56 protein-coding genes and 1 pseudogene (1 of these 57 running past the window's edge) are annotated in these 54,245 nt (G+C 72.4%); 29 read left to right on the top strand and 28 right to left on the bottom strand.

What is annotated here, in order from left to right:
• Window positions 1–440 precede the first annotated feature (440 nt).
• Complete coding sequence (locus tag ABZX85_RS16215) at window positions 441–962, top strand: hypothetical protein (protein WP_355867847.1); 522 nt, start codon at window positions 441–443, stop codon at window positions 960–962.
• 1 nt (window position 963) lies between these two features.
• Here the strand turns inward: ABZX85_RS16215 and ABZX85_RS16210 are convergent, their stop codons facing one another.
• From ABZX85_RS16210 to ABZX85_RS16200, 3 genes are all read right to left on the bottom strand, one after another.
• On the bottom strand, window positions 964–1,509 hold the full coding sequence (locus ABZX85_RS16210) for a helix-turn-helix transcriptional regulator (RefSeq protein WP_355867844.1): 546 nt from the start codon (window positions 1,507–1,509) through the stop codon (window positions 964–966).
• Between the two features lie 21 nt (window positions 1,510–1,530).
• Window positions 1,531–3,546: an NADPH-dependent 2,4-dienoyl-CoA reductase gene (locus ABZX85_RS16205; protein WP_355867841.1), complete on the bottom strand. Its 2,016-nt coding sequence runs from the start codon at window positions 3,544–3,546 to the stop codon at window positions 1,531–1,533.
• Window positions 3,547–3,640: 94 nt separating this feature from the next.
• Window positions 3,641–4,423 carry an IclR family transcriptional regulator gene (locus ABZX85_RS16200; RefSeq protein ID WP_355867838.1) on the bottom strand — a complete coding sequence of 261 codons (783 nt, stop codon included), beginning with the start codon at window positions 4,421–4,423 and terminating at the stop codon, window positions 3,641–3,643.
• A gap of 108 nt (window positions 4,424–4,531) precedes the next feature.
• Between ABZX85_RS16200 and ABZX85_RS16195 the strand changes: the two genes are divergently transcribed.
• Window positions 4,532–5,152, top strand: coding sequence for an XRE family transcriptional regulator (locus tag ABZX85_RS16195; RefSeq protein ID WP_355867835.1), 621 nt, complete (start codon window positions 4,532–4,534; stop codon window positions 5,150–5,152).
• Window positions 5,153–5,162: 10 nt separating this feature from the next.
• Here ABZX85_RS16195 and ABZX85_RS16190 read toward each other — a convergent pair whose 3' ends face one another.
• The 6 genes from ABZX85_RS16190 to ABZX85_RS16165 form a co-directional block, all read right to left on the bottom strand.
• Window positions 5,163–6,974 (bottom strand): RICIN domain-containing protein, encoded by a 1,812-nt coding sequence (locus ABZX85_RS16190; RefSeq protein WP_355867832.1) that lies wholly within the window; start codon window positions 6,972–6,974, stop codon window positions 5,163–5,165.
• 82 nt (window positions 6,975–7,056) lie between these two features.
• Window positions 7,057–8,061 (bottom strand): LacI family DNA-binding transcriptional regulator, encoded by a 1,005-nt coding sequence (locus ABZX85_RS16185; RefSeq protein WP_355867829.1) that lies wholly within the window; start codon window positions 8,059–8,061, stop codon window positions 7,057–7,059.
• Window positions 8,062–8,206: 145 nt separating this feature from the next.
• Complete coding sequence (locus ABZX85_RS16180) at window positions 8,207–8,884, bottom strand: TetR family transcriptional regulator (RefSeq protein WP_355867826.1); 678 nt, start codon at window positions 8,882–8,884, stop codon at window positions 8,207–8,209.
• Window positions 8,885–8,984: 100 nt separating this feature from the next.
• Window positions 8,985–10,031 carry an EamA family transporter gene (locus ABZX85_RS16175; protein WP_355867823.1) on the bottom strand — a complete coding sequence of 349 codons (1,047 nt, stop codon included), beginning with the start codon at window positions 10,029–10,031 and terminating at the stop codon, window positions 8,985–8,987.
• A 26-nt stretch (window positions 10,032–10,057) separates the two neighbouring features.
• Window positions 10,058–10,669, bottom strand: a complete 612-nt coding sequence (locus ABZX85_RS16170) for a TetR/AcrR family transcriptional regulator (RefSeq protein ID WP_355867820.1) — start codon at window positions 10,667–10,669, stop codon at window positions 10,058–10,060.
• 33 nt (window positions 10,670–10,702) lie between these two features.
• Window positions 10,703–11,377, bottom strand: coding sequence for a 2-phosphosulfolactate phosphatase (locus ABZX85_RS16165; protein ID WP_355867817.1), 675 nt, complete (start codon window positions 11,375–11,377; stop codon window positions 10,703–10,705).
• A 121-nt stretch (window positions 11,378–11,498) separates the two neighbouring features.
• Between ABZX85_RS16165 and ABZX85_RS16160 the strand changes: the two genes are divergently transcribed.
• On the top strand, window positions 11,499–12,116 hold the full coding sequence (locus ABZX85_RS16160; protein WP_355867815.1) for a hypothetical protein: 618 nt from the start codon (window positions 11,499–11,501) through the stop codon (window positions 12,114–12,116).
• Here ABZX85_RS16160 and ABZX85_RS16155 read toward each other — a convergent pair.
• Both ABZX85_RS16155 and ABZX85_RS16150 read right to left on the bottom strand, forming a co-directional pair.
• Window positions 12,049–12,729, bottom strand: a pseudogene (locus ABZX85_RS16155) (SMI1/KNR4 family protein). The gene ABZX85_RS16160 and the pseudogene ABZX85_RS16155 sit on opposite strands and share 68 nt — an antisense overlap.
• A gap of 40 nt (window positions 12,730–12,769) precedes the next feature.
• Window positions 12,770–13,435 (bottom strand): restriction endonuclease, encoded by a 666-nt coding sequence (locus ABZX85_RS16150; RefSeq protein WP_355867812.1) that lies wholly within the window; start codon window positions 13,433–13,435, stop codon window positions 12,770–12,772.
• Window positions 13,436–13,652: 217 nt separating this feature from the next.
• Between ABZX85_RS16150 and ABZX85_RS16145 the strand changes: the two genes are divergently transcribed.
• The 3 genes from ABZX85_RS16145 (at window position 13,653) to ABZX85_RS16135 (ending at window position 16,000) form a co-directional block, all read left to right on the top strand.
• Window positions 13,653–14,399, top strand: coding sequence for an SDR family oxidoreductase (locus ABZX85_RS16145; protein WP_355867809.1), 747 nt, complete (start codon window positions 13,653–13,655; stop codon window positions 14,397–14,399).
• Between the two features lie 137 nt (window positions 14,400–14,536).
• On the top strand, window positions 14,537–15,487 hold the full coding sequence (locus ABZX85_RS16140; protein WP_355867806.1) for an oxygenase MpaB family protein: 951 nt from the start codon (window positions 14,537–14,539) through the stop codon (window positions 15,485–15,487).
• 141 nt (window positions 15,488–15,628) lie between these two features.
• The gene (locus ABZX85_RS16135) at window positions 15,629–16,000 is read left to right on the top strand and encodes a hypothetical protein (protein ID WP_355867803.1); all 372 of its coding nucleotides are present in this window, start codon (window positions 15,629–15,631) and stop codon (window positions 15,998–16,000) included.
• Here ABZX85_RS16135 and ABZX85_RS16130 read toward each other — a convergent pair.
• From ABZX85_RS16130 to ABZX85_RS16110, 5 genes are all read right to left on the bottom strand, one after another.
• On the bottom strand, window positions 15,990–16,580 hold the full coding sequence (locus ABZX85_RS16130; protein WP_355867800.1) for a GNAT family protein: 591 nt from the start codon (window positions 16,578–16,580) through the stop codon (window positions 15,990–15,992). The two genes, ABZX85_RS16135 and ABZX85_RS16130, sit on opposite strands and share 11 nt — an antisense overlap.
• 50 nt (window positions 16,581–16,630) lie before the next feature.
• Complete coding sequence (locus tag ABZX85_RS16125) at window positions 16,631–17,326, bottom strand: alpha/beta fold hydrolase (protein WP_355867798.1); 696 nt, start codon at window positions 17,324–17,326, stop codon at window positions 16,631–16,633.
• The gene (locus ABZX85_RS16120; protein WP_355867795.1) at window positions 17,323–18,132 is read right to left on the bottom strand and encodes a citryl-CoA lyase; all 810 of its coding nucleotides are present in this window, start codon (window positions 18,130–18,132) and stop codon (window positions 17,323–17,325) included. The genes ABZX85_RS16125 and ABZX85_RS16120 overlap by 4 nt, the downstream gene beginning before the upstream one ends.
• Window positions 18,125–19,309 carry a CoA transferase gene (locus ABZX85_RS16115; protein WP_355867792.1) on the bottom strand — a complete coding sequence of 395 codons (1,185 nt, stop codon included), beginning with the start codon at window positions 19,307–19,309 and terminating at the stop codon, window positions 18,125–18,127. Before ABZX85_RS16115 ends, ABZX85_RS16120 begins: the two co-directional genes overlap by 8 nt.
• 194 nt (window positions 19,310–19,503) lie before the next feature.
• Window positions 19,504–20,313 carry an IclR family transcriptional regulator C-terminal domain-containing protein gene (locus tag ABZX85_RS16110; RefSeq protein ID WP_355867789.1) on the bottom strand — a complete coding sequence of 270 codons (810 nt, stop codon included), beginning with the start codon at window positions 20,311–20,313 and terminating at the stop codon, window positions 19,504–19,506.
• Window positions 20,314–20,520: 207 nt separating this feature from the next.
• Here ABZX85_RS16110 and ABZX85_RS16105 point away from each other — a divergent pair, with 207 nt between their 5' ends.
• A complete protein-coding gene (locus ABZX85_RS16105) occupies window positions 20,521–21,069 on the top strand; it encodes a VOC family protein (protein ID WP_355867786.1) in 549 nt (182 codons plus the stop codon).
• A gap of 29 nt (window positions 21,070–21,098) precedes the next feature.
• Here ABZX85_RS16105 and ABZX85_RS16100 read toward each other — a convergent pair whose 3' ends face one another.
• Entirely contained in the window at window positions 21,099–22,193 is a 1,095-nt protein-coding gene (locus ABZX85_RS16100; RefSeq protein ID WP_355867783.1) for an alkene reductase, read from the bottom strand.
• 136 nt (window positions 22,194–22,329) lie between these two features.
• Here ABZX85_RS16100 and ABZX85_RS16095 point away from each other — a divergent pair, with 136 nt between their 5' ends.
• The 4 genes from ABZX85_RS16095 (at window position 22,330) to ABZX85_RS16080 (ending at window position 25,516) form a co-directional block, all read left to right on the top strand.
• Window positions 22,330–23,208 carry a sigma-70 family RNA polymerase sigma factor gene (locus ABZX85_RS16095; RefSeq protein WP_355867780.1) on the top strand — a complete coding sequence of 293 codons (879 nt, stop codon included), beginning with the start codon at window positions 22,330–22,332 and terminating at the stop codon, window positions 23,206–23,208.
• Window positions 23,209–23,295: 87 nt separating this feature from the next.
• Window positions 23,296–24,348, top strand: a complete 1,053-nt coding sequence (locus ABZX85_RS16090) for a hypothetical protein (protein WP_355867777.1) — start codon at window positions 23,296–23,298, stop codon at window positions 24,346–24,348.
• 33 nt (window positions 24,349–24,381) lie between these two features.
• Entirely contained in the window at window positions 24,382–24,837 is a 456-nt protein-coding gene (locus ABZX85_RS16085; protein WP_355867774.1) for a hypothetical protein, read from the top strand.
• A gap of 19 nt (window positions 24,838–24,856) precedes the next feature.
• Window positions 24,857–25,516, top strand: coding sequence for an MSMEG_1061 family FMN-dependent PPOX-type flavoprotein (locus ABZX85_RS16080; RefSeq protein ID WP_355867771.1), 660 nt, complete (start codon window positions 24,857–24,859; stop codon window positions 25,514–25,516).
• Window positions 25,517–25,664: 148 nt separating this feature from the next.
• Here ABZX85_RS16080 and ABZX85_RS16075 read toward each other — a convergent pair whose 3' ends face one another.
• A complete protein-coding gene (locus tag ABZX85_RS16075) occupies window positions 25,665–26,369 on the bottom strand; it encodes an FCD domain-containing protein (RefSeq protein WP_355867768.1) in 705 nt (234 codons plus the stop codon).
• Window positions 26,370–26,666: 297 nt separating this feature from the next.
• Between ABZX85_RS16075 and ABZX85_RS16070 the strand changes: the two genes are divergently transcribed.
• From ABZX85_RS16070 to ABZX85_RS16045, 6 genes are all read left to right on the top strand, one after another.
• A complete protein-coding gene (locus ABZX85_RS16070) occupies window positions 26,667–27,563 on the top strand; it encodes a proline iminopeptidase-family hydrolase (protein ID WP_355867765.1) in 897 nt (298 codons plus the stop codon).
• 45 nt (window positions 27,564–27,608) lie between these two features.
• Window positions 27,609–29,333 (top strand): ABC transporter substrate-binding protein, encoded by a 1,725-nt coding sequence (locus ABZX85_RS16065; RefSeq protein ID WP_355867762.1) that lies wholly within the window; start codon window positions 27,609–27,611, stop codon window positions 29,331–29,333.
• The gene (locus ABZX85_RS16060; RefSeq protein ID WP_355867759.1) at window positions 29,330–30,349 is read left to right on the top strand and encodes an ABC transporter permease; all 1,020 of its coding nucleotides are present in this window, start codon (window positions 29,330–29,332) and stop codon (window positions 30,347–30,349) included. The genes ABZX85_RS16065 and ABZX85_RS16060 overlap by 4 nt, the downstream gene beginning before the upstream one ends.
• A 3-nt stretch (window positions 30,350–30,352) precedes the next feature.
• The gene (locus ABZX85_RS16055; RefSeq protein WP_355867756.1) at window positions 30,353–31,321 is read left to right on the top strand and encodes an ABC transporter permease; all 969 of its coding nucleotides are present in this window, start codon (window positions 30,353–30,355) and stop codon (window positions 31,319–31,321) included.
• On the top strand, window positions 31,314–32,333 hold the full coding sequence (locus ABZX85_RS16050) for an ABC transporter ATP-binding protein (RefSeq protein WP_355867753.1): 1,020 nt from the start codon (window positions 31,314–31,316) through the stop codon (window positions 32,331–32,333). Before ABZX85_RS16055 ends, ABZX85_RS16050 begins: the two co-directional genes overlap by 8 nt.
• 95 nt (window positions 32,334–32,428) lie before the next feature.
• Window positions 32,429–33,400 carry an oligopeptide/dipeptide ABC transporter ATP-binding protein gene (locus tag ABZX85_RS16045; RefSeq protein WP_355867750.1) on the top strand — a complete coding sequence of 324 codons (972 nt, stop codon included), beginning with the start codon at window positions 32,429–32,431 and terminating at the stop codon, window positions 33,398–33,400.
• Here ABZX85_RS16045 and ABZX85_RS16040 read toward each other — a convergent pair.
• The 5 genes from ABZX85_RS16040 to ABZX85_RS16020 all read right to left on the bottom strand — a co-directional run bounded on the left by ABZX85_RS16040 (window position 33,397) and on the right by ABZX85_RS16020 (window position 36,776).
• Window positions 33,397–34,476, bottom strand: coding sequence for a DUF475 domain-containing protein (locus ABZX85_RS16040; RefSeq protein WP_355867747.1), 1,080 nt, complete (start codon window positions 34,474–34,476; stop codon window positions 33,397–33,399). The genes ABZX85_RS16045 and ABZX85_RS16040 overlap by 4 nt on opposite strands.
• A 92-nt stretch (window positions 34,477–34,568) precedes the next feature.
• On the bottom strand, window positions 34,569–34,976 hold the full coding sequence (locus tag ABZX85_RS16035) for a YciI family protein (RefSeq protein ID WP_355867744.1): 408 nt from the start codon (window positions 34,974–34,976) through the stop codon (window positions 34,569–34,571).
• A gap of 94 nt (window positions 34,977–35,070) precedes the next feature.
• A complete protein-coding gene (locus tag ABZX85_RS16030) occupies window positions 35,071–35,760 on the bottom strand; it encodes a response regulator transcription factor (RefSeq protein WP_355867947.1) in 690 nt (229 codons plus the stop codon).
• Between the two features lie 115 nt (window positions 35,761–35,875).
• On the bottom strand, window positions 35,876–36,232 hold the full coding sequence (locus ABZX85_RS16025; RefSeq protein ID WP_355867741.1) for an STAS domain-containing protein: 357 nt from the start codon (window positions 36,230–36,232) through the stop codon (window positions 35,876–35,878).
• A 100-nt stretch (window positions 36,233–36,332) separates the two neighbouring features.
• Entirely contained in the window at window positions 36,333–36,776 is a 444-nt protein-coding gene (locus ABZX85_RS16020; protein WP_355867738.1) for a pyridoxamine 5'-phosphate oxidase family protein, read from the bottom strand.
• Window positions 36,777–37,057: 281 nt separating this feature from the next.
• Here ABZX85_RS16020 and ABZX85_RS16015 point away from each other — a divergent pair, with 281 nt between their 5' ends.
• Window positions 37,058–38,749 carry a GAF domain-containing protein gene (locus ABZX85_RS16015; RefSeq protein WP_355867735.1) on the top strand — a complete coding sequence of 564 codons (1,692 nt, stop codon included), beginning with the start codon at window positions 37,058–37,060 and terminating at the stop codon, window positions 38,747–38,749.
• A 184-nt stretch (window positions 38,750–38,933) separates the two neighbouring features.
• Here ABZX85_RS16015 and ABZX85_RS16010 read toward each other — a convergent pair whose 3' ends face one another.
• The 3 genes from ABZX85_RS16010 to ABZX85_RS16000 form a co-directional block, all read right to left on the bottom strand.
• Window positions 38,934–40,070 carry a PQQ-dependent sugar dehydrogenase gene (locus tag ABZX85_RS16010; RefSeq protein WP_355867732.1) on the bottom strand — a complete coding sequence of 379 codons (1,137 nt, stop codon included), beginning with the start codon at window positions 40,068–40,070 and terminating at the stop codon, window positions 38,934–38,936.
• A 193-nt stretch (window positions 40,071–40,263) separates the two neighbouring features.
• Window positions 40,264–41,475 (bottom strand): glucuronoxylanase, encoded by a 1,212-nt coding sequence (locus ABZX85_RS16005; RefSeq protein ID WP_355867944.1) that lies wholly within the window; start codon window positions 41,473–41,475, stop codon window positions 40,264–40,266.
• 231 nt (window positions 41,476–41,706) lie between these two features.
• Window positions 41,707–42,231 carry a GNAT family N-acetyltransferase gene (locus tag ABZX85_RS16000; protein WP_355867729.1) on the bottom strand — a complete coding sequence of 175 codons (525 nt, stop codon included), beginning with the start codon at window positions 42,229–42,231 and terminating at the stop codon, window positions 41,707–41,709.
• Window positions 42,232–42,398: 167 nt separating this feature from the next.
• Between ABZX85_RS16000 and ABZX85_RS15995 the strand changes: the two genes are divergently transcribed.
• The gene (locus ABZX85_RS15995) at window positions 42,399–43,376 is read left to right on the top strand and encodes an alpha/beta hydrolase (protein ID WP_355867726.1); all 978 of its coding nucleotides are present in this window, start codon (window positions 42,399–42,401) and stop codon (window positions 43,374–43,376) included.
• Window positions 43,377–43,381: 5 nt separating this feature from the next.
• On the opposite strand, the gene ABZX85_RS15990 is transcribed toward ABZX85_RS15995, so the two are convergent.
• The gene (locus ABZX85_RS15990; RefSeq protein ID WP_355867723.1) at window positions 43,382–44,371 is read right to left on the bottom strand and encodes a cation diffusion facilitator family transporter; all 990 of its coding nucleotides are present in this window, start codon (window positions 44,369–44,371) and stop codon (window positions 43,382–43,384) included.
• A gap of 118 nt (window positions 44,372–44,489) precedes the next feature.
• Between ABZX85_RS15990 and ABZX85_RS15985 the strand changes: the two genes are divergently transcribed.
• The 8 genes from ABZX85_RS15985 (at window position 44,490) to ABZX85_RS15950 (ending at window position 52,011) form a co-directional block, all read left to right on the top strand.
• A complete protein-coding gene (locus ABZX85_RS15985; protein WP_355867720.1) occupies window positions 44,490–45,131 on the top strand; it encodes a hypothetical protein in 642 nt (213 codons plus the stop codon).
• A gap of 43 nt (window positions 45,132–45,174) precedes the next feature.
• Complete coding sequence (locus ABZX85_RS15980; RefSeq protein ID WP_355867718.1) at window positions 45,175–45,708, top strand: copper resistance CopC family protein; 534 nt, start codon at window positions 45,175–45,177, stop codon at window positions 45,706–45,708.
• A complete protein-coding gene (locus ABZX85_RS15975) occupies window positions 45,701–47,635 on the top strand; it encodes a cytochrome c oxidase assembly protein (RefSeq protein WP_355867716.1) in 1,935 nt (644 codons plus the stop codon). The genes ABZX85_RS15980 and ABZX85_RS15975 overlap by 8 nt, the downstream gene beginning before the upstream one ends.
• Complete coding sequence (locus tag ABZX85_RS15970) at window positions 47,632–48,288, top strand: thioredoxin domain-containing protein (protein ID WP_355867714.1); 657 nt, start codon at window positions 47,632–47,634, stop codon at window positions 48,286–48,288. Before ABZX85_RS15975 ends, ABZX85_RS15970 begins: the two co-directional genes overlap by 4 nt.
• A 56-nt stretch (window positions 48,289–48,344) precedes the next feature.
• Complete coding sequence (locus tag ABZX85_RS15965; RefSeq protein ID WP_355867713.1) at window positions 48,345–48,761, top strand: hypothetical protein; 417 nt, start codon at window positions 48,345–48,347, stop codon at window positions 48,759–48,761.
• An 84-nt stretch (window positions 48,762–48,845) separates the two neighbouring features.
• Window positions 48,846–49,958: a PLP-dependent cysteine synthase family protein gene (locus ABZX85_RS15960; protein ID WP_355867710.1), complete on the top strand. Its 1,113-nt coding sequence runs from the start codon at window positions 48,846–48,848 to the stop codon at window positions 49,956–49,958.
• The gene (locus ABZX85_RS15955; RefSeq protein WP_355867707.1) at window positions 49,955–51,190 is read left to right on the top strand and encodes an MFS transporter; all 1,236 of its coding nucleotides are present in this window, start codon (window positions 49,955–49,957) and stop codon (window positions 51,188–51,190) included. The genes ABZX85_RS15960 and ABZX85_RS15955 overlap by 4 nt, the downstream gene beginning before the upstream one ends.
• Before the next feature lie 32 nt (window positions 51,191–51,222).
• Window positions 51,223–52,011 (top strand): crotonase/enoyl-CoA hydratase family protein, encoded by a 789-nt coding sequence (locus ABZX85_RS15950; protein ID WP_355867704.1) that lies wholly within the window; start codon window positions 51,223–51,225, stop codon window positions 52,009–52,011.
• Between the two features lie 10 nt (window positions 52,012–52,021).
• Here ABZX85_RS15950 and ABZX85_RS15945 read toward each other — a convergent pair whose 3' ends face one another.
• A complete protein-coding gene (locus ABZX85_RS15945) occupies window positions 52,022–52,876 on the bottom strand; it encodes a LysR family transcriptional regulator (protein WP_355867941.1) in 855 nt (284 codons plus the stop codon).
• Window positions 52,877–53,040: 164 nt separating this feature from the next.
• Here ABZX85_RS15945 and ABZX85_RS15940 point away from each other — a divergent pair, with 164 nt between their 5' ends.
• Together ABZX85_RS15940 and ABZX85_RS15935 are read left to right on the top strand one after the other, a co-directional pair.
• On the top strand, window positions 53,041–53,850 hold the full coding sequence (locus tag ABZX85_RS15940) for an EamA family transporter (RefSeq protein ID WP_355867938.1): 810 nt from the start codon (window positions 53,041–53,043) through the stop codon (window positions 53,848–53,850).
• Window positions 53,851–54,026: 176 nt separating this feature from the next.
• A protein-coding gene (locus tag ABZX85_RS15935) for a histidine kinase (protein ID WP_355867935.1) crosses the window boundary here: on the top strand, window positions 54,027–54,245 show its beginning. It continues 813 nt past the right edge of the window; 219 of the gene's 1,032 nt are visible here — the first part of the coding sequence; the start codon lies at window positions 54,027–54,029; its stop codon lies off the right edge, out of view.

Below are 54,245 nucleotides of genomic sequence, written 5' to 3'. Positions count from 1 at the left end.
GAGAAACCCTCTCCGCGGGGGGACTTTGACGGACACTCAGGTCAATCTGGTGCCGGTCCGTCCCTTCGGCCACCTCAAGGGGGCCGTACGGTGCACGCGGTCTGACGGTCCGACAGGGGGCGGGGGCCGGCGCCGTCCTCGGCACCGGCCTCCCGGCCGCCCACGCCGGCGCGGGATCAGCGACGACAGCGGTCCGCGCCACCGGCTCGAACTCACGGATTCCGATGGAGAGTTCGGCCGTCGAGGAACTCAGCATACGGAAGCCCTCCGGCGGTCCGGCGCGGGGTGGCGCGTTGGGCCGTACGAAGGAATCCGTCACCTGCCCGGCGGCTGCCGGGGTGCGGGCGGCGCCGGGGGCGTCTTGGCTTCGTCTGAGGCAGCACGGCCGTACCCGATCCCCGGCGGAGTAACCGCCGACCGTGCCGCCGGGAGGGCATCCGATGCGCACACTTCAGTTTCTCGTCGGCACCGGGGCGACCGCGGCGGCCGTCGCGCTGGCCGCGGGACCGGCGTTCGCCGCCGGGATCTCGGTGAGTACGACGGGGTCGACGGTCTCGGTGGTGACCAGCACCTGCACGACCCAGGTGAGCGGCAGCTACGGCACCGCCTCCCTGCTGACCAGCAGCCAGACGAGCTTCGGCCAGGGCCGCCAGGTGGCGCTGTCGGGGACGACGGTGAGCCAGTCGGCGGCGTGGACGAGCGTCAGCGTCGGCACCTACACGGTGATGGTCCGCTGCGCCGACGGCCGTAACGCCGGTTCCCAGACGATCATCGTGTCGGCCGCGTCGTCCCCCACCGCCTCGTCGACCACGGCCCCCACGCGAGGGGTCCTCGGCGGGCTCGGGGGCGGGATCGAGGACTACGGGACGGTGACCCTGGCGGCGGGCGGGGCGCTGACCGGGCTGGGGGTGCTGGCGGCGGGCTGGTTCCTGCGGCGGCGCAGGCGGCCGTACCGGCTCTGAGTCAGGGGTTTTCCTCGGCGGGGAGTTCGGCGAGGGCCTGGGTGAGCCAGCTCGTCCAGAACGTCTCCAGTTCGATTCCGGCGCGCAGGACCAGGTGTTGCAGCCTGGCCTGCGCGCTGTCGTCGTCCCCGGACGGGAAGTCGCGGGCCTCGATCTCCTCGTACTCGGCCAACTGGCGCCGGTGCAGGTCGAGATGGCGGGTGAGGTCGGCGGCGAGGCCGGCGGTGCCGACGACGGCGGCGGCGCGCAGGCGCAGGAGGGTGGCGTCGCGGTGGGGTTTGGGGTCCTGGGGTCCGGCGGTCCAGCGGGCGAGTTCGGCGCGGCCGTCGGGGAGGACCTCGTAGGACTTCTTCTGGCCGCGGGCGGGGGCTTCGGAGGGGAGGGTGCGGATGTGGCCCTCCGCCTCCAGTTTCCCCAGCTCGCGGTAGATCTGCTGGTGCGTGGCCGACCAGAAGTATCCGATCGACCGGTCGAACCGGCGGGTCAGCTCCAGCCCCGAGGACGGCTTTTCGAGCAGGGCGGTGAGGATCGCGTGCGGGAGTGACATGCGGTCATCCTAGGGAGGGGGTCACAGCGCCGCCGCGATCTCCGTGCCCTGTTTGATGGCCCGTTTCGCGTCCAGCTCGGCGGCGACGTCCGCGCCTCCGATCAGGTGCGGGGTGCGGCCCGCCGCCAGCAGCGCGTCGTACAGGTCGCGGCGGGGTTCCTGGCCGGTGCACAGGACGACGGTGTCGACCTCCAGGACGGTGCTGTGGCCGTCGACCGTGATGTGCAGGCCCGTGTCGTCGACGCGGTCGTAGGTGGCGCCGGGGGTCATGGTGACGCCTCGGTGCTTGAGTTCGGTGCGGTGAATCCAGCCGGTGGTCTTGCCGAGGCCGGCGCCGACCTTGGTGGTCTTGCGCTGGAGCAGGTGGACCGTGCGCGGCGGGGTGGGGCGGTGGGGGGCGGTGAGGCCGCCGGGGGTGGTGTGGCCGGGGTCGACGCCCCAGGCGCGGAAGTAGGCCGCCGGGTTCTCGTGGGCCTTGTCGCCGCTGTCGGTGAGGTGTTCGGCGACGTCGAAGCCGATGCCGCCGGCGCCGAGGATCGCGACCCGGTCGCCGACGGGGGCGTCGTCGCGCAGGACGTCGAGGTAGCCGAGGACGCTGGGGTGGTCGACGCCGTCGAGGTCGGGGACGCGGGGGACGACTCCGGTGGCGACCACGATCTCGTCGTAACCGGTCAAGTCGTCCGCCTCGATACGGGTGTTGAGCCGGAGGTCGACCTGATGCACCGTCAACTGGTGGCGGTAGTAGCGGATCGTCTCGTCGAACTCCTGCTTGCCGGGGACCTTGCGGGCGATGTTGAGCTGGCCGCCGATGTCGGTCGCGGCGTCGAACAAGGTGACGTGGTGGCCGCGTTGGGCTGCCGTGACCGCGCAGGCCAGTCCGGCGGGGCCCGCGCCGACGACCGCGACGCGTTTGCGCAGGCGGGTCAGGGACAGGGTCAGTTCGGTCTCGTGGCAGGCGCGGGGGTTGACCAGGCAGGAGGTGATCTTCCCGCTGAACGTGTGGTCCAGGCACGCCTGGTTGCAGCCGATGCAGGTGTTGATGGCCTCGGGGGTGCCGGCGGCGGCCTTGTTGACGAACTCGGGGTCGGCGAGCATCGGGCGGGCCATGGAGACCATGTCGGCGACGCCCTCGGCGAGCAACTCCTCGGCGAGTTCGGGGGTGTTGATGCGGTTGGTGGTGACGAGGGGCACCGTCACCTCGCCCATGAGCTTCTTCGTGACGAACGTGTACGCGCCGCGCGGCACCGACGTCGCGATGGTCGGGATGCGGGCCTCGTGCCAGCCGATGCCGGTGTTGATGAGGGTGGCGCCGGCCGCCTCGACGGCCTTGGCGAGGGTGACGACCTCGTCGAAGGTGGAGCCGCCGGGGACGAGGTCGAGCATGGAGAGCCGGTAGATCAGGATGAAGTCCTCGCCGACGGCCTCGCGGACGCGCCGGACGATCTCGACGGGGAACCGCATGCGGTTCTCGTAGGTGCCGCCCCACTCGTCGGTGCGGTGGTTGGTGGGGGCGGCCACGAACTCGTTGATCAGGTAGCCCTCGGAGCCCATGATCTCGACGCCGTCGTATCCGGCGGCGCGGGCGAGGCGGGCGGTGCGGACGTAGTCGTCGATGGTCCGCTCGACCTCGGCGGCGGTCAGTTCGCGGGGCGCGTGGGGGCTGATCGGGGCTTTCACCGCGCTGGGGGCGACGAGGTCGGCGTGGTAGGCATACCGGCCGAAGTGCAGGATCTGGAGGGCGATCCGGCCCCCTTCGGCGTGTACGGCGTCGGTGACCGCCCGGTGCCGGTCCGCCTCTTCGTCGGTGGTGAGCTTGGCGCCTCCCGGGTACGGGCGTCCCTCGTCGTTGGGGGCGATGCCGCCGGTGACGATGAGGCCCACTCCCCCGCGCGCCCGTTCCGCGTAGAAGGCGGCCATCCGCTCGAAGCCGCGCTCGGCCTCCTCCAGGCCGACGTGCATCGAGCCCATGAGGACGCGGTTGGGCAGCGTGGTGAAACCCAGGTCGAGCGGGCTCAGCAGATGCGGGTAGCGGCTCATGGCGCCCTCCTTCGGAGTGTGTGCCCTTCCGTTGTAGAGGGCCGGACGCCATTATGCAACTAGTTGCAAAACTCCGCGGGACTCAGCCTGGGGCTCAGCCCCGGGCCACCCGCCCGTGCCCCGCCCAGGTCCGGGACGCCGCCGCCGCGACCCGGCGGACGTCGGCCCCGAGCCGCACGGTGTCGATGTGTCCGCGCCGGCCGGCGACGGAGAGCGCGGCGACGAGGCGCCCGGCGCGGTCCAGGACCGGGGCGGCGACGCAGCTGAGGCCGGGGCGGCTCTCCTCGTCGTCGTAGGCGATGCCGTCGCACCGGACACGGTCGAGTTCGGCGCAGAGGTCGGCGGGGTCGGCGATCGTGCGCGTGGTGAAACGGTGCAGCGGGGCCGAGGTCGCCTGGGCGGCGGCCTCCGCGTCGTACGCGAGCATCACCTTGCCGACGGCCGTCGCGTGCGCGGGGAGCCGGCCGCCGACGCGGGAGGGGACGGGGGCGGGGCGGTGGCCGTAGAGCTTGGCGAGGTAGACGACGTCCGTGCCGTGCAGGACGGCGAGGTGGGAGGTGTGGCGGGTGAGTTCGTAGAGGTCCGTCAGGTGCGGGAGGAGGAGGTCGTGGACGTGTTCGTGGTCGGGGGCGTAGACCGAGCGGCCGAGCTGGTGCAGGCGCTCGCCGAGGCGGTAGTCGGTGCCGACGCGCTCCACCACGCCGTTGCGCTCCAGGGTGCCCAGCAGGCGGAACGCGGTGGACTTGCTGAGCTGCGCCCGGCGCGCGAGTTCGCTCACGCCGACGCCGCTGCTGCCCCGGTCGCCGAAGGCGGTGAGGAGGCTGATGGCCTTGTCGACGGCGGCCCGGTCGTCACGGACCTCGGGAGCGGTGGTCATGGCGTTTCACCCCGGCTTCGAGGGATGGCGTCAATTTCATTGCACCATTCGGAAAGCTTTACGTGACAAGCATGGGCAGGCGGCCTCCCGTCCGTCAACATTGACGACATGCACATTAAAAGTGACGCCCTGCATCACGAGAACGAGCTGGTCGCCCGGAATGTCCGCCGTTTCCGGCTGGAGCGGGCCATGTCGCTCGGGGAACTCGCCCGCCGCTCGGGGCTGTCGAAGCAGACGCTCTCCAAGATCGAGCAGGGTTCCGGCAATCCGACCGTCGAGACCCTCTCCCTGCTGGGCGCGGCGCTCGACGTCCCGGCCCGCAGACTCCTCACCGAGTGGGGCACCCCCGTCTACGTCCAGCGCCACGACGAGGGCGAGTGGGCGGCCTCCGGGAACTGGTCCGAGCGCCTCCTCGACGAGGTGTACGGCTCGGGGTACGTCCGCACCCTCGTCCTGCGCCTGGAGCGTGCGGCGGGCCAGCCCGAGCCCATCGCCCCGCACGCCCCGGGCACCCTGCACCACGTCTACGTCATCACCGGCAAGCTGCGCACCGGGCCGCTCACCGAGCCGGTCGACCTGGCCGCCGGGGACTTCGCGCGCTTCCCCGGCGACATCCCGCACCGGCACGTCTGCCTGACGGACCGGGTCGTCGCGCACATGGTGACGACGCTTCCTCAGGTACGGCAGATCAGCGCGACGGTCATCAAGGGCGGGCCGACGGTCGGCTGACGCCGTGCCGTCACCCCAGTCCCTGCAACCGCCAGATCTGGTTCCGCTTGTTCGGCAGCGCGCTCGCGGCGTCGCACGTCCACTGGTGGACCTTCGCGCCCGCCGCGGTGGACACGCCGCTCACGTCGACGCACTTCCCGCTGTGCACGGCGACCAGCTGGCGGTCCTTGGCGTTGCCGAGCGCGCTCACGGGGTTCAGGGTGAACATCTGGTTCGTGCCGCCGTTGCAGGCGTACTGCTGGACGGCCGCGCCGTCGGCGGTCGACGCGTTCGCGACGTCCAGGCACTTCCCGCTCAGCTCGTTGACGACGGTGTACGTGTTCGCGCGTCCGGTGACCGGCTTGAGGTCCAGCATCTGCTGGTAGCCGCCCTCGCAGGGGTACTGCTGGTACTGCGTGCCGTCGGCGGTGGAGAGGTTCGTGTCGTCGAGGCACTGTCCGCTGTGCTGGACGACGGCGGTGGTCGACACCGTCGCATTGGACGGCGGCAGCAGGGTCACGGTGTATCCGTCGGCCGCGTCGGTCCACGGCACGGTCACGGACGCCGTGTTGCCGCTGACGGTGAGCTGCTGGTCGGAGACGGTGACGGGACCGGTGACCGCGCCGCCCCCGTTGTTCGGGACGCGCTGGACGACCGCGCGCACGCGCCCGTTCTCGACGACGGACGTGGTGTCGAGGCGGCCGAGGCTCACGGTGACGTTCCCCGTGTTGCCGTTGCTGCCGAGCAGGATCTTCGCGTTGCGGGCGCCGTTGTCCTTGGTGGCGAGGGCGTCGGTGTTGGTGCCGGGCGTGACCTTGACGATGTTGCCGGTCTGTGAGCCGTAGTAGCGGTAGAGGAACCACTCCCCCAGCGGCAGGTACTGGCTCCCGGACTTCGTCAGCAGCCTGGCCGCGAAGTCGTGCAGGTTCGCGCCGCCCGCCCAGTTGGCGCGCAGCCCGTCCGCGCCGGCCCGCTCCAGACGGGAGATGTACCAGCCGCCGCGTCCGGGGGTCTGCTCGTTGCTGCCCGCGTACTCGTTGACCTGGAAGGGGCGGCTCGTCGTCAGCGCGCGGGCGTTGAGCTTGGCCCTGAGGGAGTCGCCGTCGGCGACGGGGTCGCCGGGAAGGTCGTGCCAGCTGTAGACGTCGGGCTGGACGTTGTTGGCCTTCACGTAGTCCAGGTACGTGTTCCACCAGGTGTTGCCGGAGGTCGGCCGGCCGCAGGTGCTCGCGCCGACGACGACGGCGCCGGGGATCGCCGTACGGATCTTCTGGTAGGCCCGTTTCCACATCTCCAGGTACTGGGGCTGGCCCGAGCCCCAGAAGAGATTGCAGTCGGGTTCGTTCCAGATGTCCCACTGCATGTCGGTGGCGCCGGCGGCCTTCACGTCGGCGAGGAGGCGGGTGTAGAAGGCGTCGAAGTCGGACCAGTCGCCGCCGTCGCCGGGGAATCTGGGGGTGGTGGTGCCGTCGGCGCCCCAGATGTCGTGCGGGAGGATGACGAAGGTGCCGCCGAGGGACTTGGTGCGGCGGTACTGGGCGAGGGTGGCGTTCCAGCGGCGGTCGTACTTGCCGGCCACCCAGCCGCCGGGGCTGTCGAGCTGGGCGCCGCCGGCCCGCTCGAACTTCCACTTGATGTCCTTGTAGAAGTGGTCCTGCGGGAGGGTGCCGTTCTCGGTCATGCCGTAGAGGGTTCCGGAGGCGTGGTAGGTGGGGGCACCGCCTGCGGTGGCGAAGTCGACGGTGACGGTGGTGTCGGCGGCCTGGGCGGGGGCGGTGGGGAGTGCGAGGGCGAGGAGGGCGGCTAGTGCGGTGGTGATGAGGGGGGTGCGGGGCACGTGCATGACGGGTCTCCTTCCATCGGATGTCATGGGCATGCCAGACAGGTACGCCGAGCGGCGTACCGGTCGGGCGGTGGGGCTGGGCTCAGGCGGGGCCCGTGCTCGCGCGGAGTGAGATCGGCGGGGTCAGGAAGTGGTGGCGCGGGGGCGCGTCCGCGTCGCCGAGGCGTTCGATGAGGAGGTCCACCGCCAGCCGGCCCATGTGCGCGGCCGGGACGTCGGCGGCGGTGAGCTGCGGGGTGACGGTCTCGGCCCAGCGGGCGGCGACGATGCCGGTGAGGGAGAAGTCGCGCGGGACGTGGCGTCCGGCGTGCGCGAGTCCTCGGTAGAGACCGCCGAGCGCGGCCTCGTTGAGGGTGACGAGAGCGGTGGTCGCGGGATCGTCGTACAGCATCCGCTCCACGCACGCCTCGCCGGAGGCCGCGTCGTCGCCGCAGCAGTACGAACGGACCGTCAGGCCCCGCTCGGCGGCGGCCTTCGTGAAGCCCTCCAGACCCCGGTGGGCGGACTCGTAGCCGGAGCGCAGGAGGTGTTCGGGGCGGTTGACGAAGGCGATCCGGCGGTGGCCGAGGTCGGCGAGGTGGTGGACGCAGGCCGCCGCCAGGGTCGTGTGGTCGAGGGCCACCCACCAGTCGCGCTCGGGGCGGGCGGTGCGGCCGATGGTGACGGCGGGGAAGCCCAGGTCGGCGAGGTGGTCGACGCGGTCGTCCGCCAGCTTGATCTCCATGAGGATCGCGCCGTCCACACGCCGCTCCCCCAGCAGACGTTGGAAGGAGCGGTCGCTGTCGACGCCTCCCGGGGAGAGGAGGACGTCGTGGTCGTGGGCCGCCGCCGCCTCGACGACACTGCCGATGAAGTCGAGCTGCATGCCGGTGTAGTGGTCGCCTGCGGGCGGGAAGGCGAGGCCGATGGTGTTGGTGCGGCCGTTGGCGAGGGCGCGGGCGCTGGCGTTGGGGCGGTAGCCGAGTTCGTCGATGACCCGCTGGATCTTGTGGCGGGTGTCCTCCGAGACCGGGCGCTTGCCGCTGAGGGCGTACGAGACGGTGCTCCGGGAGACACCGGCCCGCCGGGCGATCTCACCGATGTTCACGGGCACTCCTTGGATGTCGAACCGGTTCGCGTGAGGGAAGTTAGAAGCGCCGGGGACACCTGTCAATGCCTCGCGCAAGGACGCTCGAACCGGTTCGCCTCGGCTCGGCCGGTCCGGGCGGGGCGACGGGGCCGCGCGGGTGCCGTCAGCCGCCGGCCGTCACCGGCGCCTGCCACACCGCGACGATCGCGTCGACCAGCCCTTCGGCCGTGCCGTGCCAGCTCCGGCGGGCGGTCGGGGTGCCGTCGGCGAGGGCCCGTTCGCGTTCGGCGACCATCTGGGTGATGAGGTGCCGGGTCATGGCGGCGCGCTCCTCGTGCACCTCGATGGGGAGTTCGGGCAGACAGCGGAGCAGGCCGGCGTGGAGTTCCAGCGTCGACGGCGAGACGGCGCCGGACTCCTCGGTGACGATCTCGCGCAGCGCCGGGTCGGCCGTGATCTGGGCGAGGAACCGGCCGTACCAGCTCGGGGTGCCCAGCGACTCGATGTGGCGGACGACGGGGTGGACGGCACAGCCGACCCACTCCCGCAGGCCGGCGGGGTCGCCGAGGTCGTCCAGCATCGCGCGGCGGAACGCCTCGATCCCCTCGGCGTGCCGGCGGACGAGGGCGCGGACCAGGTCGATCTTCGTGCCGAAGTGGTAGCTCACCGCCGCGTTGTTGCCCTGCCTCGCCGCCACGGAGATCTGGCGGTTGGCCACCGCGTGGACGCCGTGCTCGGCGAACAGCCGCTCCGCCGCGTCCAGCAGCGCCTCGCGCGTCGCGGTGACCTGTTCGTCCCGCCTCGTCCTGCCGCCCATCACCACCGCCTCGTTCCGGGACATCACGTTCTTCCGCGACGGCCCGTCCCCCAGGCCGTACGGTCCCCGGCCTGGTGGGCGGGGCGGACGCGGCAAGCGTACGCAATGCGCGGGCCCGGTCCGGTCAGTGCGTGCGCTCGGTGACGGGACGGCGTCCGGGTGCGGTGGTCTCCGTGCCCCGCGGCTCCTTCCGGCGCCCGGCCGGTGCCGTGAGGACCACGAGGCAGCCGACGACCAGGGCGACGCCGGCCCAGCCCAGCGGGGGCAGCCGTTCGCCGACCACGGCGACCGCGAGCACGGCGGCGACGGCGGGTTCGAGGAGGGTCAGCGTCGTCGCGGTGCTCGCGGGTACGTGGGCGAGGCCCCAGCCGAAGAGGACGTAGCCGAGGAACATGGGGACGAGGGCCATGTACGTGCCGACGGCCGCGTTGGACCAGGAGTCGAGCAGGGGGGCACCGGTCGCCAGCAGGACCGGCACCAGCAGGAGGCCGCCGAGCCCGAAGACGGCGCCCATGGCGGCGGCGGAGCCGGTACCCCGGCTGATCAGGCGGTGTGCCGCCCAGGAGTACAGGGCGTAGGTCAGTCCGGCGAGGAGGCCGAGGGCGACGCCGAGGACGGTCGCGGTCGGGGAGGTGGCGTCGGTGACGGGGGTTGTGGCGGCGAGTGTGTGGGGGGAGGCGTGTACGGATGCGTGTACGGATGCGTGGGCGGATGTCTGGGCGGATGTCTGGGCCGCTTCCGCCGCGCACAGCAGGACCGTTCCCGTCAGGCCGAGGGCGGCGCCGGCCGTCCAGCGGCGGGTGAGGCGGCGGCCGTCCATGATCCGCTCGACGAGGGCCGAGGCGAGGGGGGCCGAGCCGATCGTCACGACGGTGCCGGTGGCGACGCCGGCCAGGTGCATGGAGCTGTAGAACGCGAGGGGGTAGACCGCGACCGAGAGGGCGCCGAGCAGGACGACACCGCGTCGCGCCCGCAGCGCCGGTGCCGCTCGGCGCAGGTGCGGGGCGGCGACGAGCGCTTGCAGCAGGCCGCCGAGTCCCATGGCCACGGCGCCGATCGCGAGGGGGCCGACGTCCGGGGCGAAGGTCGCGGCGGTGCCGGTGGTGCCCCAGAGGACTGCTGCGAGGAGGACGCAGAGGGTGCCGGGGCCTCTCACGGCGGGTGCCCGCACGGTCGCTCCGTTCAGGGCTGGTCCGTTCACGGCCGATCCGCTCGCAGTCGGTCCAGCAGGTCGGCGGCCATCGTGCGGGCGTGGTCGAGGCGGGTTCCGGCGCCTTCGAGTCCCGCGCGGGCCGTCGCGCCCTCCAGCAGGAACGCGAGGTGCTCCGCCGTCAGGCGTGCCCGCTCGGGGTCGTCCGGCAGCAGACCCTCCAGGTGTCCGGCGAGCAGTGACTCGACCTCCTCCTTGTGCCGGCGCACCACGTCCCGGCCCTCGTCGCCGGCCGGGAGTTCGGCGGCGGCGTTGAGGAGGCCGCAGCCCCGGAAGCCGTGCTCGTACGCCGAGTTCGCGTGATCGGCGTAGGCGTCGAAGACGGCCAGGACGCCTTCGCGCGCGTCCCGTGCCGTCGCGAGGCGGTGGCGGTACAGGGCGAGCCACTCCTCGTGGCGGGCGTCGAGGTATGCCCTGACCAGGTCCGACTTCGAGGAGAAGTTGTTGTAGAGGCTCATCTTCGCCACGCCCGCCTCGGCGGTGATCGCGTCGATGCCGGTCGCCGAGACGCCGTCCGCGTAGAAGCGGCGGGCGGCGGCTGCGAGCAGCCGTTCTCTCGCGGCGCCGCGCCGTTTGCGGGGTTCCGGCGAACCAGTCATCTCGTCCTCCACTAATTAGGTAGACCAGTCTACCTAATTAGTGAGTGGCCGCAGGACCATGAGCGAGTCCTCGGGGGTCGCCGCCATCGCGAAGGGGAACCGGTCGAGTTCGAGGCAGAGCGCCACGTCGTCCGGGTGGACTCCTTCGCGCACCCCTTCCCGCAGTTCGGTGGCCGCGCGTGACTCCGCCGCTCGACGGAGGTGGTCGGCTGCGTCGGTCACGCGGCCCGTGACTCTGCCCGCGATGTACTGCGCACACGCCAGGTCCTCGTCGGCCCGGCCGTCCTCTCCGGTGACCACGAACGTGACGCTCTCGCCGCCCCGCGCCCGCAGGACCCCTGCCGTCGCCTCGGCGACCACGAAGCTCGCGCACAGCACCAGCGAGGCGTCCTTGACCGCCAGGGCGCCGACCGTGCCGGCCGTGGTCTTCTGCACGACGGTCCGTCCCCCCAGATCGACGGACCTCAGCATCCCCGGCGAGTTGACGGCGTCGAACCCCGGCGCGGGCGGACCGTCCTTCAACGCCACCCACTCCGGGTGCCGCCCCTTCAGCTCCAGCGCCTCGTCCAGCGACCCCGCGAGAACGATCTTCTCCGCCCCCCGCGCGAAGGCCCAGGCGGCCACCGTGTACGCACGCATGACGTCGATGACGACCGCCACGGACGGGGTTTCGGTCAGCTCGGGTATACCGAGGAATCGCGTATCCATCCGCCCATGATCACGTACGCCGGACCCCGCCCTCCTGGCGGACGCCTACCGTGGCGACGGCAGTCGAGAAGAGCGCGAGGGGGCGGAATTGAGCGTCACAGGTGTGTGGATCGTCGGCGCCATGCCTGACCACGAGGTGAGGGATCTGCTGGACGGCGCGAATCAGGGTTCGTCGCCGACTCCGGAGCGGGTGTTCTGCGACGTGCCCGGGGAACTGGCCTGGTGGCGGAGCAAGGTTCGGGTGTCGCTGTTCAGCATGTCGACGAGCACGGCCGTCGACCGGAGCGCCGATGAGGACGCACACCGGTTGAGCACGTTCCTCGACCGTTGCCACGACGACTCCGACCACGCCGAGCAACTGCGCGACGCCGTCATCGACCGGCTCCCGTCCGAGGTCGGGGAGGGTCTGTTCGCGGCCACGGCGCGCAAGGCCGGCCCCTTCTCCGCCTTGGCGTACGCCCTGGGCCCCGACGCGGCGCTACGACTGCCGGGGTGGTTCGGGGAGTTCCTGCTCGACGCCGAGCAGGTCACGACGCGGACGAGCTTCTCGACGGCCCGCTGCGTGTTCTGCGCCATGCCGCTCGGACGCATCAGGGGGCGGCCGGACAGGTCCGCTGGTACTGACGTGGCCGATCGCACCGCAGGTCCGAAAGGCCGGGGCGGGGGGCGATCTACGGTGTCCTCAGGGCCGTGTGTTCGGCCTTCTCCAGCCAGTTCGTGTACCAGCGGGCGAAGGTGAGCGGTGTGCCGTGGGGGTCGAGGAGGGGGGTGAGGTCGGTGTCGTCCGCTCGAGGGTCGGACCAGACGGTGCCTCGGTGGGTGCCGGTGATGATCAGCCATTCGCGTTGGGCGCAGCCGAGGTGGGAGAGGACGACGGCGCCGGTGGTGCGGTCGGGGGCGAAGAGGAGGGCGGCCCAGCGTTCGTCCCAGGACTCCATGGCGTCGTCGAATGCGTCGGGGTCGTCGAAGTCCTCTTCTTCGGGGCATTGGGAGAGGACTTCGTCGAGGACGTGCGGGGCGGGGCCCTGGTCGGGGAACGGGTCGGCGAGTCTGGCGAGGTCGGTCATGTCCGCCCCGTCGCCCTCCCAGTGTCAGCGGCCCTCCGCGCGCCGGACCGGGAACAGGCCGTACGCGGGCCCGGCGCCGCCCGCGCCGACGTGGAGGAGGAAGTCGCGGTACTCCTCCGGGAACCGGGTGCCCGCCTGGGCTTCCAGTTCGGCGAGTTCGTCCGGGGTGAGGGGGTCCTCCAGGACCCACTTGTGTCCGTGCGCCCCGAACACCTCGCCGCCCGCGGGCCCCGCACCGGCCGCCGCGACCCGCTCGCGTATCCCCGCCCACCACTGATCAGTCATGCCCCGACCGTACGTGCCGCCACTGACATCGGGTCCGCCCCTATGCCGCGCCCCGCTGCCGCCGCTTCCGTCCGCCGCCCGTCCCGCCGAGGGAGAGCATGGACGACAGGGGCGCCCCGTTGTTCCAGGAGCCGAACAGGTCGCGGTTGAGGGCGACGATGTCGTGCTTGAGGGCGAGGTCCCGGGCATGGGCGCTGTACTCGCAGGTCGCGACGAACAGGGCGACGTCCGCGTGGTGTTCGGCGAAAGCCATGCCGACGAACTTCTGCATGTCCCCGCTGGGTACCTTGCGGTGGGCCGCGTAGTGCTTGACCTGGACGACGAGGCGCCGGCCGTCGGGGAGACGGGCGACGACGTCGGCGGCGAGATCACCGGCGCCGCCGACCACGCGGACGCCGGTGCAGCCGTCGCGCCGGCAGAGTTCGGCGACGTAGCGCTCGAAGTCCTGCCAGGTCATCGCGTCGACGGCGGCCATGGACCGCTCCAGGGCGATCCGCCGCTCCCGGCCCCGCCAGGCGAGGTCGCCCAGGCGTTCCCGCCGGTGCGCGCGCCACAGGTACCACCCGCCGGTGCCGGCCGCGGCGGTGCCGGCGAGCCCCAGGGACACCCACGGGAACTGCCACACGAGGAAGAGGCAGACGGCGAGCGCGCCGGCGGCGAGCCGTGTGTCCCTGCGCCGTGCCTTCTTCGAACGCCGTTTCGCCATCGTGCCCGCCCCGTTCGCGCTGGTCCACCCTGGTCCGCCCGTCAGTGTGGAAGTGCGGGGCGCCGGCGCCAAGAGCGTCTTCTCGGCCACGGCCACGCACGCGCCACCGGCGAGTCGGGACACGCCCAGCAGGGGGAGGTGTCACACATCGGCCCGCCGCCTGGTCTCTTCTGGTGCGGGCCGCGAACCGCGGCAACCTCTCCGAAAGGAATCCGTCATGAAGGTCGTAGTGATCGGTGGAACCGGGCTGATCGGCTCGAAGGTCGTCACTCTGCTGGGTGAGCACGGGCACGAGGCCGTCGCCGCCGCGCCGAGCACCGGTGTCGACACGCTCACCGGCGAGGGGCTCGCGGAGGTGCTGGAGGGCGCGCGGGTCGTGGTCGACGTGTCCAACTCGCCCTCGTTCGAGGACCGGGCGGTGCTGGAGTTCTTCCGTACCTCCACCGGCAACCTCCTCAAGGCGGAGGCGGAGGCCGGTGTCACCCACCATGTCGCGCTGTCGGTGGTCGGCACCGAGCGGCTCCAGGAGAGCGGCTACTTCCGGGCCAAGCAGGCGCAGGAGGAGCTGATCGCGGGGTCCGGGACGCCGTACTCGATCGTCCACGCCACGCAGTTCTTCGAGTTCGTGCCGGCGATCGCCGCCGAGGCGACCGACGGTGACACCGTCCGGCTGTCCCCGGCGAAGATCCAGCCGGTCGCCTCGGACGACGTCGCGGCGGCCGTCGCCCGCACGGCCGCCGGCGCGCCCCTGAACGGGCTCGTCGAGATCGCCGGGCCGGACGCGTACCCGCTGGACGAGCTGATCCGCGAGGCGCTCGCGGCGAGGAACGACCCCCGTACGGTCGTCACGGACCCGCACGCCCGGTACTTCGGCACGGAGTTGGGGGAGAACACGCTGCTGCCGGGGCCGGACGCGCTGGTCGGTGAGGTCGCGTTCGCCGATTGGGCCGCCTCGCGGAAGTGACGGGGTGAAAGCGACGAGCATCTGATCCCGGCCGCCCCATCGGTGGCGCGGGCGCGGGCCGGGTTCGGGCCGTCGCACTGACCCGGACCGGCCGTGCTCGCGGGGCGGGTGGGTACGCTCGGCTGAGGGACACGGAGGTGCTGGTGGGAGTACGGGACCGGATCGCGGCGGAACTCACGGCGACCGTGCACGGCGGGGATCTCAGGCTGGAGCGGTACGCGGGTCCCGCCGGTGATCCGGGGCTGTTCGGGATCGCTCCGGGGGACCCGGTGTGGCGGGTGCACGGGCATGCCACCGGGATGCTCACGGGCGGGTTCGCCGCGCTGATGCTCCAGTCACTGCATCCGCTGGCCATGGCGGGGGTCGACCAGCACTCCGACTTCCGCGCCGATCCGGTCGGCCGGCTCAACGGCATCGTACTGTTCGTCACCACGACCACGTTCGGCTCCTCGGCCGCCTCCCGCGAGGTCGTCGGCCTCGTCCGGCGCATCCACACGAAGGTGCGCGGCACCGCCCCCGACGGCCGGCCCTACCGCGCGGACGACCCCGGCCTGCTCACCTGGGTGCACACCGCCGAGGTGCGCTGCTTCCTCGCCGGGCATCAGACGTACGCGCCCCGGGCGCAGCGGCTGACGTCTGCGGAATGTGACGCCTACTACCGTCAAGTCGCTCCCGTGGCCGAGGCGTTGGGGGCGCGGGACGTTCCTCGTACGAGCCTGGAGGTGGCCGACTACCTGGACCGTCTCCGCCCCGAACTCCACGCCACCCGGGCCGCGTCGGACTCCGTCCTCTTCCTCCGGCGTTTCGGCCGCACCCGCCGGGAGCGGCTGGCCGTGCGCCGGCTCACCAACGCCTCCGTCGGGCTCCTCCCCGACTGGGCCCGTGCCGAACTCGCCATCCACCGGCCCGCGTTCGTCCGTACCGCCTGGGACCGCCCCTCGGCGACAGCCGTCGGCCGCGTGATCGAGTGGGGCCTCGGCCCGTCCCAGATCCAGGCGGCTGCGCGGGAACGGCTGGCGGGGCTCGGGGAATCGGCGGAGAGAACAGGACACCGGCGTTCTGCGGCTGCCGAGGACGAGCGGGCCTGAGCGCGTCCGCAGTGACGGCAGAGCCCTCGATTCGAGCCTCCTTTAATCGTCGGGCGGGACCTTGGACTCCACCCGATGTCCGATTCATGCTGGCGACAAGCCCGTCACACACGGGCAGTTCAGCAAAAACGGGAGGAAACCATGACGCGTACGTCTATCCGTGGCAAGGCCGCGGCACTGACGGCGGCGGGGCTGCTGGCGCTCGGCGCGGGCGTCCTGACGGCGTCGCCGGCGTCGGCTTCGGCGGACGACCTCGGCTGTCCGTCCGGCGCCGCCTGCATCTACGGCGGGCCCAACTTCAGTGGCGGCGTCACCAACCAGTACTGGTCCCGCGGAACCCACCGGCTCTACAACCAGCTCGGCGTCCACACCGTCTACAACAACCAGACGGACGGCTGGAAGTTCATCCTCTGCAAGAACTCCAACGGCACCGACTGCGACTGGACCTTCTACCAGGGCGCCGCGTGGGACGTCGACCTCACCCCGTACAACTCGGTGATCGTCACCCCGTAGTTCGCCCCACACCCCCGGGAGCCCCACCCTCCCGGGGGTCCCCCACGTCCAGGCCCGCGACGACGGCCCACCTCTCGTGATCCCTCCAGCCGCCGTTGACATACTGAAAGCTGGCCGAGTAGCCCTCCCGCCGGAAACCCAGCCGCTTGACGAGGTTCAGCGAAGAGACGTTGTCCGGTTGGATGTTCGCCTCCAGCCGGTGCAGTTCCAGCGCCCCGAAGGCATACCGGACGACGAGCCCCAGCCCCTCGGTCATGTAGCCCCGGCCGGTCGTGGAGGCGTAGGCGGTGTAGCCGAGGGTTCCGCTCTGGAGCGCGCCCCTGGTGATGTTGTTGATGTTGACGCCGCCGACGATCGCGCCGGTGTCACGCAGGCAGATCACGAAGCCCTCGTGGGTGGGCCGCTCGATGCGCTGAAGGTAGTGCTCGAACCCTTCCAGCGTGTACTCGCGGGCGCCCAGCCAGCGGCGCAGCATCTCGGCGCTCTCCTCGGCCAGCACCGCGATCTCGTCGAAGTCCTGGCGGCGGACGCGGCGGACGGCGGCCCTGGGGCCTTCCAGAAGGTAACTGGTGACTGCCATCCGGGAATCCTAGGCAGTCTGTTCGTTCCGGAGCCGCTTCGGGCAGTGGGTCACGAGTGTGAGCGTGCGGTCAGTGACGCCTGTTCCCTGAGGAAAGCGGCCAGTTCGTCCGGGGCGGAGTAGAACGGGGAGTGGTCGCAGGGGAGTTCGAGGTGGGTGCAGGCGTGGGTTGCGCAGGTGCGCTGGGATTCGGGGCGGACGGTGCGGTCCTGGGCGCAGATGAGGTAGGCGCTGGGGACGGAGAGCCAGGCGGGGTCGCGGAGGGGGGTGGTGGGGACGCGGCTGCGCATCGGGCGCCAGCGGGCCGCTGCCCGGTCCGCGTAGGGGGCGGGGGTGGTGGAGTAGAGGATGTCGCGGGCGGCCGGGAGCAGGGTCAGGGTTCCGTCGGGTGACTCCTTCACCACGTCGTGGAAGGCGGGGGCGTTCCAGTGGGGGGTGAGGGAGGCCGGGGATTCGTCGGGGAGGGGCATGCGGGCGGCGACGTAGACGAGGCGGTCGGCGGCGTGGCCGGCGGCGGAGACGGGGAGGCCGGCGTAGCTGTGGGCGACCAGGAGTACCGGACCCAGGAGCGCCGTTTCGCGGACGGCGGCGCGGACCGCCTCCGTGTCGTCCGCGTAGGAGGTCAGGGGGAGGTCGATCGCCCGGGTGCGCAGGGACGTCGTACGGAGGCGGTCGACGACCTCCTCCCAGCACCAGGCGCCGTGGTGGGCGCCGTGGACGAGGAGGACGGTGGGGGGCGGGGTCACCGGGGGGTCCAGGGGTCGGGGTCGACGGGGCGGTTGTTGAGGTCGACGGAGAGGAAGATGTCGTTGGCCACGGGGTGGCGCATCTCCTCGGCGAGCTGGCCGATCAGCCCGGCGGTGCGGGCCAGGAGGGCGAAGCCGCGCAGGAGGGGGATGGGCAGGTCGAGGTCGGCGAGGGCGGCTCCGCAGACTCCGGCGCCGTTCAACGGGAGGGTCTTGCCGAGGACTTGGGGGTGGGTGCGGCCGATCGCGGCGAAGAGGGAGAGGTGGGGGCCGAACTGCCCTTCCTCCTGCGCGATCCGCATGAGGCGGGGGGTACGGGGGTCGCCGTCCTTGTGGACGTGATGGCCGAGCCCGGGGACGAAACGCCCGGCCGCCCTCTGGGCCCGCACGGTCTCCAGGGCGAGCGCGTCCCACTCCGGCTCGCTCTCCGGGAGCGGGCCCTGGTGGCGTTCCAGGATCTCGTGGAGGAAGGTCCCGGTGTCCTCGGTGACGCCGAGGAAGCGTGAGCCGCCGCCCAGCAGCCCCGCCGCGAGGGCGCCTTGGATGGAGTCCGGGGCGGAGAGGTAGGTGAGGCGGGTGACGATCGCGGTCGGGGTGAAGCCGTGGTCGGCGAGGGCGGCGAGGACCGCCTCGAAGACCCGGACCTGCCCGGGGGTGGGGCGGCGCTGGGTGGCGAGACGGTAGGCGAGTTCCCCGAAGCCGACGGTGCCCATGATGTCCTCGGCGAGGTCGTCCCCGAGGAGGGTGATCGCGGTGCGGGAGGAGGCGCCGAGGGCGGTGGGGTAGGTGGGTTTCTCCTCAGTCACGGCCGTTCTCCCCCGTCGCCGCCAGCCACTTCCGCAGCTCCGGCCCGTGCTCGTCCAGCTCCGGCGGCGGCAGCTCGTAGCGGGCCGGTGTCGTGGAGAAGGTGATGGGGTGCCGTGCCATGGGGACGGCCCGCGCCCCCTCCCCCACCTCGACGACCGGATCGAGCCCGAACCGCTCGGCCATCGCGAACCCCCCGTCGATGGTGTTGATGGGCGCGGCCGGCACCCCGGCGGCGACGAGCGCCTCGAACCACTCGGTGGCGCCGCGCGTGGCGAGCCGCTCGACCAGCAGGGGGCGGAGTTCCTCGCGGCGGGCGGTGCGGTCCTTGTTGTGGGCGAAGCGGGGGTCGCCGGCGGTCTCCGGGATGCCGAGGACCTCGCACAGGCGCCGGAACTGGCCGTCGTTGGCGGCGGCGACGATGAGGTCGCGGTCGGCGGTGGGGAACGGCTCGTACGGGAAGACGCTGGGGTGCGCGTTGCCCATCCGGTAGGGCACGGTGCCGCCGGCGACGTACGCGGAGCTGTGGTTGACCAGGCCGGACAGGGCCGAGGAGAGGAGGTTGACCTCGACGTGCTGGCCGGCGCCGGTGGCGTCGCGGTGGCGCAGCGCGGCGAGGATGCCGATGGCCGCGTGGTTGCCGGCCATCACGTCGAAGACGGAGATCCCGGCGCGGAAGGGCTCGCCCTCGGGGTCGCCGGTGAGGCTCATGAGGCCGGAGATCGCCTGGACCATCAGGTCGTACCCGGGGACGTGGGAGCCCGCGCCGGGGCCGAAGCCGGTGATCGAGGCGTAGACGACGCCGGGGTTTGCGGCGCTGACGGCGTCGAAGTCGAGGCCGTACTTCGCGAGGGTGCCCGGCTTGAAGTTCTCGATCATGACGTCCGCCCGCCGGGCGAGTTCGCGGGCGGCCTCGGCGTCGTCGTCGGTGCGCAGGTCGAGGGCGAGGGAGCGCTTGCCCCGGTTGATGCCGAGGTAGTACGTGGACGTGCCGCCCCTGGTCGGCGGCATCCAGCTGCGGGTCTCGTCCCCGGCGGGCGCCTCGACCTTGACGACCTCGGCGCCGAGGTCGGCGAGCAGCATGGTCGCGTACGGGCCCGCCAGCACCCGGGAGAAGTCGGCGACCAGCAGCCCGGACAGCGGGCCGCCGCTCGGGCCCGACGGTGTGGACATCTCCATGGAACCATCCCTCCGACCGCACAGCGGACACTTGTCCGCTGACTTCGGATTGTGGCACGCCGGGCCCCTTCAGGGCGAGACCCTGCCGGGAGAGGAACCGGGGCGAGCACCCGCCGACAATCCCAGGCCGAGACCTGCCGACAACCCCGGGCCGTGCCCCGCCGGGAGCTTCAGGGCGAGACCCCGCCGGAGCCTCACCCCTGCACGCCCACCACCGCCCGAGGAACCCCCGACAGCCGGGCGAAGTCCGCGCTGATGTCCCCCGCAGTCTGGAGCAGCAGCGGCAGATGCCGTTCCCGCAGCTCCGCGAGGGACGTCTCCGCGGCGTGCGCGTTGACGTTGACCGCCGCGACCACCCGCCCCTCCCCGTCCCGCAGCGGCACCGCGACCGAGCGGATGCCCAGCGCGAGATCCTCGTCGGCCAGCGCCCACCCCTGCGCCCGCACCTCGCGCAGCACGGCGTCCCGCTCCTCGGCGGCGGGCCGCCACAGCGGGGTGAGCCCGGAGCGGGTGGGTTCCGCGAGGGCCCCCTCCAGCGCCGCCGGCGACAGCGCGGCCAGCAGCACCTTGCCCAGCGAGGTCTGGAGGGCCGGGAAGCGGGTGCCGATCTGCACGGAGAGCGTGACGATCTTCGGTACGGCGACCCGGGCGACGTACACGATGTCGCCGCCGTCGAGCTGGGCGATCGAGCAGGACTCGCGGGTGCGGTCCACCAGCCGTTCCATGTGCGGGCGGGCGACGTCCCAGAGGCCGAGGGAGCCGACGTACGCCATGCCGAGGTCGAGGACGCGGGGGGTGAGGGCGTAGCCCCGGTCGTCGGCGCGGACGTAGCCCAGTTCCTCCAGGGTGAGGAGGATGCGGCGCGCGGTCGGGCGGGCGAGGCCGGTCGCCGTCGCCACTTCGGACAGCGACATGACCGGCCGGAGCGGGGCGAAGGCGGTGATCACCTCCAGCCCGCGGGCCAGCGCTTCGATGAAATCAGGCCCGGTGCCCGTACGCGGCATCTGCTGCGCCTCTCCTCGACTGACGGGCGTCCAGATTACGCCGCCTGTCCGCACTCCGGTCCACCCTCCGCAGCGGGCGGTGCGGGTTGGGTAATCGACCCTTCCGGAGGGTTGACGGCCGGGGTCGTACGTATCAGGGTTACGAGAAGTGACCGTACAGCGGACATATGTCCGCGACCACTGGGACCTTCCGAAGGAGAGTCGACGATGACTCAGCCCTCCCCCGACGCCTCGGCCCTCCCGTCGCGCCTGCACCACAACGCCTACGTCACCCGCGACCAGGAGGCGACCCGCGCCTTCTACGAGGACGTCATCGGCCTGCCGCTGATCGCGACCTGGAAGGAGTCCGACGAGCTCTTCGGCGCGGTCCGCACCTACTGCCACACCTTCTACGGCCTCGGTGACGGCAGCGCGCTGGCGTTCTTCCAGTTCGCCGACCCCGAGGACCAGAAGCAGTTCGGTCCCGAGATGCCGCACTCGCCGTTCCAGCACATCGCCCTGAAGGTCACCGAGGAGGTGCAGGACGCGATCGCCGGCCGGCTGAAGGAGGCGGGCTGGCGCCCCGACGAGACGTACGTCCTGGAGCACGGCTACTGCCGCTCCCTGTACACCAGCGACCCCAACGGCCTCCTCCTGGAGTTCACCCTCGACGCGCCCGGCATCGAGGAGTCCGACGCGGAGCGCCGCCGCACCGCCCGCGCGGAGCTGGCGTCCTGGCTGAACGGGGAGCACACCAGCAACAACACGTACCGCTAGCCGCTCCCGCCCCACCGAGGACCGTCACGTCACCCGACCCCGCCCGGCCACCCCCCGGCGGGGTAGTCGACGTATCCGGCGGCCCCGCCCGTGTAGTACGTCGCGGGGTCGGCGGCGGTCAGCGGATGACCGAGGGCGAACCGGGTGACGAGGTCGGGGTTGGAGATGAAGGCGGTGCCGAAGGAGACGGCGTCGGCGGTCGCGGTGGTGACGGCGGTGTTCGCGGAGGCGAGGTCGAAGCCGTTGTTGACGATCAGGGGCCCCCGGAAGCGTTTGCGGTACCGCGCGAAGTCGTTCGCGTCCGGCGGGGTGAGGTCGCGTCCGCGCAGGTGGAGGTAGGTGACGGGGTGGTCGTCGAGGCGTTCCACGAGGGTGTCGAAGTCGGCGAGGGTGTCGTCGTCCGCGAGGAACCGCTCGCCCGAGCGCCAGTACGGGGAGAGGCGGACGCCCACGACACCGCCGTCCCGGAACCCCGCGCCCTCGGCGACCGCGTCGACGATGTCGAGGAGCAGCCGGTGCCGGTCGGTGCCGTACGTGTCGGTGCGGTGGTTGAGGAGGGGGTTGAGGAACTGCGGGATCAGGAACGAGCCGACGGCCTGGATCTCGACGCCGTCGAAGCCCGCGCGGCGGGCGTTCTCGGCGGCCCTCCGGTAGTCGGCGACGGTCGCCGCGATGTCGGCCGGGGTCATCGCGCGGGGTGTGACGGTCGGTTTGAAGCCGCCGGGGGTGAAGGACTGCTCGCGCGGGTCGATCGCGGAGGGTCCGGCGGGGGTACGGCCGCCGAGGTGGTCGGGGTGCGAGGCGGCGCCGGTGTGCCAGAGCTGGAGGACGATCCGTCCGCCGAGGGTGTGGACGACGTCGGTGACGCGCCGCCAGCCGGTGACCTGGTCCTCGGTGAAGATGCCGGGGACACCGGTGAAGCCGACGGCGTCCTCGCCGACCCACGTCCCCTCGGTGACGATCAGGCCGGCGCCGGCGCGCTGGGCGTAGTAGGCGGTGTGCAGTGCGGTCGGGACGAGTCCGCCGTCGGTCGCGCGGGCCCGGGTGACCGGGGCCATCACCACCCGGTTGGGCAGCCGGAGGTCTCCGAGGTCGAGGGGGCGCAGGATCGGCTGGTCGGGCATGGTCGGTGTCTCCTGGTCGTCGGGCGTGAGGCGGGGGCGTGAGGCAGCTCACGGCACGGCCGGGGGCCGGTCCGGTCACGTCGGCCCGGTCGCGTTCGTCAGGAAGGTGACGGAGTCCGGCAGGGAAAGGTGACCGATGGACGAGCAGGACCTGCTGGCGGAACGGTTCGAGAGCCACCGCCGCCCGCTGCGCGCGGTGGCGTACCGGATGCTCGGCTCGCTCGGCGAGGCGGAGGACGCCGTCCAGGAGACCTGGCTGCGGCTGCGCCGGACGGATGTCAGCGGCGTCGAGAATCTGGCGGCCTGGCTGCGTACGGTCGTCTCGCGGGTGTGCCTGGACATGCTGCGCGCGCGTACGGCGCGGCGCGAGGAGCCGGTGGGGCAGCGGGTTCCCGACCGGGCCGGGGGTGAGGCGGGCGGCCCCGAGGACGAGGCGCTGCTCGCCGAGTCGGTGGGCCGGGCGCTGCTCGTCGTCCTGGACACGCTGGCCCCCGCCGAACGGGTCGCCTTCGTCCTGCACGACGCCTTCGCCGTGCCGTTCGACGAGATCGCGCCCATCGTGGAGCGTTCGCCGGTCACCACGAAGAAGCTCGCGAGCCGTGCCCGCCACAAGGTCCGGGGCACTCCCGCGGTCCCGGCCGCCGACCTCGCCCGGCAGCGGCACGTGGTGAGCGCGTTCCTCGCCGCGTCGCGCGGGGGCGATCTGGAGGCGCTGCTCGCCGTGCTGGCCCCGGACGTCGTCCGGCGCGCCGACCGGGCGGCGCTGCCGCCGGGGGTGGCGACGACCGTATGGGGCGCGCGGACGGTGGCCCGGGAGATCACCGTCCTCGGTCGGCGGTCCCGGTTCGCGGAGGTGGCCCTGGTGGACGGGGCGGTGGGGCTGGTGGTGGCTCCGCGCGGTCGGCTGCGGCTCGCGCTGACGTTCCGGGTCGCGGGCGGGCGGGTCGAGGAGTACGAGGTGGTCGCGGACCCGGCGCGGCTGGGGGCGCTGCGCGTGGGGGTCCTGGACGGGTGATCCCCACGCGGGCCGATCGAGCCCATATGGACGACTGATGTAGTCTCATACATCTCAGTTCATGCTAGTGGAGTCGGGGGCAGACGCGTGAGGCCAGGACGATCCCGTACGGCGCGGTGGGCGGGTGGCGTGTGCGCGCTCCTGTCCGTCGCCCTCGCGAGCGGCTGCGGTACGGACCGCGCGGCGAACGGCGACGACGGTGGCGGTGGGGGCGGCGGGGGTGACAAGCCGCCGACCGCGCTGGTCACCGCGTTGCGCGAGGTGAGGGGCAGCGACCCGGCGCGCGCCTGGATCGAGTTCGGCGACGTGGCCGCCCTCCGCGGCGGCTCCCCCGCCGAGCGCAACCCCCTCCTCGGCTACGGCGAACCGAAGCTGGCCCCCGCCGCGACCCTCCTCCCCGACCTCACCGGCATCGACCCGTTCGCGGCCCGCACGGCCCTCTCCGTCGGCAAGCCGCCTGACGAGGTCGGCTTCCTGTACGGGTCCTTCGACCCGGCCGCGATCGGCGCGAAGCTCAAGAAGCTCGGGTACGCGGAACACCCCCTCGGCGGCGGCGAGTCGACGTGGACGGTCCGCGACGACCGCGCGATCGACCCGGCCGATCCGCTCGCCCAGATCGGCATCGTCACCTCGATGAACGTCGTACGCGTCTCACCTCGGCGGATCGTCTACGGGGGCGCCGGTGCGGACGTCGACCGGGCGCTCAAGGGCACCGGAGCGCTCGCCGACGACAAGGCGGTCGGCGCGGTCGCGGACTGCCTCGGTGAGGTGCGGGCGGCCTGGATCGGGCTCGACGAGAAGACCGCGCCCGAACCGATGGGCATCGGCGTGCGGCAGCCGGCGAAGGGCGCGGCCACGGAGGTCGTCTGCATGACGACCGCGAGCGGCGACGCGGCGGAGTCGATCGCCTCGGCGTGGCCGGGCCGGGTGAGGTCGACGACGTCCATGGTGTCGAACGAGCCGTGGTCGAAGCTGCTCTCGCATCCCGAGGCCGAGGTGATCGGCGGTTCCTCGCACGTCGTACGGCTCACCGCGCGGCCGACCGGTGCGGTGAACGTGCTGTTCGACGCCTGGCTGCATCTCGACCTGGGGCCGCTGCTGACCGGTGCGCGGCCCGCGCCCGAGATCTCGGCCAAGTAGACCGTCCCCCCTTCCCGAGAAAGAGAACGTCCGTTGCCGATCCGAATCAGGACCCTCACCACGGCCGCGATACTCGCCGTCGCCTCCCTGGCCACCGTCACCGCCTGCTCCTCCTCCGGCGGCTCCGACGCCTCCGGCGACAGCACGCCCACTCCGATGTCGGCCTCTTCTCCCGGCGGCGCCACCGGCACCGTCGGCCAGAACACCTCGGGTTCGAACGACGTGAAGGTCGACACCTGCTCGGTCGACGCCACGACGAGGATGCCCAGCGCCGCCCTCACCGTGACCAATCACGGGACGGACACCGCGACCTACCTCGTCCAGCTGGAGTTCGTCGACAGCGGCGGCACACGGCTCGCCGAGGGGCCCGCGATCGTGCACAGCCTCGGGGCGGGCCAGCAGGCGAAGGAGACCGCGGGCGGGACGGCGCAGGTCACGACGGACTTCACATGCAAACTCACCAAGGTGCAGCGCCTCGCCGGGATGTGATCGGACTAGTGTCGAAGGCATGACGTCATCTCTGACCGGTACCGCCTTCGACTCCCTCCTCCTCGACTCCGTGCCCGACCTGGAGACCCTGCGCCGCACCTACGAACTGCCCGGCGCGGGGGCCGTCCGCAAGCAGATGACCGAACTCACCGAGCAGACCAGGACGTTGATCGGGTGTGCGTCGCTCGTCCTGGTCGCCAGTGTGGACGGCGAGGGCAACTGCGACGTCTCTCCGCGCGGTGGGCCCGCCGGGTTCGTGGCGGTGCTGGACGAGCGGACGGTCGCGATACCGGACGCGACCGGGAACAAGCGGCTGGACACGCTCCAGAACGTGATCGCCACCGGGCGGGCGGGGCTGCTGTTCATCATTCCGGGGCGCACCACGACCCTCCGGGTGAACGGGCGGGCCTGCGTCTCCACCCGCCCGGAGCTGCTGTCCCAGCTCACGGCCGTGGGGAAGCCGCCGGCCAGCGCGCTGGTGGTGGGGATCGAGGAGGTCTACCCGCACTGCCCCAAGTCCCTGCTGCGCAGCTCGGCGTGGAAGCCGGAGGGCTGGCTCCCGGCCGACGCCCAGCCGACGTCGGCCGAGGTGACGCTCGCCCAGATGCGCATGCCGGAGCTGACGATCGCCGATATCGAGCGGGCGGAGGAGGAGTCGCTGAAGTACCGGTACGAGTGAGGCGCCGTCTCCGTGAGGCCGCCCCGCGCTGGAACCGCCGCCTCCGAAGGACCGCCCCACGCCCGAGCCGCCACCTCCGTGGGCCCGCTCCGCGCCCGAGCCGTCGTCCCCGAGGGGCCGCCCCACGCCCGGGCGGCCCCTCCGCCTTTCACGTCTCTCCCCTGACCCGGGCCAGCACCCCCCGGATCATCTCCGCGCTGATCATGAAGTGTTCGCGGGCGATCTCCTCCGCCCGTTCCGGTTCGCCCGCCGCGATGGCCTCGTAGAGGGCGGTGTGGCCCTCGCCGGCCCGGTGGAAGTGGCCGCGTTCGCCCTTGCCCCAGGGTTCGACGGGGAAGCCGAGGCTGATGCGGGTGAGGAGGTCGCGGCTGAGGCGGGTGATCTGGGGGTTGTGGGTGGCGTCGCAGACGGCGCGGTGGAAGGCGCTGTCGGCGGCCTGTTCCTCGCGGGGCGTGTCCGCGCAGAGGTGGGCGGAGAGGGCGTCCCGCATGGGTGCGAGGTCCTCGGGGCGCCGGCGCCGGGCGGCGGTCGCCGCGACCATGCCCTCCACGAGGCCGCGCAGGTCGAAGAGTTGCTCGAACTCCTCCCAGCGAGGCAGCAGCGTACGCCGCACCGCGTCCCCCGAGGACTCGCTCCAACTGTCGCGGACGAACGCCCCGCCGCCCCGGCCCCGGCGGACCTCGATGACCCCGAGGGCCGAGAGGCGTCCGACGGCCTCGCGCACGGTGGGCCGGCTGACGTGCAGCAGTCCGGTCAGCTCGCGTTCGGCGGGGAGCCGTTCGCCGGGCAGGAAGTCCCCGACCGCGATCGCGGTGAGGAGCCGGTCGGCGACCTCGTCGACCGCCGACGACACCCGTACCGGGCGCAGCGCGGAGGGCGGACCGGCGCCGAGGACGACACGGTCGATGAGGCGCGCGTACTCGTCGCCCGCCCCCAGTGGCTCAGGTGCGGATGTCAGGTGCCCTCCCGGAAATCGCCGTTTCGGTAAACGCGCGCGGGCCGTGTGAACCCGGCGTTACTTCTTTCCCTGCCCCGACTAAAAGGTCTTGTGGACTGACCTTTTCCCCGTTCACTATCCCATCCATCCGTCACAACCCAACTATTTTCAGACAGCGGCCGGAGTGATTCCGGCCGGTCTGGGAGGCTTCCCGTGGCGATCCCCGAACCGAACCACACCGGCACGGTCGACTTCAACGGCCACTCGACCTGGTACCGGATCACCGGCGAACCGGGCAGGACACCTCTCGTGGTCCTGCACGGCGGCCCCGGCGCCGGTCACGACTACACGCTCAGCATCGCGGGCATCGCCGCGCAGGGCCGCCCGGTGATCCACTACGACCAGCTCGGCACCGGGCGCTCCACCCATCTGCCCGCCGAGGGCGCCGGCTTCTGGACCGTCCAGCTCTTCCTCGACGAACTCGACACCCTCCTCGCGGAGTTGGGCATCGCCGACGGCTATCACGTCCTCGGCCAGTCCTGGGGCGGCATGCTGGCCGCCGAGCACGCGGTCCGCCGGCCTCCCGGGCTGCGCGGACTGGTCATCGCCAACTCCCCCGCGTCGATGCGGCTGTGGCTCGCGGCGGCGGCCGAACTGCGCGCGGGGCTGCCGGAGGAGGTCCAGCGGACCCTGCTCGCCCACGAGGCCGCCGGCACCACGGACCACCCCGACTACCGGGCGGCCGAACAGGTCTTCAACGAACGCCACGTCTGCCGGCTCGTCCCCAACCCGCCCGAGGTGCGGGCGACCTGGGACAACATCGCCGCCGATCCGACCGTGTACCACACGATGAACGGCCCGAACGAGTTCCACGTCGTCGGCACCCTCAAGGACTGGTCCGTCGTCGACCGGCTCCATCTGGTCGAGGCGCCGACGCTCCTGGTGTCGGGACGGTACGACGAGGCCACCCCCGAGACCGTCCGCCCCTTCGCCGATCACATCCCGGACGTGCGCTGGCACATGTTCGAGCGCTCCAGCCACATGCCGCACGTCGAGGAGGAGGAGCTGTACCTGCGGGTCGTCGGCGAGTTCCTCGACTCCGCCGACTGAACCGACACCGACCGACCAGCCCCGCCCCGGAAGGGTTCCCCCGTCATGCCCCGAAGCCCTCTGTCCCACCGCACCAAACGCGGCGCGCTCGCCGCCGGCACCGTCGCGCTCGCCCTCACCGCCGCCGCCTGTTCGTCCTCCTCCGACGACACGTCCTCCTCCGGAAGCCCGACCACCGCCGCCACCGGCTCCTCCGCCTTCCAGCCCCAGCACAAGGGCGGCACCCTGAAACTCGTCGCGCACGCGGCGGCGGGCAGCTTCGACCCGCAGATCAACTACACGCTCCAGTACTGGCAGTTGTACCAGTCGATGTACGACGGCCTGCTCGCCTTCAAGAAGGTGAACGGGCAGGAGTCGTTCACCGTCGTCCCGGACCTGGCGACCTCCCTCCCGAAGATCAGCAACGGCGGCAAGACCTACACCTTCACGCTCCGCAAGGGCGTCACCTTCTCCAATGGCAAGCCCCTCACCACCGACGACGTCGTGGCGTCGTTCGAGCGGATCTTCAAGGTCTCCAGCCCCACGGCGGGCACCTTCTACAACGGCATCGTCGGCGCCGACGCCTGTCTCAAGACCCCCGCCTCCTGCACCCTCCCGAAGGGTGTGACCGGTGACGCGGCGACCAACACGGTGACCATCAACCTCACCGCCCCGGACACGGAGTTCGCGTACAAGCTCGCCGTCCCGCACGCCAGCATCCTCCCCAAGGACTCCCCCGCGAAGGACGCCGGCACCACGCCCCTCCCCTCGACCGGCCCGTACATGGCGGCGTCGTACGACCCGAACCGGGCGCTGAAGCTGGTCCGCAACCCGCACTTCGCACAGTGGTCGCGCGAGGCGCAGCCCCAGGGCTATCCGGACGCGATCGACTACACCTTCGGGCAGACCGTCGAGTCGGAGGTCACCGCCGTCGAGAACGGCGAGGCGGACTGGATGTTCGACGCTCCGCCCGCCGACCGCCTCAACGAGATCGGCACGAAGTACGCCTCCCAGGCGCACGTGAACCCGCTGACCGCGTTCTGGTACGCGACGCTCAACGTGAACTCGGCGCCTTTCGACAACAAGTTGGCGCGTCAGGCCGTCAACTGGGCGGTGGACAGGTCGGCCGTGGTCCGGCTGTACGGCGGCACGAACCTCGCCTCCCCCGCGTGCACGATCCTCCCGCCGGGCTTCCCCGGGCACGCCGACAAGTGCGCCTACACGAAGGGGTCCACGCCTACCTGGACGGCCTCCGATCTCGCCAGGGCCAAGGAGCTGGTGAAGCAGTCGGGGACGGCCGGTCAGGAGGTCGGGATCGTCGTCCAGGACGACGACGTCAACAAATCGATCGGGCAGTACCTCCAGAGCCTGCTGACCCAGCTCGGTTACAAGGCGACGCTGAAGCCGCTGTCGGCGAACATCCAGTTCACCTACATCCAGAACACCAAGAACAAGGTGCAGTTGGCCCTGACGTCCTGGTACCAGGACTATCCGGCGGCCTCCGACTTCCTGAACGTGCTGCTGTCCTGCGCGAGTTTCCACCCGGGCAGCGACTCCAGCATCAACATCTCCGGGTACTGCGACAAGAGCGTCGACGCCAGGATGCAGGCGGCGGCGAAGACCGCGAACGCCGACGCGCAGTGGGCCGCGATCGACCAGCAGATCATGGGCGAGTCGCCGGTCGTCCCGCTGATCAACCCCAAGATGATCGACTTCACGTCGACGCGGGTGGGCAACTACCGCTTCAGCAAGCAGTTCTACATGCTGGTCGGGCAGCTGTGGGTCAAGTGACCGCCGCCACGGCCCCCCTCGGCGTCAGGCCCTCGCCGGGCCCCTGGCGGACCGCCGCAGGAGACCTCCGGCACAACAAGGCGGCGCTGGCCGCCGGCGCCGTCCTGCTCCTGGTCGTGCTGGCGAGCCTGTGCGCCCCGCTGTACGCGCACCACATCGCCCACACCGACCCCTTCCAGTCCCATGTCTCCGGGACGACGGTCGTCGACGGGAAGACCGTCCCGGTGCTCACCCCGAGCAGCACTGGCCTCGGTCTCGGTGTCACCCCGATCGGCCCGACCTGGGACCCCGGGCACTACTTCCTCGGCTCCGACAACCAGGGCCGGGACGTCATGGCGCGGCTGCTGTACGGCGGCCGGACGAGCCTGTTCATCGGGTTCACGGCGGCGGTGCTGACCTGCGTGCTCGGCACGGCAGTCGGGGTCGTCGCCGGGTACGCGGGCGGGGTCGTCGACGCGGTGATCTCCCGGGTGCTGGACGTCGTCTGGGCGTTCCCGGTGTACCTGCTGGCGATCTGCCTGTCGGTGGTCCTTCTCACGAACGGCCTCAGGCTGGGGCCGCTGACGGTCGATGCCGGGAGTCTGTGGCTGCCGGTGACGATCATCGCGGCGATCTATGTGCCGTACGTGGCACGGCCGTTGCGCGGTCAGGTGCTGGTGCTGCGGGACAAGGAGTACATCCAGGCGGCGATCGGCTCCGGTTCGCCGACCGTGCGCGTCCTGCGCCGGGAGGTGCTGCCGAACGTGGTGCCGACGGCGCTGGTGTTCGTGCCGCTGATGACCGCGCTGGCGATGCTGACGGAGTCGGCGCTGTCGTTCCTGTCGGTGGGTGTCCAGCCGCCGGAGGCGAGTTGGGGCACGATCATCCAGGACGGTCTGGGGCTGCTGTACACCCGGCCCGTGGTGACGATCGCGCCCGGTCTGCTGATCGCGCTCACCACGGCCGCGCTGAACGTCCTCGGCGACGGGGTGCGTGACGCCCTCGATCCGGGCGCCCGGCTGCGCGGAGGGGTGTGAACCGTGCTCCTCTTCGCTCTGCGCCGCTTCAGTTCGGCGCTGCTGGTGATGTTCGCGATCAGCGTGCTGGTGTTCCTGATCTTCTTCGCGACCCCGGGCGTCGACCCGGCGGCGAGGATCGCGGGACGCAACGCGGACCCGGCCACCCTCGCGCAGGTGCGGCACTCCTTCGGCCTGGACCGGCCGCTGCCCGTGCGCTACCTGCTGATGATGCGGCATCTCCTGGTCGACCGGGACCTGGAGTCGTTCGTCAACCGGGGCTCGAAGGTGATCCCGCAGATCGTGCAGGCCACCCCGGTGACCCTCTCCCTGGTCGTCGGCGCGGCCCTGATCTGGATGACGGCCGGCGTCCTGATGGGGACGGCGGCGGCGATGCTGCGCGGCAGGGCCGCCGACCCGCTGATCATGCTGGCCGGTGTCGTCGGGGTGTCCCTGCCGGCGTACTGGCTCGGCGAGGTCGTCAACCTCCTCACGCAGAAGCAGTTCCACGGCTCCCTCTTCTCGTGGGTGCCGCCGCCCGGGTACGTCGACCTGAGCCACGCGCCCGGCGAGTGGGCGCTGCATCTGCTGTTCCCGTGGCTGACGCTGGCCCTGCTGTACGCCGGGATCTACGCCCGGCTGCTGCGCGGCGAGGTCGTCTCCGCGCTCGGCGAGGACTACGTCCGCACTGCCCGCGCGAAGGGGCTGTCCGAGCGGCGCATCCTGCTGCGGCACGCGCTGCGCTGTTCTCTCATCCCGATCGTGTCGCTGTTCGGCCTGGACTTCGGGGCGCTCGTCGGCGGCGCCGCGCTGCTCACCGAGGTGGTGTTCGGCCTCCCGGGCATCGGCAAGCTCACCTACGACGCCCTCCAGAACCTCGACCTGCCGGTGATCATGGGGACGGTGCTGTACGCCGCGTTCTTCGTGGTCCTCGCCAACGCGCTGGTGGACATCCTGTACGCACGACTCGATCCGAGGGCCCGCCATGTCTGAACCCCTGCTGGACGTCCGCGACTTGAGGGTGCGGTTCCGCACCCGGCAGGGCACGGTGACCGCCGTCGACGGGCTCTCCTTCTCGGTCGCGCCCGGTGAAGTGCTGGGCGTGGTCGGCGAGTCGGGCTCGGGCAAGAGCGTGTCGATGCTCGCCGTGCTGCGGCTGCTGACCAGCCCGAACGTCACCGTGACGGGTGAGGTCCGCTTCCGGGGGCGGGACCTGCTGACGCTGACCGGCAAGGAGATGCGGGCGGTGCGCGGCCGGGAGATCGCCATGGTCTTCCAGGACCCGATGACCGCCCTCACCCCCGTGTACACGGTCGGCTGGCAGATCGCCGAGCAGATCCGGGCGCACGAGAAGGTGTCCCGCAAGGAGGCCGAGGCCCGCGCGGTACGGCTCCTCTCCGACGTCGGCATCCCCGGCGCGCCCTCCCGCGTGCACGCCTATCCGCACGAGTTCTCCGGCGGCATGCGCCAGCGCGTGGTCATCGCGATGGCCCTGTCCTGCTCCCCGGCGCTGCTGATCGCCGACGAGCCGACGACCGCGCTGGACGTGACGGTCCAGGCGCAGATCCTCGATCTGATGCGGGAGCTGAACACGCGCGGTTCGGCGATGGTCCTCATCACCCACGACATGGGCGTGGTCTCGCGGATCGCCGACCGGGTCCTCGTCATGTACGGCGGCCGGGCCGCCGAGGAGGGGCCCCGGCAGGCGGTGTTCCACGGACCGCGGCACCCCTACACGTGGGGGCTGCTGGACTCGGTGCCCCGGGTGACCGGCCCCCGGCTGCGCCGGCTCCCCACCATCGCGGGCATGCCGGTGACGCCCGGCGCCCTGCCGGAGGGCTGCGCGTTCGCGCCGCGCTGCCGGCTGCGTCACGACCGGTGCGAGGAGCGGCCCGCGCTCGCGCCGGGCGAGGACCTCACGCATCTGGACGCATGCTGGCTCCCGGCGCGGGACCGGGCGGGGCAGCGGGCGGCCGTACGACAGGACACGGAGGTGGCGTCATGACCGGGACGGTTCCCAGGGTTCCCGCAGTTCCCCCGGCTCCCACGGGTCCAGAGGCCCTCAAGGTTCCGGCGGCTCCCGCGGCTCCGGTCGGCGAAGTGCTGCTGCGTGCCACGGACGTCACCAAGCACTATCGGCTGCGGGGTGCGCGGCGGCCGTTGCGGGCCGTCGACGGGGTGTCCGTGGAGGTGCGGGCCGGGGAGACGCTCGGGGTCGTCGGGGAGTCGGGCTGCGGCAAGTCCACGCTCGGGCGGTGCCTGGTGCGGCTCACCGAACTCACCTCCGGGCGCGTCGAGTTCGACGGGCAGGACATCTCGACGCTGTCCACGCGGCGGCTGCGTCCGGTGCGGCCGGGCCTCCAGTTCGTCTTCCAGGACCCGCACGCCTCCCTCAACCCCCGCCGCCGTGCCGGGGACATCGTCGCGGAGCCGCTGCTCGTGCACCGGTACGGCGACTCGGGCACGGTCCGCCGTCGGGTCGCCGAGCTCTTCGACGTCGTAGGGCTCTCGGCGGCCCATCTCGACCGGTATCCGCATGAATTCTCCGGCGGGCAGCGGCAGCGGATCGGGATCGCGCGGGCGTTGGCGACGGACCCGAGGCTGATCGTCGCGGACGAGCCGGTGTCGGCGCTGGACGTGTCGATCCAGGCGCAGGTGCTGAACCTGTTCGCCGACCTCCAGGAGGAGTTCGCGCTCACCTACGTCTTCATCGCGCACGACCTCGGGGTGGTGCGGCACGTGTCGGACCGGATCGCCGTCATGTACCTCGGCGAGATCGTCGAACTCGCCGCCACGGACGACCTGTACGCGTCACCGGCGCACCCGTACACGCAGGCCCTGCTGTCGGCCGTACCGGACATCGACGACGGGACTCCCGGGGACGGCGGGCCGCCCAGGGAGCGGATCATGCTGACCGGGGAGGTGCCCAGCCCGGCGGAGAAGCCGACGGGCTGCCCGTTCCGTACGCGCTGCCCCCACGCGCGGGAGCTGTGCGCGGTGGAGCGTCCGAGGCTAGCCGCGGGCGGCGACGGGCGTCAGGTCGCCTGCCACTTCCCGCTGGCCGGCCGTTAGGCCGCGTCCGGCGTCGCGAGGGTGCGGTTGCGGCGGACGGAGGACCAGAAGGAGGCGGCGATCAGGACGACGCCGATGAGGCCGGTGATCACGTCGTTGATCTGGTACTGGATGGTGATCATGAGGATGACGGCGAGGGCGCCGATGGCGTAGTGGGCGCCGTGCTCCAGGTAGACGTAGTCGTCGAGGGTGCCCTGGCGGACCAGGTAGACCGTGAGCGAACGGACGTACATCGCGCCGATGCCGAGGCCCAGTGCCATCAGGACGATGTCGTTGGTGATGGCGAAGGCGCCGATGACGCCGTCGAAGGAGAAGGAGGCGTCGAGGACTTCGAGGTAGAGGAACAGGAAGAACGCGGCGCGGCCGGCGAGGGCGAGGGGGGAGCCGGCGGACGGCCGCTGCTCCTCCTCTTCCTCCTCCAGGCGGTTCTCGAAGAAGCCGGAGAGGCCGCCGACGACGAGGTAGGTGATGAGACCCGCGATGCCGGAGAGGAGGACGGTCTGTGTCTTGTCGGCGTGCGCGCCGCCGTGCTGGTGGGCGTGGGCGGCGAAGGTCACGGAGGTGATCAGCAGGACGCCGAGCGCGAGGCAGACGGAGAGCGCGTCGACCTTGCCGAGTTTGGCGAGGGGGCGTTCCAGCCAGCGGAGCCACTGGATGTCCCGCTCCTCGAAGACGAAGTCGAGGAAGATCATGAGCAGGAACATGCCGCCGAACGCGGCGATCGCCGGGTGGGCGTCGGTGACCAGCTGCTGGTAGCGGTCCTTGTCAGTCAGGGCGAGCTGGACCGCGTCGTACGGGTTGAGGCTCGCCGTGACGGCCACGATCACGACGGGGAAGGCGAGCCGCATCCCGAACACGGCGATCAGGATGCCGACCGTGAGGAAGATCTTCTGCCAGAAGGCGTTCATCTTCTTCAGGACACCGGCGTTGACGACCGCGTTGTCGAAGGACAGCGACACCTCCAGGACGGCCAGGATCGCGACGACCCCGAGCGCCGCCCAGCCGTCGTAGAACACGCCCGCGGCCAGGCCGAGCGCTGTGCAGGCGAACGCCCACCGGAAGGTCCTCAGCAGCACGGCCACCCACTCCTGTCGTCAACGCCTCGCACGTGTTCGGGCGTTGTCTATCACGATCAGTTGTCGTCAGGGCGTCGAGGACCGGCGTGCGGTCATTCCGTGACGGTGGGCGGCGCGGACAGCAGCGGGCGCAGCTCCAGCCACTCGTGGATGGGCCGCCCGCCCGCGCCGGGTTCCGCGGAGAGTTCCCCGGCCAGTTCGACGGCCCGTTCGTAGCTGTCGACGTCGATCACCATCCACCCGGCGATGAGGTCCTTCGTCTCGGCGAACGGCCCGTCGGTGACCGGCGGCCGGCCCTCGCCGTCGTACCGCACCCACGTCCCCTCCGGCGCGAGCGCCACCTCGCCGACGAACTCGCCGCTCCGCTCCAGCCCGGCCGCGAAGTCGCGCATGTACTGGATGTGCGCGGAGATCTCCTCGGGCGTCCAGCGGTCCATCGGTACGTCGTTGACCGCCGCCGGGGCGCCCCGGTAGTGCTTCAGCAGCAGGTACTTCGCCATGGCCGTTCTCCTCGGTGCGGGTGCGGCCCATTGTGGCCGCGCTCATCCCTGGGACGGAGCCGGACACGGGTTCTCGACATCGCGGTGCCGCGCCCTATCTGGTCCCCTCCGGCGGTTCCAGGTGGGTGGCCAGTACGGCGGCCTGGACTCGGCGCTGGACGCCGAGTTTGGCCAGGAGACGGGAGATGTGGTTCTTGACGGTCTTCTCGGAGAGGTACAGCTTCTTGCCGATCTCCCGGTTGGTCAGGCCCTCCCCGATGAGGGCGAGGATGTCGCGTTCGCGCGGGGACAGGCCCGCCAGCTCGTCGGGGACCGCCGGGGTGCCGGCCGGCTCGGCGCGCAGGGAACGCATCAGACGGGCCGTGGTCGCGGGGTCCAGCATCGACTGCCCGGAGGCGACCGTACGCACCGCCGAGACCAGGTCGGAGCCCTTGATCTGCTTGAGGACGTACCCGGACGCCCCCGCCATGATCGCGTCGAGGAGCGCGTCCTCGTCGTCGAACGACGTCAGCATCAGACAGGCCAGCTCCGGCATCCGGTCACGCAGCTCGCGGCAGACGGTGATCCCGTCCCCGTCGGGCAGGCGGACGTCCAGCACGGCCACGTCCGGGCGCAGCGCCGGGCCCCGCGCGAGCGCGTGCCCGACCGTCCCCGCGTCGCCGACGACCGCGATGTCGGGCTCCGTGTCGAGGAGGTCGGCCAGACCGCGCCGGACGACCTCGTGGTCGTCGAGCAGGAACACACGGATCGGGTCCTGCTCGCTGAAGGTGCGTGCCTGCGCCATGACGACCTCTCGCTGTGCGGACCTGCTGCCCACCACGATCATCACCGTTCGGCCCACCGCGCACCAGGGCCGACCGGCCCCATTCGGCGCCGCCCCGGCCGTCTCTCCGCCGGTCTCAGCCCGTCACCCCCGGGGTCCGCGACGGGCTCAGTTCGAACGCGTCCGTCAACCCGGCGTGCCGCAGGAGCCGTATGAGGCCGGTGCCGGGGGCGGCGAGGCGGAGTCTGCCGCGGCGGGCCAGGACCCGGTTGCGGGCCCGGCACAGCAGGCCGAGGCCGCAGCAGTCGACGAAGGTCACCGGCTCCAGGTCCAGCACCACGTCGGGGTGCGGGTCGGCGGTCAGCTCGTCCAGGGCGGGACCGAGGCCGACGACCGCCAGGAGGTCGAGTTCACCGCGGAGGGTCACGACGGTCGTACCGCCGCCGGTCCGTGTCGCGCGCAGCGCCGCGGACCCGAAGTGCTTGTCGTCCATGACCATCAGCCAACCCGGTCCGCCGCACCGCCCGGAAGGGCCGTTCGAACCACGCGGGCCCTGTTCGAAGGGACCGAACGGCCCACCCGCCGGGCCCGGTTCAGGCACCGTCGGCGGTGAGGCGGACACCCGTCACCAGGGCCGGCCGGATACGCACGGCGTGTTCCATGGTGCGGTCGACCCAGGGCCGCAACAGGGCGTCGTAGCGGGCGAGTTCGCGGGGGTCGGTGACGAGGTGGGCGTATCCGGTGACGACGACGCTCCAGCCGAGGTGGGTCCAGGGGTCGATGTCGTCGGCCTCGTAGGCGACGACGACCCCGGCGCCGTCGCCCCGGCCGGCGTGCAGGGTCAGGGCGGCCCGTTCATGGGTGCGGATGACGACGTCGCCGTCGACGAGGACGTGGTTGACGGGGCGGACGGTCGGCAGCGCCCGCCGGGTGAAGACGACCCGTCCGAGGGACACGCTCCCGAGCAGCCGGAGCGCCTCGGCGTGGGCGAGTTCGACGCTTCTGCGCGCGGGGGTGGGGGTGGTGTCGTCCGTCATGGCGAGTGTCCGTGGGTCGGTGGGGCCCGGGGCTGTGGGAGGAGCGGCACCACCGGGGGGTGGGTGCCGCTCCTGTCCGCCACTGTCCCCTCGGCGGAGTTCCCCGCGCTGGTGCCGTTGGTCCCCTTACCAGGGCCGGTCGGCCCTACAGGGATGCCGGATGCGGCTCCGGTCGCCCGTGCCGGGGCAGTTGGCCCGTTCTCGGTGCCCGGTCCGTACCCGGACCACTACTTTGTGCAGTGACCGGAGAGGCCGGGTCGTGGAGATGCCGAGGAGTGCGGGTGGGAAGTCCCGAGGAGGCCCGGGTAAGGCTGCCTCAGCTGCGGTTGGACGAGCTGCTGGACGAGTTGCAGGCGCGGCTCGACGCGGCGCGGGGGACCCGGGACCGGGTGCACAGCCTGCTGGAGGCGGTCCTGTCGGTCGGCCGCGAACTGGACCTGAGGCAGGCGCTGTACAGCATCGTGGAGGCGGCGGCGGTCCTGGTGGACGCCGAGTACGCGGCGCTGGGGGTGATCGGCCCGGACGGCAAGCGGCTCTCGGCCTTCCACACGATCGGGGTGGGCGAGGACCGGATCGCGAGGATCGGCCCCTATCCGGAGGGCCACGGCATCCTGGGCGAGCTGATCCGCCACCCTGAGCCGCTGCGGCTGGAGAAGCTCTCCGACCACGCGTCGTCGTACGGCTTCCCCGCGGACCATCCGCCGATGAACACGTTCCTCGGGGTCCCGATCCGGGTCCGCGACCAGGTGTTCGGCAACCTGTATCTCACCGAGAAGCGGGGCGGGGCCCAGTTCGACGAGGAGGACGTGTCGGTGACGTCGACCCTCGCGGTGGCGGCCGGGGTGGCGATCGACAACGCACGGCTGTACGCGGAGTCCCGGCTGCGTGAGCGCTGGCTCGGCGCGAACACGGAGATCACGCACCGGCTGATGTCGGGGGACGGACGGGCGGAGGTGCTGGGGCTGATCGCCGAGCGGGCCCGGGACATCACGGGCGCCGCGCTCGCCGTCGTCGCGATGCCGATGGAGGGCACCGACTCGTTCACGGTCGAACTGGCCCTGGGGCAGGAGGCGGACGCCCTGCGCGGGCTCGTCCTGCCGGCCGAAGGGGGGCTGATCGGTACGGCGTTCGGCCGGGGTGCCGCCGTCACGAGCGACGATCCGCTCTCGCTCGTCCCGTCGCTGGGCCCGTCCGTGGCGGTGCCGGTCGGTACCGGGGACGACGGGGTGCGCGGGGTGCTGCTGCTGGTGCGGGAGGCGGGCCGGGTGGCGTTCTCCGGCAAGGAGATCGAGCCGCTCCAGGTGTTCGCCGCGCAGGCGGCCATCGCGATGGAGCTGGCGGAGCGGCGGCGGGACGCCGAGGAGATCGCGCTGCTGAAGGACCGTGACCGGATCGCCCGGGATCTGCACGACCTGGCGATCCAGCGGCTGTTCGCGACCGGGATGACGCTTCAGAGCGCGGGCCGGTTCATCGAGCACTCGGAGGCGTCCGAGCGGGTGCTGCGCGCGGTGGACGACCTGGACGAGAGCATCAAGATCATCCGCTCGACCATCTTCGGGTTGCAGGCCCGTGGCGCCGGTCCGGGGAGCGGTCTGCGGGCCCGCGCGGTCCGGGTGGCGGGGGAGGCCGCCCCGGCGCTCGGGTTCGCGCCGAGTTTCCGGATGGAGGGGCTGATCGACACCGACGTGCCGAAGGAGGTCGCGGACCATGTCGTCGCGGTCCTCTCCGAAGCCCTCACGAACGTCGCCCGGCACGCCGGCGCCACCCGCGTGGACGTCGTCCTGACCGCCGACGCCCACGAGCTGACCCTCGCCGTCCACGACAACGGCACCGGCATCCCCGCCGACGGCCGCCGCAGCGGGCTGCGCAACATGGCGGAACGGGCCCGGGAGCTGGGCGGAGGGCTGGAGTGGGACTGCCCGGCGGAGGGGGGTACGAGGCTGGTGTGGCGGGTTCCGGTGCGGGTTCCCTAGCGGGCGGCGGCGTGGGGCCGGCTGCGCTCCGGCGTCACGAGGTGGGCCTCACGGGCCAAGGGTACGAACCTGGTCCCGCCCACCGATCTGTCCGGGACCAGGTACAGGTTCCGCTCGTCCGCCCCGCCGGCCGTTGTCGCGACGCGACATGCCGGCCGGCGGGGCGCTCAGCCGCGGGCCGTCGTCACGCCGGGTCGATCCGGGAGACGCGTCCGCCCAGGTCGAGGACGTACAGCTCGTGGTCGCCGCCCTGGACGAAGGAGACGACGTTGCCGCCGTTGACCCCGAGGTCGTCCACGCCGGTGACCCGGCCGTTGTTCATGGTCAGGGTGCGTACGGTGCCGTCGCAGAAGTCGCTGAAGACGTACCGGCCCTTCAGTGCGGGGATCGCGTCGCCCCGGTAGACGAATCCGCCGGTCACCGAGCAGCCGGCGCCGGTGCGGTCGTACTCGTGGACCGGCGGGACGTGGTTCGCGGGAGCCGTGCCGCCCCGGAAGGGGTGGTTGCCCTCCATCTGGTTCCAGCCGTAGTTCTCGCCGCCCTTGCTGCCGGCGGGCGCCCAGTCGATCTCCTCCCAGGCGTTCTGGCCGACGTCGCCGATGAGCAGGTCGCGGGTGCCGGCGTCGAAGGAGAACCGCCAGGGGTTGCGCAGCCCGTAGGCCCAGATCTCGCCCTTGGCGTTCGGGACGCCGACGAACGGGTTGTCGGCCGGGATCGCGTACGGGGTGGCGCCGCGCGGGTCGATGCGCAGGATCTTGCCGAGGAGCGTGTCGAGTTTCTGCCCGTTGCCCTGCGGGTCGCCGGCCGATCCGCCGTCGCCGAGCGCGATGTACAGGTAGCCGTCGGGCCCGACCTTGATGTCGCCGCCGTTGTGGTTCGAGAAGGGCTGGGTCTGGGTGAGGACGGTACGCCGGGTGGCGGTCTGGACGCGGCCGTCGCGTACGGCGTACTCGTCGATGGTGCTGGTGCCCTGACGGTTCGTGTACGACAGGTAGAGGTGTGCGAAGTCGCGGCCGAACGCGATGCCCAGCAGGCCGCGTTCGCCGTCGGTGGTGGTGTCGGCGGAGATGTCGAGGACTGGCGCGCCGAGCACGCCGCCCTCCAGGACCCTGACCCGCCCGGCGCGTTCGGCGATCCAGACCGTGTCGCCGGGGCCCGCGGTGCCCGCGATGGGGTTCTGGGCCGTGGCGACCGTGGTCAGCGTGACGTCCGCCGCCTGGGGCAGGGCGGCGAGTTCGTCGGCGGAGGCCGTGGTCAGGGCGAGGGAAGCGACGAGGCAGAGGGTGCCGATGATCGCCGAGCTTCTGGTGCGAACTTTCACCGTGATCCTCCTGGGGGGGGGCCGCGAGCGGGGGAGGTCACCGGGGTCGCACGGGTGCCGTCCATGCCGGAACGCGGCCTGGGGGTGGGGGGTTGGTGCGCTGGTTGGTCACGGGTGAGGCTACCGGGACAGGTGTGTCGCCCGAGACCGTCCCGTCGGCCATCTGACGCCGCTCCCCTTGGCCGAATCCCGGTCAGCGGAGCACGAACGTCGTCATGCTGAGGGCGGGCAGCGTCACCGTGAAGGAGCCGTTGGACACGCCGGCCGTGCCCTGCGAGACGACGTTGCGGGTCGCGTCCGTCACCCAGGACGACACACTGGACGGCGCGCTGTTCACCAGCGTGAACTGCTGGCTCACCCCCGCGGTCGCCTTGTTGACGGCGACGACGACCGTGGCGCCGCCGCCCCGGTACGCCGACACCCACACGTTCGCCGCCGGGTTCGCCGTCGCCTCGACGCGTACGTGTCCGGGCCTGACGAAACGCGCGAACTGCGCCATGGCCGCGCCGCGTTTGCTGACCTGCCCGTCCTCGCGCATCGGGCCGTAGCCGCGCCGGATGTACCACCAGATGTACGCCTGGAACTCGGCGTCGACCATGGCGTGGTGGATGTGCTCCCCCACGTCGAGGGCCTGGGGCCAGAGGTCCGCGGAGTCCGAGCTGTTCGGGTAGTAGACCTCCGTCATCCAGAGCTCCTTGCCCGCGCCCTTCTGTCTGAAGAGGGGGTAGGGGAAGTTCGCGAGGGACGTGCCGTAGAGGTGGGCGCCGATGACGTCCGTGTTCGCGAGCGCCGCCGGGTCGTTCAGGATGGGGTCGGACATGTTCTTCAGGTACTGGAAGGACTCGGGGGCGATGACCCGCGTGCTGATCGCGCCGGCGTTCTCGCGCAGGAAGCGGACCATCTCGGCGGGGGTCCACCAGGTCCAGTCGTGGGCGTAGTCGGGCTCGTTCTGCACGGAGATCGCGTACAGGTTCACGCCGTTGTCGCGCAGGTGGACGGTGAAGTCGTTCAGGTGCTGGGCGTACGCGCCGTACATGTCGTACCGCAGGCGTCGGGCGTCGGTCTGGGTGCCGCGGACGAAGGTCTCGGTCAGGGCGGCGGGCGGGTTCCAGGGGGAGGCGATGACGGAGACGCCGAGCTGGGCCGCGCGCTGGGCCGTCGCCAGGTCGCGGCTCCAGGCGGCGCGGTCCTCGGGGACGGGGATTCTCAGCAGGGAGAAGCCCAGGCGGCCGTCCCCGGTGCCGAACGCCGTCTCCCGCTGGGCGGCCGTGAGGTCGCCGATCCAGGCGGTGTGGGTCATGCCGCCGAAGCCGCGGACCGTCTGCCGGGTGACGGACGGGTTGATCGTCGCCGTGGCGGCCACCGCCGGGCTCGCGGTGGCGGCTAGGACGGGAAGCGCTCCCATCGCCGCCAGCACAGCCCTCCGGCCCAGCACTCCCCGCTCCCCGTTCACGGACTCGTCCACGTCTCCTCCTCGAAGCCTGGGAGCGCTCCCACCTTCGGAGAGAAGCGCGGCGTGCGGGCCGCGCAGGAGGGAGGAGCGCCTACCGAACTGTTCCGTATATTGAACGACGTCCAAGTGGCAGACCTTTCGCAAGGTAACGACGCCACCCACCCCGGTCAACCCCTCCGGATGTCAGCCCCCGGCCGACCCCAGCCGCTTTTCGAGGAGCGTGTACGACTTCGGCGTCCCGTCCGGCTGCGGCTTGCCCTCCTTCCGGCCGACGATCCGGTAGCCGGAGTCCTGGTAGTACGCGCTAAGGCGGATGTTGGTGGCGAGACAGTCCAGCCGGACGAGCGGGCGGCCCACCTCGGCCACACGCGACTCCGCGGCACGCAGCAACTGCCGCCCCGTCCCGGCGGGCGCGCTCGCGTGATCCACCATCAGCCGGTGCACGTACCCCGCCGTCGGCGCCTGCGGCCCCCACGCCTCCTCGTCCTCCCACCACAGCTCCCACGCCCCGACGGCCCGCCCGCCGGCCTCCGCGAGCCAGACCTCCCCGCTCTCCATGATCCGCCGGAAGTGGTCCTCCCCCAGCTCACCGGGGTTCCACTGCCCGGTGATGCCCCGGGCGAGCATCCAGCGGGCCGCGTCGTCACGCAGCCGTACGACCGCGCCGAGGTCGGCGTCCTGGGCGGGGCGAAAGCAGAGATCGTTCACGGCGTGATCCTCGCACGGGTGTCCGGCGAGCCTTCGGTGGAGGTGGTGCGGCGCCCGCCTCCGGTTTGCCGAACCCGCAAGAAAGTCGCCCGTGCCGCAGGCCGCGGCGCAGGATCGGGGCGTTGTCTGAAGTGTTCGGAGTGGGAGGGTGCGCCATGTGTCGGTCCATGCCGTCCGGGGAACCGCGTCATCGTTTCGTCGGCTCGAAGGCGGGGCGCCTGCATCTGGTCGAGCAGGGGAGCGGGCCGTTGGTCCTGCTGGTCCACGGGTTCCCGGAGTCCTGGTACTCGTGGCGTCATCAGCTCCCGGCGCTCGCGGCGGCCGGGTATCGAGCGGTCGCCGTGGACGTCCGGGGTTACGGGCGTTCCTCCCGGCCGGCCGCGCCGCACGAGTACCGGATGCGGGCCCTGGTCGAGGACAACGCCGGGCTGGTGCGCGCGCTCGGGGAGGAGACCGCGGTGGTCGTCGGGCATGACTGGGGTGCCAATATCGCGGCCGTCTCCGGTCTCCTGCACCCGGAGATCTTCCGCGCGGTGGGTCTGCTGAGCGTTCCGTACACCCCGCCGGGCGGTCCCCGTCCGAGTGACGTGTTCGCCGGGCTGGGGGGAGACGAGGAGTTCTACGTCTCCTACTTCCAGGAGCCCGGCCGCGCCGAGGCGGAGATCGAGCCCGACGTACGCGGCTGGCTCGCCGGCTTCTACGCGGCGCTGTCCGCCGGCACGATGCCCGCGCCGGGCGAGCCGGACCCGCACTTCGTCCGCCGTGGCGGCACCCTGCGTGAACGCTTCCCCGCGGACCGCCTCCCCTCCTGGCTCACCGAGGCCGAACTCGACGTCTACGCAGGGGAATTCGAACGTACCGGCCTCACCGGGGCACTCAACCGCTACCGGAACATGGACCGCGACTGGCAGGACCTCGCCGACCTCGACGGCCGGCCCCTCACCCAGCCGTCCCTGTTCGTCGGCGGCACCCTGGACGCCTCCACCACCTGGATGAAGGACGCGATCGACGCCTTCCCCACCACGCTCCCCGGCCTGCGCTCGTCCCGTCTCCTGGAGTGCGGCCACTGGCTCCAGCAGGAACGCCCCGACGAGACGAACCGGCTGCTGCTCGACTGGCTCGAAGCGGTGGCGCCGGCCTCGTAGCGCCGTCAGTGTTCGTGCGGCCCCGGGCGGTGGACGGGGCCGTGGGCGTCGGCGCAGTGGTCGGTGGGGACGGCGAGGTCCAGGAGGGCGGTGTCCTCCGGGTCCTCGCCGAGGTGGTCGACCTGGAGGGTCGTGTGGGTGATGCGGTGGTGGTCGCGCAGGAGGTGCTGGAGGTCGCGGCGGACGGCGTGGCAGTCGCCGGCGGGTTCGACGAGGACGTGCGCGGAGAGGGCGGGCTCGCCGGAGGTGATCGTCCAGAGGTGCAGGTCGTGGATCTCCACGACACCGGGCCGCGACGCCAGTTCGTCGCCGATCGTGTCCGGGTCGAGGCCGACCGGGGCCGCTTCCAGGAAGATCCGCCCGGAGTCGCGGACCAGTCCGTAGCCCGCCTTGAACATGAGGGCGACGACGACGAGGGTGGCGATCGCGTCGGCGCGGGCGAACCCCGTCAGGACGACGACGAGCGCGGCGATCGCCGTACCGATGAACGCGAACAGGTCGTTCAGGATGTGCTGGTAGGCGCCCTCGACGTTCAGGGAGCTGCGGTTGGCCCTGGAGATGCACCACGTGGCGGCGATGTTGACGGCGATCCCGGCGAGCGCGGTGACCAGCATCAGGCCGCCCTCGACCTCCGGCGGGTCGATGAGCCGGCGCACCGCCTCGTAGGCCAGCCAGGCGCCGAGCAGGAGCAGGGTCAGTCCGTTGGCCTGGGCGGAGAGGATCTCGGCGCGCTTGAGGCCGTAGGTGAAGCCGCCGCGCGCGGGGCGGGCCGACAGCCGCATCGCGACGAGCGCGAGGACGATCGAGACGGCGTCGGTGAGCATGTGCGCCGCGTCGGAGATCAAGGCCAGCGAACCGGCCAGGACGCCCACGACGACCTCGGCGGCCATGAACACCGTGATGAGGGTGAGGGCGATGGCCAGCCAGCGGCGGTCGGCGTCGGCCGTCACCCCGTGGGAGTGCCCGGCGTGGTCTCCCGTGTCGTGGTTGCTCATGGTGAACGCCTTCCCCCTCGCGCCGGTTTCCGAATCGCGGTGAACCCGGCGTCCGGGTGCGCCCGGCCTGCTCGGTACGCTTCGGGCGCACCCTGTCACCGGACACCGAAAGCCGCCGATGCGACCGCTCTCCGCCCCGCCGCGCCTCGCCTCCGCGGCGTCCGGTGCGCGGGCCGGGTTCCTGACGGTGCTGTGCGTGCTGCTGCCGCTCCTGTGCCACACGCTCGCCCAGGGGCATGCGCCCAGGTGGGTGGTCGTGGCGGCGCTGGCGGTCGTGGCGGTGCCGGGGGCGCTGTCGCTGACGCGCGAGCGGCTCACGGAGACGCAGCTGGTGGGGGTGCTCGCCGCCGCGCAGGTGGCGTACCACTCGGCGTACTCGCTGCCGGGGGTCTGCGCGTCCGTGTCCGCGCCGGGCGGCCCGGCGTCCCTGGTGGGGCACGACGCCGTCGTGGGTCCGCCGCACGGTGTGGCGCTCGCCGGTCAGCTGGTGACGCTGGTCCTGGCGGCCCGGCTGCTGGGCCTCACGGAGCGGCTCCTGTGGCGGTCCCGGCCGCTGCTGACGGTCGTACGGCGGCTGCTGCTGTTCGTGTGGCCGCTGCTCGGGCGGGTCCACGGGACGGGTCCCGAGGTGCGGGTCGTGGAGAGCGCGGTGCCGCTGCGGCCGGCGGTGCTGGACCGGCTGCGGGAGGGCAGGGCGCCGCCGCGCCGGGCGTACGGCCCATGTGTCCTTCTCCGGCCGACGCCGATGCCGTTCTCCTGACGGGCGGCGGGCCGGTTCCCTCCTGCCCGAGAGTCCCGTATCCGTGCCTGCCCTGCCCCGCGCCCTCGTCGTACCCGGCGCGCTCACCGTTCTCGCCCTGGCCGCGCCTGCCGCCTCGGCCCACACCGCGCTCGACACCTCCAGCCCCGCGAGCGGCGCGGTCCTCGCGGGCCTTCCGCCCCGCGTCACGCTGACCTTCACCGACCCGATGGACGACAGATACGCCAAGGTCGCCGTCACCGGCCCCGACGGCACGTCCGCCGCGCAGGGCGAGCCCCGGGTGACCGGCGCGAGCGTGACACTCGGCCTCGCCCCCGCCTCCCCGCCCGGCCGTTACACGGTCGGCTACCGGGTCGTCTCCGCCGACGGCCATCCGGTCACGGGGTCGTACGCGTTCACCCTCCGGCGGCAGGCAGCCGCCCCTGAGGTCACCGTCGCGCAGAGCCCGGCTCCCCTGCCCGACACCGCCTCCGGCCCCAGCCCCCTCGTCCTCACCGCCGCCGGCATCCTCGCCGCCGCCGGCCTCACCGCGTGCGCCGTCGCCGTACGACGCCACAAGGCGGCCGGCGATGCCTGACCTCCGGCGTACCGTCCTCCCCGCGGCCCTGGTCCTCGCTCTCCTGGTCGCCGTGGGGGCGAGTGCCTCCCCGGAGTCGGTCCCCGGCATCCCCTCCCCCGGCCCCCTCACCGCCTGGGGCCTCCCGGCGGCCAGGGTGCTGACCGACGCCGCCGCCGTCACCACCGTCGGCGCCCTCCTCCTCGTGGTCCTCCTCCCGGGCGACCGCACGCTCACCCAGGCCCGGACGCGCTACGTCACCTGGGCCGCAGTGTCGGCCGTGGCCTGGGCGCTTGCCTCGGCCGCCGCCCTCGTCCTGACCCTCTCCGACCTGTTCGCCCGGCCGGTGTCCGAGATCGCCTCGCCGTCGGTCGTCGCGGACTTCGTCACGACGGACCCCCAGGGCCGCGCGTACGGCCTGACGATCGCGGTGACCGCTCTGCTGGCGCCGCTCTGTGTGGGCCTGACGACGGCCCGCTGGGCGCGGATCGCCCTCCTGGTGGCGCTGACCGGGCTGATCCCGCCCGCGTTCACGGGGCACGCCGCCGGGTCCGGGAACCACGACACGGCGGTCTTCAGCCTGGCCCTGCATCTCGTGGGCGTGGCGGTGTGGGTGGGCGGTCTGCTGTTCCTGCTGGTCGCGACGGCCCGCCGGGAGGAGGGCGCGGCGGAGGCGGTACGACGGTTCAGCGGCGTCGCGGGCTGGGCGCTCCTGGTCGTCGGGGCGAGCGGTCTGGTGAGCGCGGTGGTCCGGCTGCCGTCCTGGGGCGACCTGCTGGGGAGCCGGTACGGTCTGATGGTCGTCGGGAAAGCGCTGGCGCTGGTCGCGCTGGCCGGGATCGGCCACTGGCACCGGCGCCGTCATCTGACGTCGTTCGTGCGGCTCGCGGTCGGTGAACTGCTCCTGATGGCGGCCACGTCGGGCCTGGCGGTCGCCCTCTCCCGCACTCCGGCGCCCGCCGGTGGTGGCGAAACCCTCACGCCCGCCGAGGAGTTGCTCGGTTTCCCCATGCCGCCCGCGCTGGGCGACTTCCCGTGGACGCCGCTGTTCACGCGCTGGCACTTCGATCCGCTGTTCGCGTTCGGCACGGCAGCGGCGGCGCTCGTCTACCTGGCGGGGGTACGGAAGTTGCGCCGCCGGGGCGACAAGTGGCCGGTGGGGCGCACGATTTCATGGCTGCTGGGCCTCGCGGTCACCGCGTTCGCGACGATGAGCGGTCTCGCCGTGTACGGCAAGGTGCTGTTCAGCGTGCACATGGGCCAGCACATGATCCTCGCGATGACCGTGCCGATCCTGCTGGTGCTGGGCGCCCCCGCGACGCTCGCCCTGCGCACTCTGCCCGCCGCGCCGAAGGGCGTCCTCCTGGCGGCGCTGCACAGCCGTTGGGTGCGGGTGGTGTCGCATCCGGTGGTGGCGAGCGTGCTGTTCGTCGGGAGCGCGTTCGTCGTCTACTACACGTCGCTGTTCGAGACGCTGATGGGCAGCCACCTCGGCCATCTCTTCATGCTGGCGCACTTCCTGGCCGTCGGCCTGCTGTTCTTCTGGGTCGTGATCGGCGTCGACCCGGGGCCGCGCCGGCCGCCGCATCTGGGGCGGCTGTTCGTGCTGATCCTGACCATGCCGTTCCACTCCTGGTTCAGCATCTCGCTGATGAGTTCCAGCGCCCTGATCGGGGAGGGCTGGTGGTCGCTGCTCGACCGGCCGTGGCTCGCCGACCCGCTGGCCGACCAGTACGACGCGGGGGCGATCGCCTGGGCGACCGGTGACATCCCCGTCCTGATCACGACCCTGATCCTCGCGGTCCAGTGGGTGCGCGCCGACCGGCGCGAGGCCCGCCGGGTGGACCGGCGGATCGACCGGGGCGACGCGGGTGACCCGCTCGCCGCCTACAACGCCTACCTCGCGAGCCTGCACGCCCGTGACCGCCGGACCCCTGAGGAGCCATGAAGAAGCAACTGATCGCGGTAGCCGTCCTGTTGGCCGGGTTCGCCGCCGCCCTGGGCGTGTATCTCCTGTTCGCGCCGGAGGACCGCGCCAACCGTGTCGAGGAGCGGCCGGCGGCGGACGCGCTGCCGGTCCGGGAGGACAGCCACCGGCTCACCCGGCCGGAGCGCAGCGAGCTGACGCTCGTGGAGTTCCTGGACTTCGAGTGCGAGGCGTGCGGGGCCTATCACCCGGTCGTGGAGCGGCTGCGCGCGGAGTACGGCGACCGGGTCACGTTCGTCGCCCGGTACTTCCCGATGCCGGGGCACCGCAACGGCGAGCCGGCGGCGCGGGCCGCCGAGGCCGCCGCCCGGCAGGGGAAGTTCGAGGAGATGTACGCCAAGCTCTTCGCCACGCAGGGCGAGTGGGGCGAGTCGCGGGACTGGAAGGAGGACGTGTTCCGGGGCTACGCGGCGCAACTGGGCCTGGACATGGCCCGGTTCGACGCGGATCTGGCCGATCCCGAGGTCGCCGGGAGGGTGCTGGCCGACCAGCGGGACGGGCTGGGACTGGGGGTGCGGGGGACTCCGACGTTCTTCGTGGACGGGGAGAGGATCGCGAATCCGGGGTCGTACGAGGAGTTCAGGGCGCTGCTGGAGGCGCGGCTGTCCGAGTGACGGGTATCGGCCACTGACAGGAACTTTATGTGCACACACCGTTAGGGTTTGCGTTCATGCGGGCCGCGTCAGTCAGTCGAGGCAGCCACTCCGCCCACCGGGCCGGAGTGGTGCTGGCACTCGCGCTGATCACGCTCGTCCACGTCTTCGGCTGTGCCCACGGGCCCACGGCGGCCGAGCCGTCGCGCGCGGACACCCTGGTCCTGATGTCGTCGGCCGCGTGCCACCCGCACGCGGCCGAACTCCCGCACCAGCACGGCACCGAGTCGCACTGCTCGGACTCCGACGACCCGCCCGTCCACCCGCCCCGCGACTACGACCCCACCGGCTCCCTGGGCCCCGGCACGGCGGCCGGCGCGGTCCCCGCCGCCGCCCCCGCCGCCGCGGCCTCGCTCCCCCACCTCGCGGGCGCCCCGCCCCCACCCCTCCCGCCCGGCAACGACCGGGCCCGTCTCGGCGTGTGGCGGACCTGATCGGACCGGTGTCCGATCGAACCCGTCTCTTCCCCCGACCCACGGCCGGCCGCCTGAGCGCACCGGCCGCAGGAGAAGCACGCCATGACACGCACCACCCCCCACTCCCCGGTGTCCCAGCTGCTGGCCGACGCCAAGCACCCCCTCCACACCCCCGCCGGACTCGTCGGCGACACCCCCGTCCTGTGGATCGGTGAGCCCTTCACCGGCGCCGGACGCGGCTTCTGGGCCAAGCTGGAGGGCCACAACCCGGGCGGCATCAAGGACCGCACCGCCCTGTACATGGTCCGCGCGGCCCGCGACCGCGGTGTGCTCGCGCCCGGCGCCCGGATCGTCGAGTCGACGTCGGGGACGCTCGGCCTCGGACTGGTCCTGGCCGGCGCGACCTACGGCCACCCCGTCACCGTCGTCACCGACCCCGGTATGGAACCCCTCATGACGGGTCTCCTCACGGCGTACGGCGCGCGCGTCGACCTCGTCACCACGCCGCATCCGGAGGGCGGCTGGCAGGAGGCGCGGCGCCGGCGCGTCGAGGAACTCCTCGCGGCCGAGCCCGGCGCCTGGTGCCCGGACCAGTACAACAACCCCGACAACGTGGCCGCGTACACGCCGCTCGCGCTCGAACTGGTCGCCCAGCTCGGCCGGATCGACACGCTGGTCGTCTCGGTCGGCACCGGCGGGCACTCCGCCGGGATCGCGGGCGTGCTGCGCGGCTACTTCCCCGGGCTGCGGGTCGTCGGCGTCGACACGACCGGCTCCACGATCTTCGGCCAGCCCGCCGGGACCCGGCTGATGCGCGGCCTGGGCTCCAGCATCTACCCCCGCAACGTGGCGTACGACCTGTTCGACGAGGTGCACTGGGTCGCCGCCCCCGAGTCGGTGTGGGCGGCCCGCCACCTCGCCCGCAGCCACTACGCGACCGGCGGCTGGAGCGTCGGCGCGGTCGCGCTGGCCGCCCGCTGGCTGGCCCGTACGCTGCCCGCCGAGGACCGGATCGTCGCCGTCTTCCCGGACGGCCCGCAGCGGTACGTCGGGACGGTGTTCGACGACGCCTTCTGCCGGCGGCACGAGCTGACCGGGCGTCCGCCCGCCGACGAGCCGGACGAGATCGCGGCGAGCCACGAGCGGACCGTCACCCGCTGGACGCGCTGCACGCACGTCGTCGACCCGCTCTCCGTGACCGGGGCCGTCCGATGAGGAACCTGTGGCGGCAGACCCGCTCCTTCCCGCCCGCCGCACGGCTGCTGATGGTCAACCAGTTCGCCATCAACCTCGCGTTCTTCATGCTCATGCCCTATCTGGCCGCGCATCTCTCGGACGGGCTCGGGCTCGCCGCGTGGGCGGTCGGGCTGGTCCTCGGGGTGCGGAACTTCTCGCAGCAGGGGATGTTCCTGATCGGCGGGACGATCGCCGACCGGTTCGGGTACAAGATCCCGATCATGGCCGGATGTCTGCTGCGGACGGTCGGTTTCGGGCTGCTCGGCTGGGTGGACAGCCTGCCCGCGCTGATCGCCGCCTCCGCCGCGACCGGGTTCGCGGGGGCGCTGTTCAACCCGGCGGTGCGCGCGTATCTCGCCGCGGAGTCCGGCGCGCGGCGGGTGGACGCGTTCGCGACGTTCAACGTCTACTACCAGGCGGGGATGCTGCTCGGCCCGCTCGTCGGACTCGCCCTGCTGGCGGCGGACTTCCGGCTGGTGTGCGCCCTCGCGGCGGCGATCTTCGCGGGGCTGACCCTGCTCCAGTGGCGGGCGCTGCCCGTACGGCGCAAGGGCGCGTCCGGTGAGCGGGAGAGCGTGCTCGCGCAGTGGCGGACTGTCGTCGCGAACCGGCCGTTCCTGCTGTTCTCGGCCGCGATGATCGGCTCGTACGTCCTGACGTTCCAGGTGTATCTGGCGCTGCCGCTGGCGGCGGAGGACGCGCTCGGGTCGCGGGGGACGGCGGTCACGAGCGGGCTGTTCGTGGTGTCGGCCGCCGTCGCCGTGGCGGGTCAGCTGCGGCTCACCGGCTGGGCGAAGGGGCGCTGGCGGGCGGACGAGGCGCTCGTGCGGGGGCTCGCGGCGATGGGGGTGGCGTTCCTGCCGCTGGCCCTCGCGCCGCGCGGGTCGTCGTACGCGGTGCTGGTCGGTCTGGTGCTGGCGGTGGTGCTGCTCGCGGTGGGGTCGGCGGTCGTCTATCCCTTCGAGATGGACACGGTCGTCGCGCTCTCCGGGGACCGGCTCGTCGCCACGCACTACGGGCTGTACAACACGGTCTCCGGGCTGGGCATCACCCTCGGGAACCTCGTCACCGGGGCGCTGTGGGACTTCGCGCGGCGGCACGACGCGCTGTGGCTGACGTGGGCGGCGCTCACGCTGACCGGTCTCGCGTGCGCGGCCTCGGTGGCGGCGCTGGCCCGGCGCGGACGTCTCGCGGCGCCCGTCCCGGCGTAGCCTCGTCCTCCGGTCGAGGTAAGGGGCGGTTCATGACGGCACACAAGTCCAGCCGGTACGGGTCCATTCGGGTGGAGACCCTCGACCGGGTGACGACCGTCGTCCTGAACCGCCCCGAGCGGCGCAACGCCGTGGACGGGCCTATGGCCGCCGAACTCGCGGACGCGTTCCGGGAGTTCGACGCGGACCCGGAGGCCGATGTCGCGGTGCTGTGCGGTGCCGGCGGGCATTTCTGCGCGGGCGCCGATCTGAAGGCCGTGGGGAGCGAACGGGGGAACACGGTCGCGGTGGAGGGCGACGGTCCGATGGGGCCGACCCGGATGCGGCTGTCCAAGCCGGTGATCGCGGCGGTAGAGGGGTACGCGGTCGCGGGCGGGCTGGAGCTGGCGCTGTGGTGCGCGCTGCGGGTGGCGGCCTCGGACGCGGTGTTCGGGGTGTTCTGCCGCCGGTGGGGGGTGCCGCTGATCGACGGCGGGACGGTACGGCTGCCCCGGCTGATCGGGGAGAGCCGGGCCATGGACATGATCCTGACGGGGCGTCCGGTCGACGCGCGGGAGGCGCTCGGGTTCGGGCTCGTGAACCGGGTCGTGGAGCCGGGGAGCGCGCGCGGCGAGGCGGAGGCGCTGGCGCGGCGGATCGCCGGGTTCCCGCAGACGTGTCTGCGGGGTGACCTGCGGTCCGTGCAGGAGCAGGGCGGGCTGGCGGAGGCGGCGGCGCTGCGGTTCGAGACGGAGGTGGGGCTGGAGTCGTTGCGGGCGGACGGGGTGGCGGGGGCGGGGCGGTTCTCGGCGGGGGAAGGGCGGCACGGGGCGTTCGGCTGAGCGGGTGCGGTCACTCGGCCCGGTAGAGCGCGGTGAGCAGTTCCACGACCTGCTGGGCGGCCGGGTGCGGGTCGTCGCGCCACCAGGCGAGGCGGACGACGACGGGTTCGGCGTCCAGGACCGGGAGGTAGGTGACGCCGGGTCTCGGGTACTGGTGGGCGGTGGACTCGGCGGTCACGCCGATGCGGCGGCCTCCGGCGATCGCGGTGAGCCAGTCGTCGACGTCGTACGTCTCCTCGAACGCGGGGCGGGCGCCGGGCGGCCACAGCTCCGGGGTCGTCGTACCGGTCCTGCGGTCGACGACGAGGGTGCGGCCGGTGAGGTCGGCCAGCCGGACGGCGTCGCGGCCGGCCAGCGGGTCGTCGGCCGCGACGGCGGCGAGCCGGCGTTCCAGGCCGACGATCGCCGAGTCGAAGCGCCGCTCGTCCGGCGGGCGGCGGACGACGGCCAGTTCGCAGGCGCCCTCCGCGAGGCCGCCGGTGCCGGTGTTGTGCCGGATCAGGTGGAGGTCGGTCGCGGGGTGGGCCTCGGCCCAGCGGCGCTGGAAGGCGAGGGTGTGCCGGCCGAGCGCCGACCAGGCGTACCCGATGCGCAGGCCGGCCCGCCCTGAGGCGGCCTCGTGGACCAGGTCGTCGACCTCGGCGAGGACCCGGCGGGCGTGGGCGACGACCCGGGTCCCGGCGGCCGTCGGCGTGACCTCACGGGACGTCCGCCGCAACAGCCGTACGCCCAGGGCCCGTTCGAGGGAGGCGAGGTTGCGGGAGACCGCCGCCTGGGAGACGCCGAGGGCGAGGGCGGCGTCCGTGAAGGTGCCCTCCTCGACGATGGCGACGAGGCAGCGCAGGTGTCGTAGCTCCACATCCATGCGTCCAGCTTCCATGCGTCCAGCGTATAGATCCCGCACCGGACGCATTTTGCGTATACGGGCGGACGGCGGACGATCGTGTCATGTCCGCCACCACAGAACGGGCCGCCGTGCCGCTCGCTCCCGCGCAGTCGCCCCGGGCGCGGCTCGCCGGGGTCGCCACCATGGTCGGCAGCGGTCTGTCCAACCAGACCGGTGCCGCGATCGGCTCCCTGGCGTTCCCCGTCATCGGCCCGGTCGGGGTCGTCGCGGTCCGCCAGTACGTCGCGGCGGCCGTCCTCTGCGCGGTCGCGCGGCCGGGGCTGCGCAGTCTCACCTGGTTCCAGTGGCGGCCGGTCCTCGCGCTGGCCGTGGTGTTCGGGACGATGAACCTCTCCCTGTACACCGCGATCGACCGCGTCGGCCTCGGTCTCGCGGTGACCCTGGAGTTCCTCGGCCCCCTCGCCATCGCCCTCGCGGGAGCGAGACGCCGCATCGACGCGGCCTGCGCGTTGTTCGCCGCCGCCGGAGCCGTCACCCTGATGCGGCCCCAGCCCTCCACGGACTACCTGGGCATCGGGCTCGGGCTGCTCGCGGCGTGCTGCTGGGCCTCGTACATCCTCCTCAACCGGACCGTGGGCCAGCGCGTCCCCGGCGCGCAGGGGGCCGCCGCCGCCTCGCTCGTCTCCGCCGTGATGTTCCTGCCGGTCGGGATCGCCGTCGCGCTGCGGCATCCGCCGACCGTCGCCGCGCTGGGGTGCGCCGTCGCGGCCGGGGTGCTGTCGTCGGCGGTGCCGTATCTCGCGGACCTGTTCACGCTGCGCCGGGTGCCCGCGCAGGCGTTCGGGCTGTTCATGAGCGTCAATCCGCTCCTCGCGGCCGTCGTGGGGTGGGTGGGGCTCGGGCAGCGGCTCGGCGGGGTGGAGTGGGCGGCCATCGGGGCGGTCGTGGCGGCGAACGCGGTGAGCATGCTGACGCGGTCCGAACGGGGCTGACGGCCCGGTCGTGTGCCGGTCTCCCCCTACGAAAGTCGGGGGCGGGCGTCGTCCTTCGTCGGAGGTGGGGCGGTGGGGGCCCGCCTAGGATGACGAGGGTGAGCGGGAGCGAGAGCCGCGGGTGGACCTTCTACGGGCGGATCGTCCTGGTCGTGCTGTGCACGGCGACGACGCCGATCCGCGTCGACCCGCATCTCGTGGTCGCGGAGACCGTGGCGGGGGTGGTGTGCGGGGCGGTGCTGCTCGTGCCCCGCCTGCGGTGGCCGGTGGCACCGCTCGTCCTGACCGTGGCGACCGCGTGGTTCGGGTTTCCGCTGCTGCCCCTGCTCTCCATCGCGCTGTTCAGTGTGGCGGTGGATCTGCGCGCCTGGTGGGCGGTCGGGTATGCGGTGGCG

The organism is Streptomyces sp. NPDC004539, from assembly GCF_040610055.1.
In the GTDB taxonomy this organism is placed as follows: Bacteria; Actinomycetota; Actinomycetes; order Streptomycetales; family Streptomycetaceae; genus Streptomyces.
This window is presented reverse-complemented; position numbering and strand designations above follow the sequence as displayed.

What these genes read in the sequence shown, in the direction of transcription:
- ABZX85_RS16215 (WP_355867847.1), top strand. Translation starts at nt 441, where the DNA reads ATGCGCACACTTCAGTTTCTCGTCGGCACCGGGGCGACCGCGGCGGCC.
- ABZX85_RS16210 (WP_355867844.1), bottom strand. Translation starts at nt 1,509, where the DNA reads ATGTCACTCCCGCACGCGATCCTCACCGCCCTGCTCGAAAAGCCGTCC.
- ABZX85_RS16205 (WP_355867841.1), bottom strand. Translation starts at nt 3,546, where the DNA reads ATGAGCCGCTACCCGCATCTGCTGAGCCCGCTCGACCTGGGTTTCACC.
- ABZX85_RS16200 (WP_355867838.1), bottom strand. Translation starts at nt 4,423, where the DNA reads ATGACCACCGCTCCCGAGGTCCGTGACGACCGGGCCGCCGTCGACAAG.
- ABZX85_RS16195 (WP_355867835.1), top strand. Translation starts at nt 4,532, where the DNA reads ATGCACATTAAAAGTGACGCCCTGCATCACGAGAACGAGCTGGTCGCC.
- ABZX85_RS16190 (WP_355867832.1), bottom strand. Translation starts at nt 6,974, where the DNA reads ATGCACGTGCCCCGCACCCCCCTCATCACCACCGCACTAGCCGCCCTC.
- ABZX85_RS16180 (WP_355867826.1), bottom strand. Translation starts at nt 8,884, where the DNA reads ATGTCCCGGAACGAGGCGGTGGTGATGGGCGGCAGGACGAGGCGGGAC.
- ABZX85_RS16170 (WP_355867820.1), bottom strand. Translation starts at nt 10,669, where the DNA reads ATGACTGGTTCGCCGGAACCCCGCAAACGGCGCGGCGCCGCGAGAGAA.
- ABZX85_RS16165 (WP_355867817.1), bottom strand. Translation starts at nt 11,377, where the DNA reads ATGGATACGCGATTCCTCGGTATACCCGAGCTGACCGAAACCCCGTCC.
- ABZX85_RS16160 (WP_355867815.1), top strand. Translation starts at nt 11,499, where the DNA reads ATGCCTGACCACGAGGTGAGGGATCTGCTGGACGGCGCGAATCAGGGT.
- ABZX85_RS16150 (WP_355867812.1), bottom strand. Translation starts at nt 13,435, where the DNA reads ATGGCGAAACGGCGTTCGAAGAAGGCACGGCGCAGGGACACACGGCTC.
- ABZX85_RS16145 (WP_355867809.1), top strand. Translation starts at nt 13,653, where the DNA reads ATGAAGGTCGTAGTGATCGGTGGAACCGGGCTGATCGGCTCGAAGGTC.
- ABZX85_RS16135 (WP_355867803.1), top strand. Translation starts at nt 15,629, where the DNA reads ATGACGCGTACGTCTATCCGTGGCAAGGCCGCGGCACTGACGGCGGCG.
- ABZX85_RS16130 (WP_355867800.1), bottom strand. Translation starts at nt 16,580, where the DNA reads ATGGCAGTCACCAGTTACCTTCTGGAAGGCCCCAGGGCCGCCGTCCGC.
- ABZX85_RS16115 (WP_355867792.1), bottom strand. Translation starts at nt 19,309, where the DNA reads ATGGAGATGTCCACACCGTCGGGCCCGAGCGGCGGCCCGCTGTCCGGG.
- ABZX85_RS16110 (WP_355867789.1), bottom strand. Translation starts at nt 20,313, where the DNA reads ATGCCGCGTACGGGCACCGGGCCTGATTTCATCGAAGCGCTGGCCCGC.
- ABZX85_RS16105 (WP_355867786.1), top strand. Translation starts at nt 20,521, where the DNA reads ATGACTCAGCCCTCCCCCGACGCCTCGGCCCTCCCGTCGCGCCTGCAC.
- ABZX85_RS16100 (WP_355867783.1), bottom strand. Translation starts at nt 22,193, where the DNA reads ATGCCCGACCAGCCGATCCTGCGCCCCCTCGACCTCGGAGACCTCCGG.
- ABZX85_RS16095 (WP_355867780.1), top strand. Translation starts at nt 22,330, where the DNA reads ATGGACGAGCAGGACCTGCTGGCGGAACGGTTCGAGAGCCACCGCCGC.
- ABZX85_RS16080 (WP_355867771.1), top strand. Translation starts at nt 24,857, where the DNA reads ATGACGTCATCTCTGACCGGTACCGCCTTCGACTCCCTCCTCCTCGAC.
- ABZX85_RS16065 (WP_355867762.1), top strand. Translation starts at nt 27,609, where the DNA reads ATGCCCCGAAGCCCTCTGTCCCACCGCACCAAACGCGGCGCGCTCGCC.
- ABZX85_RS16050 (WP_355867753.1), top strand. Translation starts at nt 31,314, where the DNA reads ATGTCTGAACCCCTGCTGGACGTCCGCGACTTGAGGGTGCGGTTCCGC.
- ABZX85_RS16035 (WP_355867744.1), bottom strand. Translation starts at nt 34,976, where the DNA reads ATGGCGAAGTACCTGCTGCTGAAGCACTACCGGGGCGCCCCGGCGGCG.
- ABZX85_RS16030 (WP_355867947.1), bottom strand. Translation starts at nt 35,760, where the DNA reads ATGGCGCAGGCACGCACCTTCAGCGAGCAGGACCCGATCCGTGTGTTC.
- ABZX85_RS16025 (WP_355867741.1), bottom strand. Translation starts at nt 36,232, where the DNA reads ATGGACGACAAGCACTTCGGGTCCGCGGCGCTGCGCGCGACACGGACC.
- ABZX85_RS16020 (WP_355867738.1), bottom strand. Translation starts at nt 36,776, where the DNA reads ATGACGGACGACACCACCCCCACCCCCGCGCGCAGAAGCGTCGAACTC.
- ABZX85_RS16005 (WP_355867944.1), bottom strand. Translation starts at nt 41,475, where the DNA reads ATGGGAGCGCTTCCCGTCCTAGCCGCCACCGCGAGCCCGGCGGTGGCC.
- ABZX85_RS15995 (WP_355867726.1), top strand. Translation starts at nt 42,399, where the DNA reads ATGCCGTCCGGGGAACCGCGTCATCGTTTCGTCGGCTCGAAGGCGGGG.
- ABZX85_RS15990 (WP_355867723.1), bottom strand. Translation starts at nt 44,371, where the DNA reads ATGAGCAACCACGACACGGGAGACCACGCCGGGCACTCCCACGGGGTG.
- ABZX85_RS15985 (WP_355867720.1), top strand. Translation starts at nt 44,490, where the DNA reads ATGCGACCGCTCTCCGCCCCGCCGCGCCTCGCCTCCGCGGCGTCCGGT.
- ABZX85_RS15975 (WP_355867716.1), top strand. Translation starts at nt 45,701, where the DNA reads ATGCCTGACCTCCGGCGTACCGTCCTCCCCGCGGCCCTGGTCCTCGCT.
- ABZX85_RS15970 (WP_355867714.1), top strand. Translation starts at nt 47,632, where the DNA reads ATGAAGAAGCAACTGATCGCGGTAGCCGTCCTGTTGGCCGGGTTCGCC.
- ABZX85_RS15965 (WP_355867713.1), top strand. Translation starts at nt 48,345, where the DNA reads ATGCGGGCCGCGTCAGTCAGTCGAGGCAGCCACTCCGCCCACCGGGCC.
- ABZX85_RS15960 (WP_355867710.1), top strand. Translation starts at nt 48,846, where the DNA reads ATGACACGCACCACCCCCCACTCCCCGGTGTCCCAGCTGCTGGCCGAC.
- ABZX85_RS15955 (WP_355867707.1), top strand. Translation starts at nt 49,955, where the DNA reads ATGAGGAACCTGTGGCGGCAGACCCGCTCCTTCCCGCCCGCCGCACGG.
- ABZX85_RS15950 (WP_355867704.1), top strand. Translation starts at nt 51,223, where the DNA reads ATGACGGCACACAAGTCCAGCCGGTACGGGTCCATTCGGGTGGAGACC.
- ABZX85_RS15945 (WP_355867941.1), bottom strand. Translation starts at nt 52,876, where the DNA reads ATGGATGTGGAGCTACGACACCTGCGCTGCCTCGTCGCCATCGTCGAG.
- ABZX85_RS15940 (WP_355867938.1), top strand. Translation starts at nt 53,041, where the DNA reads ATGGTCGGCAGCGGTCTGTCCAACCAGACCGGTGCCGCGATCGGCTCC.